At 60.0% G+C, this 45,699-nt stretch carries 40 protein-coding genes and 1 pseudogene; 25 read left to right on the plus strand and 16 right to left on the minus strand.

Annotation, left to right across the window (positions count from 1 at the left end; translation table 11 throughout):
• Positions 1–9: 9 nt before the first annotated feature.
• Positions 10–462, plus strand: a complete 453-nt coding sequence (gene rplI / locus CAQU_RS12120) for a 50S ribosomal protein L9 (protein ID WP_075728101.1) — start codon at positions 10–12, stop codon at positions 460–462.
• A 149-nt stretch (positions 463–611) separates the two neighbouring features.
• On the opposite strand, the gene CAQU_RS12125 is transcribed toward rplI, so the two are convergent.
• Positions 612–968, minus strand: coding sequence for a DUF5318 family protein (locus tag CAQU_RS12125; RefSeq protein WP_425429697.1), 357 nt, complete (start codon positions 966–968; stop codon positions 612–614).
• Positions 969–1,442: 474 nt separating this feature from the next.
• Here CAQU_RS12125 and CAQU_RS12130 point away from each other — a divergent pair, with 474 nt between their 5' ends.
• Both CAQU_RS12130 and CAQU_RS12135 read left to right on the plus strand, forming a co-directional pair.
• A complete protein-coding gene (locus CAQU_RS12130; RefSeq protein ID WP_084563105.1) occupies positions 1,443–1,907 on the plus strand; it encodes a MarR family winged helix-turn-helix transcriptional regulator in 465 nt (154 codons plus the stop codon).
• Positions 1,908–2,161: 254 nt separating this feature from the next.
• Positions 2,162–2,629 carry a hypothetical protein gene (locus tag CAQU_RS12135; protein ID WP_245797270.1) on the plus strand — a complete coding sequence of 156 codons (468 nt, stop codon included), beginning with the start codon at positions 2,162–2,164 and terminating at the stop codon, positions 2,627–2,629.
• 241 nt (positions 2,630–2,870) lie between these two features.
• On the opposite strand, the gene CAQU_RS12785 is transcribed toward CAQU_RS12135, so the two are convergent.
• Both CAQU_RS12785 and trhO read right to left on the minus strand, forming a co-directional pair.
• Complete coding sequence (locus CAQU_RS12785; RefSeq protein ID WP_157109021.1) at positions 2,871–3,038, minus strand: hypothetical protein; 168 nt, start codon at positions 3,036–3,038, stop codon at positions 2,871–2,873.
• Positions 3,039–3,268: 230 nt separating this feature from the next.
• Positions 3,269–4,198 carry an oxygen-dependent tRNA uridine(34) hydroxylase TrhO gene (gene trhO / locus CAQU_RS12140; protein ID WP_075728103.1) on the minus strand — a complete coding sequence of 310 codons (930 nt, stop codon included), beginning with the start codon at positions 4,196–4,198 and terminating at the stop codon, positions 3,269–3,271.
• 18 nt (positions 4,199–4,216) lie between these two features.
• Between trhO and CAQU_RS12145 the strand changes: the two genes are divergently transcribed.
• Complete coding sequence (locus CAQU_RS12145; protein WP_075728105.1) at positions 4,217–5,122, plus strand: Fpg/Nei family DNA glycosylase; 906 nt, start codon at positions 4,217–4,219, stop codon at positions 5,120–5,122.
• A gap of 35 nt (positions 5,123–5,157) precedes the next feature.
• Here the strand turns inward: CAQU_RS12145 and CAQU_RS12150 are convergent, their stop codons facing one another.
• From CAQU_RS12150 to CAQU_RS12165, 4 genes are all read right to left on the minus strand, one after another.
• Complete coding sequence (locus tag CAQU_RS12150; RefSeq protein ID WP_084563107.1) at positions 5,158–5,706, minus strand: VanZ family protein; 549 nt, start codon at positions 5,704–5,706, stop codon at positions 5,158–5,160.
• 112 nt (positions 5,707–5,818) lie between these two features.
• The gene (gene leuS, locus CAQU_RS12155) at positions 5,819–8,653 is read right to left on the minus strand and encodes a leucine--tRNA ligase (RefSeq protein ID WP_075728107.1); all 2,835 of its coding nucleotides are present in this window, start codon (positions 8,651–8,653) and stop codon (positions 5,819–5,821) included.
• A gap of 626 nt (positions 8,654–9,279) precedes the next feature.
• Positions 9,280–9,696, minus strand: coding sequence for a hypothetical protein (locus CAQU_RS12160; RefSeq protein ID WP_075728109.1), 417 nt, complete (start codon positions 9,694–9,696; stop codon positions 9,280–9,282).
• Positions 9,697–10,066: 370 nt separating this feature from the next.
• On the minus strand, positions 10,067–11,314 hold the full coding sequence (locus CAQU_RS12165; protein WP_075728111.1) for a dicarboxylate/amino acid:cation symporter: 1,248 nt from the start codon (positions 11,312–11,314) through the stop codon (positions 10,067–10,069).
• A 415-nt stretch (positions 11,315–11,729) separates the two neighbouring features.
• On the opposite strand from CAQU_RS12165, the gene CAQU_RS12170 reads away from it, so the two are divergent.
• The 13 genes from CAQU_RS12170 (at position 11,730) to CAQU_RS12230 (ending at position 23,853) form a co-directional block, all read left to right on the plus strand.
• Positions 11,730–12,326, plus strand: a complete 597-nt coding sequence (locus CAQU_RS12170) for an SdpI family protein (protein ID WP_075728112.1) — start codon at positions 11,730–11,732, stop codon at positions 12,324–12,326.
• Between the two features lie 133 nt (positions 12,327–12,459).
• Positions 12,460–12,960 carry an NUDIX hydrolase gene (locus CAQU_RS12175; RefSeq protein ID WP_075728114.1) on the plus strand — a complete coding sequence of 167 codons (501 nt, stop codon included), beginning with the start codon at positions 12,460–12,462 and terminating at the stop codon, positions 12,958–12,960.
• Between the two features lie 353 nt (positions 12,961–13,313).
• Positions 13,314–14,945, plus strand: a complete 1,632-nt coding sequence (locus CAQU_RS12180) for an anthranilate synthase component 1 (RefSeq protein ID WP_075728762.1) — start codon at positions 13,314–13,316, stop codon at positions 14,943–14,945.
• The gene (locus tag CAQU_RS12185) at positions 14,942–15,595 is read left to right on the plus strand and encodes an anthranilate synthase component II (protein WP_075728116.1); all 654 of its coding nucleotides are present in this window, start codon (positions 14,942–14,944) and stop codon (positions 15,593–15,595) included. Before CAQU_RS12180 ends, CAQU_RS12185 begins: the two co-directional genes overlap by 4 nt.
• A gap of 133 nt (positions 15,596–15,728) precedes the next feature.
• Positions 15,729–16,760, plus strand: a complete 1,032-nt coding sequence (gene trpD / locus CAQU_RS12190) for an anthranilate phosphoribosyltransferase (RefSeq protein WP_075728118.1) — start codon at positions 15,729–15,731, stop codon at positions 16,758–16,760.
• A gap of 23 nt (positions 16,761–16,783) precedes the next feature.
• The gene (gene trpCF / locus CAQU_RS12195) at positions 16,784–18,256 is read left to right on the plus strand and encodes a bifunctional indole-3-glycerol-phosphate synthase TrpC/phosphoribosylanthranilate isomerase TrpF (RefSeq protein ID WP_084563109.1); all 1,473 of its coding nucleotides are present in this window, start codon (positions 16,784–16,786) and stop codon (positions 18,254–18,256) included.
• A gap of 230 nt (positions 18,257–18,486) precedes the next feature.
• Positions 18,487–19,752: a tryptophan synthase subunit beta gene (gene trpB / locus CAQU_RS12200; protein WP_075728122.1), complete on the plus strand. Its 1,266-nt coding sequence runs from the start codon at positions 18,487–18,489 to the stop codon at positions 19,750–19,752.
• Positions 19,749–20,588 (plus strand): tryptophan synthase subunit alpha, encoded by an 840-nt coding sequence (trpA, locus tag CAQU_RS12205; protein ID WP_075728124.1) that lies wholly within the window; start codon positions 19,749–19,751, stop codon positions 20,586–20,588. Before trpB ends, trpA begins: the two co-directional genes overlap by 4 nt.
• Before the next feature lie 141 nt (positions 20,589–20,729).
• Positions 20,730–21,140 carry a Rieske (2Fe-2S) protein gene (locus CAQU_RS12210; protein ID WP_075728764.1) on the plus strand — a complete coding sequence of 137 codons (411 nt, stop codon included), beginning with the start codon at positions 20,730–20,732 and terminating at the stop codon, positions 21,138–21,140.
• A gap of 183 nt (positions 21,141–21,323) precedes the next feature.
• The gene (locus CAQU_RS12215) at positions 21,324–22,298 is read left to right on the plus strand and encodes a bile acid:sodium symporter family protein (protein ID WP_075728126.1); all 975 of its coding nucleotides are present in this window, start codon (positions 21,324–21,326) and stop codon (positions 22,296–22,298) included.
• A gap of 10 nt (positions 22,299–22,308) precedes the next feature.
• Complete coding sequence (locus tag CAQU_RS12220; RefSeq protein WP_075728128.1) at positions 22,309–22,638, plus strand: hypothetical protein; 330 nt, start codon at positions 22,309–22,311, stop codon at positions 22,636–22,638.
• A gap of 268 nt (positions 22,639–22,906) precedes the next feature.
• The gene (locus tag CAQU_RS12225) at positions 22,907–23,269 is read left to right on the plus strand and encodes an ArsR/SmtB family transcription factor (protein ID WP_075728130.1); all 363 of its coding nucleotides are present in this window, start codon (positions 22,907–22,909) and stop codon (positions 23,267–23,269) included.
• Positions 23,266–23,853: a cadmium resistance transporter gene (locus CAQU_RS12230; RefSeq protein ID WP_075728132.1), complete on the plus strand. Its 588-nt coding sequence runs from the start codon at positions 23,266–23,268 to the stop codon at positions 23,851–23,853. The genes CAQU_RS12225 and CAQU_RS12230 overlap by 4 nt, the downstream gene beginning before the upstream one ends.
• 91 nt (positions 23,854–23,944) lie before the next feature.
• On the opposite strand, the gene CAQU_RS12235 is transcribed toward CAQU_RS12230, so the two are convergent.
• On the minus strand, positions 23,945–24,553 hold the full coding sequence (locus CAQU_RS12235; protein ID WP_075728134.1) for a YqgE/AlgH family protein: 609 nt from the start codon (positions 24,551–24,553) through the stop codon (positions 23,945–23,947).
• A 75-nt stretch (positions 24,554–24,628) separates the two neighbouring features.
• Positions 24,629–26,089 carry a CCA tRNA nucleotidyltransferase gene (locus tag CAQU_RS12240; RefSeq protein WP_075728136.1) on the minus strand — a complete coding sequence of 487 codons (1,461 nt, stop codon included), beginning with the start codon at positions 26,087–26,089 and terminating at the stop codon, positions 24,629–24,631.
• Positions 26,090–27,084: 995 nt separating this feature from the next.
• On the opposite strand from CAQU_RS12240, the pseudogene CAQU_RS13135 reads away from it, so the two are divergent.
• The 8 genes and pseudogenes from CAQU_RS13135 to trhA all read left to right on the plus strand — a co-directional run.
• Positions 27,085–27,576, plus strand: a pseudogene (locus CAQU_RS13135) (NUDIX hydrolase); the annotation flags it as partial.
• Positions 27,573–30,191 (plus strand): hypothetical protein, encoded by a 2,619-nt coding sequence (locus tag CAQU_RS12250; protein WP_075728138.1) that lies wholly within the window; start codon positions 27,573–27,575, stop codon positions 30,189–30,191. The pseudogene CAQU_RS13135 and the gene CAQU_RS12250, both read left to right, overlap by 4 nt.
• 293 nt (positions 30,192–30,484) lie before the next feature.
• Complete coding sequence (locus CAQU_RS12255) at positions 30,485–34,033, plus strand: murein biosynthesis integral membrane protein MurJ (protein WP_245797271.1); 3,549 nt, start codon at positions 30,485–30,487, stop codon at positions 34,031–34,033.
• A 227-nt stretch (positions 34,034–34,260) separates the two neighbouring features.
• Positions 34,261–35,403, plus strand: coding sequence for a sigma-70 family RNA polymerase sigma factor (locus tag CAQU_RS12500; RefSeq protein ID WP_169836054.1), 1,143 nt, complete (start codon positions 34,261–34,263; stop codon positions 35,401–35,403).
• A gap of 163 nt (positions 35,404–35,566) precedes the next feature.
• Complete coding sequence (gene trxB, locus CAQU_RS12270) at positions 35,567–36,502, plus strand: thioredoxin-disulfide reductase (RefSeq protein WP_075728146.1); 936 nt, start codon at positions 35,567–35,569, stop codon at positions 36,500–36,502.
• Between the two features lie 145 nt (positions 36,503–36,647).
• Complete coding sequence (gene trxA / locus CAQU_RS12275) at positions 36,648–36,971, plus strand: thioredoxin (RefSeq protein ID WP_075728148.1); 324 nt, start codon at positions 36,648–36,650, stop codon at positions 36,969–36,971.
• 89 nt (positions 36,972–37,060) lie between these two features.
• Positions 37,061–38,224, plus strand: a complete 1,164-nt coding sequence (locus CAQU_RS12280) for an N-acetylmuramoyl-L-alanine amidase (protein ID WP_075728150.1) — start codon at positions 37,061–37,063, stop codon at positions 38,222–38,224.
• A 153-nt stretch (positions 38,225–38,377) separates the two neighbouring features.
• Positions 38,378–39,064 (plus strand): PAQR family membrane homeostasis protein TrhA, encoded by a 687-nt coding sequence (gene trhA / locus CAQU_RS12285; protein ID WP_075728152.1) that lies wholly within the window; start codon positions 38,378–38,380, stop codon positions 39,062–39,064.
• Positions 39,065–39,142: 78 nt separating this feature from the next.
• Here trhA and CAQU_RS12290 read toward each other — a convergent pair whose 3' ends face one another.
• The 7 genes from CAQU_RS12290 to rpmH form a co-directional block, all read right to left on the minus strand.
• A complete protein-coding gene (locus CAQU_RS12290) occupies positions 39,143–40,180 on the minus strand; it encodes a ParB/RepB/Spo0J family partition protein (protein ID WP_075728154.1) in 1,038 nt (345 codons plus the stop codon).
• Positions 40,181–40,308: 128 nt separating this feature from the next.
• Positions 40,309–41,226, minus strand: coding sequence for a ParA family protein (locus CAQU_RS12295; protein WP_075728156.1), 918 nt, complete (start codon positions 41,224–41,226; stop codon positions 40,309–40,311).
• 207 nt (positions 41,227–41,433) lie between these two features.
• Entirely contained in the window at positions 41,434–42,093 is a 660-nt protein-coding gene (gene rsmG / locus CAQU_RS12300) for a 16S rRNA (guanine(527)-N(7))-methyltransferase RsmG (protein ID WP_075728158.1), read from the minus strand.
• Between the two features lie 189 nt (positions 42,094–42,282).
• The gene (gene yidC / locus CAQU_RS12305; RefSeq protein WP_075728160.1) at positions 42,283–43,239 is read right to left on the minus strand and encodes a membrane protein insertase YidC; all 957 of its coding nucleotides are present in this window, start codon (positions 43,237–43,239) and stop codon (positions 42,283–42,285) included.
• A gap of 21 nt (positions 43,240–43,260) precedes the next feature.
• Positions 43,261–43,563: a membrane protein insertion efficiency factor YidD gene (gene yidD, locus CAQU_RS12310; RefSeq protein ID WP_075728162.1), complete on the minus strand. Its 303-nt coding sequence runs from the start codon at positions 43,561–43,563 to the stop codon at positions 43,261–43,263.
• On the minus strand, positions 43,544–43,864 hold the full coding sequence (rnpA, locus tag CAQU_RS12315) for a ribonuclease P protein component (RefSeq protein WP_245797352.1): 321 nt from the start codon (positions 43,862–43,864) through the stop codon (positions 43,544–43,546). Before rnpA ends, yidD begins: the two co-directional genes overlap by 20 nt.
• A gap of 201 nt (positions 43,865–44,065) precedes the next feature.
• Entirely contained in the window at positions 44,066–44,209 is a 144-nt protein-coding gene (rpmH, locus tag CAQU_RS12320; RefSeq protein ID WP_075728166.1) for a 50S ribosomal protein L34, read from the minus strand.
• Positions 44,210–45,699 lie beyond the last annotated feature (1,490 nt).

A 45,699-nucleotide genomic window follows, 5' to 3' on the forward strand; every position in this document is an offset into this window, starting at 1 on the left:
GCAGGGATCATGAAGCTGATCCTCACCACTGCCGTTGACAATCTCGGTGTCGCAGGCGACATCGTCGAGGTCAAGGCCGGTTACGGACGTAACTACCTGCTTCCCCGCGGCATGGCCATTGTGGCTACCCGTGGTGCTGAGAAGCAGATCGAGGGCATCAAGCGCTCTCAGGAAGCTCGCGCTATTCGCGATCTGGACCACGCACACGAGCTGAAGAACCAGCTCGACAACCTCGAGGGCGTTACCGTTAAGGTTCGCACCTCCGAGAGCGGCAAGCTCTTCGGCTCTGTGACTGCAGATGACGTCGCAGCTGCCGTGAAGGCTGCCGGCGGTCCGGTTGTAGACAAGCGTGCCATTGCCCTGAAGAAGGGCCATGTCAAGAGCACCGGTAAGTACCAGGTAGACGTCCAGCTGCACGACAAGATTGCAGCTCGCGTGAACTTTGAGGTCGTCGCTGCCTAAATAGGCACTCGCGACGGCGGCCCACCGACACACACCGTGTCCGGTGAGGCCACATGACAACAGCACACAAACGACCCCCTGCCTACCATTGCGTAGGAACCAGGGGGTCGTTTGTGATTTTCCGCCCGAATCACGTTAAAGCCAGCGCGCTAGGAAGCTTCCTCCGGCGTTGGAGTGGTCGCCTTGAGCAGATGATTCCAATGGCAGTCCTGGCAGACCTCCACCAGGTGCGTAGTGAACACGGTGCCCTGCGCCTCAAAACGGGCGATCTCCTCCGGGGTACGCGCCGACCCGGAAGCATGCTTCAGGCCATCGCCATAGATCCACTGCACATGCCGCAGCCGCGGCGAGTCACAAATCGGGCAGTCGTATCCGGCCGGATGCCCATGGAAATCACTGGCCGCCACGAGAAGGAACTCGGCATCACAGACGTCGTCCTTTTTCACCAGCCCTGCGCGGTAGCGCTTAATGGTATTGCGTCGCTGAAATTCATAAGAGAGTTCCACCCGTCCAGTGATACCAGCGTTGGGCACAGCGCGCATTATCTGATCAACCAACCTCACCCGTTGGGGTAGAGGGTTCTTGTGAACTCCAATTCCTTTACTGAATTATCCGCATGAAATTCAAGCTGTAGAACTGGTGTTTCAATTCAAATAGCGATAAAGATTCCTGCGTAGAACATTTTTGATTGCTTGGTTTTTCCTGAATCAATCCCTCAAACACACCTTAGTGAGGTACACCAAAGCCTGAGAATCATCGCCCACAATGCAGATATGATTTGCCATTGTTGATATGGGGGTTTAGCCTATTACCCCAGGAACAATACCCCTACCCGTATGGGGGTAGCCGCGCCACGGGGAAATGTTTGGTTGTGTGGCTTTTACCCCAATGTGTGGGTTGCTGTGTTTCCTCTAACGTTTTTCGAATTTTTTTGCATTACGGCTAGCTATGTGGGGGCACAAAACGATAGTATAAAAATCATGACAGCCACTCCCGCATCCATCGCAGCAGCAATCCGCCCATCCATGACGAAGCTTTACGTGACCTATTTCCGTATGGCTAACCAGTCCGATTTGACCGGCCCGCAGCTGACGATAATGACCCGCCTTGCTGAAAAAGGCGCGTCCCGCATTAGCGATGTTGCACGCGAAGAGGGCATCCGCATGCCCACCGCCTCCAACGCTTTGCACCAGCTCGAAGAACGCGGCATGATCGAACGCCTCCGCGACATCTCCGACCGTCGCGGCGTGCGCGTCCAGCTGACCACCAAGGGCAAGCAGGAACTGGCTCGCGTCGGCGAGGAGCGCACCGCGCACCTGGCACGCATGCTGGAATCCTTGAGCGAAGAAGACCTCAAGGTCACCGAGGAGATGATTCCGGTCATCCAGAAACTCGCCGAGGCCTACTCCGCAACCACCTTCGCGGAGAAGAAGGAAAACTCCTAAACAATTCTCTCAACCACGGGGCATACCCCACCGGCTGCCACCAGCTCGCCATCCCACACCGCCCAGCAGCGGATGCGGATGGCGAGCTTTTTCGTGCCCAACGTCAGAAGCACCCCCCAAACCCCCAATACCCATTGGGGTATCCCTGGGGGAGTGCGTGGGATGTGCAATCCGCGACAAGGGGACTAGCCTAGGAGAAGACCCAAAACTTACCCGGGCAAGGCTCTCCCGGTGGATCCAAGGAGGTGTAGTTGATGAACCGTTCCGATGCCTGGCACCCAGAAAACGACCCAGATCTACACTCCGAACTGGAGTTTCCGGAATACCTGCGGCGCGAAATCGACTTCGTCGACGACCCGCTAGCCCGGCTGGAAAGAAACGAAAACTCCACCAAGTCGGCCATCGCCTACTGTGTGGCCATCCCAGTATTGACCATCATCGTGGCCTTCGGCATTGCCTTGTCCTCCCGGGCGGTGGGTGGCCCCATCTGCGACGCCGGAGTATCTACCTGGTTGTGCTCGCGGAGGTTTGAAATTCTTTTCCCCGTCGTCCCCGGCCTTGTCGCCTTTGGTGGTCTACTCGGGGCGGGATGGATGACCTACCGCACCTGGTCCAAAGGCGTTCGGTGGCGGCCATGGTTGGCCAGCATGTGGTGGCTACTGCCCTTCACACTGTTGTGGATGACCTCCACCGGCACCATCGCGATCCTCGGGCAACGCTAGAAACAACAAACTCCCTCACACCAGTCACCTGCATCAAGCAGGACTAAACGGGGTGGGGGAGTTGGTCTTTCGGCCCCACAAGATACGGAACAAAAACCTTTGCTAGGGATGCCCCGTTCCAGGCAGTTGCACCGCACTTTGCTGTATAGGGAGTATCACTAATGGGGCATAAACATAGGCAAAACCGGACGATCCATTTGGATCATTCGGTGATACAAGCGTTTCTTTGGGCTTAAAGCTGCTACTCGCCCAACATCCAAGCAAAGAAGGAAGCAATCTTTGAACGCTTCTTCGGGGCCGGGTAGACCCTGTCGATATATTCGAGCATCTCCAGATGCGCAGGCGTCAACTGAGCCTTTGAATTGTTGAGATGCTCGCGGTTGTCATGGTCAGACAAGGTTGCAGACACTGTTTAAGCCTCCTGCGCAAAACTAAAACCTGTCCTCAACCTACACGCTTTCTCGGCTTTTGCACCGTAGCCTCGAAACGTGATCTTCGTGGACCGTGCATCACGGACAAAATCCCAAAGGCCACTGCAGCGAGTGAGAGAAGTCATCGCTGCAGTGGCCGTTCGCGCAACACCAAATATTCATCCATGTTGATGGCGCAGGATCTAAGTTCGATTGTAAAAAGCGCGTACTACACAGGTTTCAATTCAGCGGCAGCTTTCGCTGCCACTTCCTTGCACGCGTCCTGGCCGCAGTGTCGGGTTGCGGGATTGTCGTAGCAGTCCTTACACATCAGCACGAGCTTGCGGCACTCATCCTCGTTGATGCAGTGCTCAAACTTATTGGTATCAGCACCGCAGTTGATGCAGTGGCCCAGCTGCTTGAAGTCCTCATCGTCCGCGAACTCCATGTGCATGCGCTTGTCGAAGACATACAGCGAGCCCTCCCACAGACCCTTGTTGCCGTACTTCTCGCCGTAGCGGACGATGCCGCCGTCGATTTGGTAGACCTCTTTGAACCCGCGGTTTTTCATCAGGGAGGACAGGATTTCACAGCGGATGCCACCCGTGCAGTAGGTGATGACGGGCTTATCTTTGATGTCGTCGTATTTGCCCGACTCGATCTCCTTGATGAAGTCGTGGGTGGTGTTCACGTCGGGGACGATGGCGTCTTTGAACTTGCCGATCTGGGCTTCCATGGCGTTGCGGCCATCGAAGAACACCACATCGGGATTGTTGGCGACCAGCTCGTTGACTTCTTCCGGTTTGAGGTGGACGCCACCACCGATAACGCCTTCGTCGCCGACTTTGAGCTCGTCGGCTGCGCCGAAGGCAACGATTTCGTCACGTACTTTGACGGACAACTTCGGGAAGTCATCGCCGGTGCCCTCAGACCACTTGAACTCCATCTTTTTAAAGCCGGGGTATTCGCGGGTCTTGCGGACATACTTCTTGCAGGCGTCGAGGTCACCGCCGACGGTGCCGTTGATGCCGTGCTCGCTGATGAGGATGCGGCCTTTGAGTCCGAGGGACTCGCACAGGTCGCGTTGCCACAGTCGGATAGCTTCCGGGTCAGCGATCGGGGTGAAGTAGTAGTACAGGAGAATTTTGTTGACAGCCACGTCTCTAATATTAGGGGTATGCCTGAAGGACATGTACTTCACCGTCTCGCACGGGATTTGAATCACCATTTTGCCGACCGCCCCATCGTGATTGCCTCGCCTCAGGGGCGCTTCGATGTGGTGCCGCTGCAGGGGATGCGGATGGTGGAGGCTGAAGCCCGGGGCAAGCAGTTGTTCCTTCATTTCGCCCGCCCCAGGCCACGGGTGAATGCCGAGACCTTTAACCCCCCGACTTCTGTTGCAGGAGGACCAGCCCCAACCGCAGGTGGGGTGTCCGCTGGTTTGGAGCACTGCCTGGATGAGGCGATTGTGCATATTCACCTCGGGCTGATTGGTACTTTCCGTTTCGAAGATCCCATTGACCTCACCGGGCAGATCCGTTTCCGGTTAGCGACCCCGGAGATTGCTGCGCATCTGCGCGGCCCCCAATGGTGTCGAATTATCACCCCGATGGAATACAAACGCGCGGTGGCTAAGCTCGGCGCCGATCCGCTGATCCCTGGGGAGGATCCCAGCGCGGTGTTGGGGAAGGTGATGCGTTCTACCAAGCCTGCGGCCTCGCTGTTGATGGATCAGGCACTGTTTGCCGGGGTGGGCAACATTTATCGCGCAGAGGTGTTGTTCCGCCAGCACGTTGATCCTTTCACCCCGGGTCGTGAAATCGATGGTGCTCTGTGGCGACAGATGTGGGAGGACCTGGTGGAGTTGATGGAGGTCGGGGTGACCCGGGGCCGGATCGATACCGTCGATGAGCAGCACACCCCTGAGGCGATGGGGCGCCCGCCCCGCAAGGATGATCACGGGGGAGAGGTGTATGTGTATCGGCGGGCTGGGCAGTCCTGCTATGTGTGTGGCGCCGAGATAAAAATGCAGCCCTTTGAGGGGCGCAACCTGTTTTATTGCCCCGGCTGCCAGGTGCATTAAAAAATCCACCCTGCTTATGCGGGGTGGATAGGGGATTAGCCAACAACTTTGGCTGGGTCGCCAAGCCTGGGGCCTAGGGCCACGAGGATGGCGAAGCTTATGCAGGCTAGCAGGATCAGCCACACCACCGGGGTGTGGCTCCACTTCGGCAGCTTGGTGGCGGCAAGGCCGCCGAGGGCAGCACCCGCGGTGTTCAAGATGAGGTCGTCGATGTCGCTGTAGCCCAGCCTGAAGATGTACTGCATGATCTCAATCGTCAGGGAGCCGAAGAAGCCGGCGATGGTGACGGAGCGCAAAAGTCGCGGGGCGCCGCGCCACAGCAGTGCCAGGAGGAAGCCGATGGGCAGAAACAGGATGACGTTGCCGAAGGCGTCGAACAGCGGCCCGAATAAGGTTTGGGAGCGGAAGAATTGGCTAAAGGGGATGGGGTAGAGGCCGCGGTGGTGGTGGGCTTGGGGTTTCCACAGGTAGCCGATTTGGTAGAAGGCTTTCAGCATCGTCAATGCCACGACGACGAGACTCCAGCACGATAGGGCGATGCCGAGCAGGGGGCGGGGGATTAGCCGTCGGCGGCGTGTCATCATGGTGGGTCATCCTAAGTGCTGTTGCTGGCAAGAGACTGTGAGTAGTGAAAAGCCGCGTGGCTCCACTGGTGTGGATGCCACGCGGCCGGGCGCGTGTGTGATGCGCGCGGGGTTATTTCACGACGAGGTTGACCATGCGGCCGGGTACCACGATGGTTTTCACCACGGTTTTGCCTTCGACGTGGGAGGGCACTGCCTCGATGGCTTGTTTCACCACGGTGTCTTCGTCGGCGTCGACGGCGACCTGGATGCGGGCGCGCACCTTGCCCATGACCTGGACGGGGATCTCGATGGTGTCATCGACTAGCCACTTCTCGTCGAAGGTGGGGAAGTCGGTGTAGGCGATGGTGCCTTCGCGGCCGAGGCGCTGGTTGAGTTCCTCGGCGATGTGCGGGGCGACCGGGGCCAGCATGACGATGAGGGGTTCGACTGCGGCGCGGGGGGCGCCGTCCGGGTAGGTCTTGGTCAGGTAGTTGACGTACTCGATGAGTTTGGCAACGACGGTGTTCAGGCGCAGGTTGTCGTAGTCGTCGGCGACGCCGGCGATGGTGCGGTGCAGCTGCTTGTTGTCCTCATCGCTGAGCGCTGCGTCGCTGAGCCGGATGGCGCCGGTTTCTTCATCGATGACCAGGCGCCAGGTGCGCTGCAGGAAGCGCTGTGCGCCGACGACGTCTTTGGTTGCCCAGGGGCGGGAGGTGTCCAGCGGGCCCATGGCCATCTCGTAGACGCGCAGGGTGTCGGCACCGTATTCGTCACAGATTTCGTCGGGGCTGACGCTGTTTTTCAGCGACTTGCCCATCTTGCCGTATTCCTGGGTGACTTCTTCGCCGTTGTAGTAGAACTTGCCGTCCTTTTCTTCTACCTCGGCGGCGGGCACGTACACGCCGCGGGAGTCGGTGTAGGCGTAGGCCTGAATGTAGCCCTGGTTGAACAGGCGGCGGTACGGCTCCTTGGAGCTGACATATCCCAAATCATACAGAACCTTGTGCCAGAAGCGGGAGTACAGCAGGTGGAGAACTGCGTGCTCAACGCCACCAACGTACAGGTCAACGCCACCCGGATCCTGCGGTCCTTGCGGACCAGTCCAGTACTTTTCGTTGTCCAGGTTGCAGAACTGGGCATCGTTTTTCGGGTCGATGTAGCGCAGCTGGTACCAGGAGGAACCGGCCCACTGGGGCATGACGTTGGTATCCCGGGTGTAGGTCTTCGGGCCATCCCCCAGGTCGAGTTCCACGGTCACCCAGTCGGTGGCCTTGGCCAGCGGCGGGTGCGGGGAGGAGTCCGCATCATTGGGGTCGAAGGAGACGGGCTTGTAGTCGTCGACTTCGGGCAGCTCGATGGGGAGCATGCTTTCGGGCAGTGCGTGGGCAATGCCGTCCTCGTCGTAGACGATGGGGAAGGGCTCGCCCCAGTAGCGCTGGCGGGCGAACAGCCAGTCGCGCAGCTTGTACTGGATCTTGGCGTCTCCCAGGCCGTTGGCCTCGAGCCATGCGATGGTGGCAGCTTTGGCTTCCTCCAGCCCGAGGCCGTTGATGTCGAGCCCGGAGTCGTTGGCGGAGTTCACGGCCGTTCCGGCATCGACGAAGGGTTCTTCCTCAATATTGCCGCCGGCGACGACCTCCAAGAGGGGTAGGCCGAATTCTTTGGCGAATTCGTAGTCGCGGCTGTCGTGTGCGGGCACGGCCATGATGGCGCCAGTGCCGTAGCCGGTGAGCACATAGTCGGCGATGAACACGGGAACTTTTGCACCGTTGACCGGGTTGGTGGCGTAAACGCCGAGGAACACGCCAGTCTTTTCCTTGTTTTCCTGGCGCTCCAGGTCGCTCTTGGCCGCAATCGATGCGCGGTAGGCCTCAACCGCCGCCTTGGGGCTGGCCTGACCGAAGGTCCAGCGGGAGTCGACATCGGCAGCATAATCACCGTCGGCAACCAGGGTGTCGACGAGTTCGTGCTCGGGGGCGAGCGTCACATAGGAGGCACCGAACAGGGTGTCGGGGCGGGTGGTAAAGACGCGGATCTTTTCACCTTGGCAGACAAAGTCGACCTCTGCGCCCTTGGAGCGGCCGATCCAGTTACGCTGCATGGCCTTGACTTTGTCGGGCCAGTCCAGCAGCTCCAGGTCGTCGATGAGACGGTCGGAGTATGCGGTGATGCGCATCATCCACTGGGAGAGGTTCTTGCGGAACACGGGGAAGTTGCCGCGTTCGGACTTCCCGTCGGCGGTGACTTCTTCGTTGGCGAGCACGGTGCCCAAGCCGGGGCACCAGTTCACGGTGGAGTTGGAGCGGTACACCAGTCGGAAGGAGTCAACGACCTCTGCCTGCGCCTTGGCATCCAGGGTGGGGTAGTCCTCGTGTCCGGCGACCTCTCCTGCTTCGAGGCGAGAGATCAACTCAGCGATGGGCTTAGCCTTCTGCTCTGCCTCATCGAAGTAGGAGTTGAAGATCTGCAGGAAGATCCATTGGGTCCACTTGTAGTAGTCCGTGTCGGTGGTCGCGATGACGCGACGACGGTCATGGCCCAGGCCCAGGCGACCCAGCTGGCGTTCCATATTGTCGATGGATTCCTGGGTCTTGATGCGCGGGTGGGTACCGGTCTGGATGGCGTACTGCTCAGCGGGCAGGCCGAAGGCGTCGTAGCCGAGCGTGTGCAGAACGTTCTTGCCACGCATGCGGTGGTAGCGGGCGAAAACATCCGTGGCGATGTAACCGAGCGGGTGCCCCACGTGGAGGCCGGCGCCGGAAGGGAAGGGGAACATGTCCTGGACGAACAGTTTCTCTTCCTGTGCCGCACCCGGGTTTGCCGGGTTTTCCACTGCGAGCTCGCCAACAGGGTTGGGAGCGTTGAAGGTGCCGTTATCGATCCAGAATTTTTGCCAAGTCTGTTCGATCTGCCCGGCTAGGGCAGGGGAGTAACGATGCGTGGGGGTCTCGCTGGTTGTGGTCATAAGGCTGTAGTCTACCGGCCTGCCCCCGCCACATCACGCCGCACTCCTACGGTTTTACCCCCTAGGCATTCTCCTTCGCCTGCAAAAGGAAAGAGGCGCTCGACCTTTCAACAGGGAGCGCCTCCAAGTAGGAATGGGAGTACAGGCGCAGTAGAATTATCCGGGACAAAACTACCAAACGCGTGATTCCCATTTGCGCCCTTAGGATATCACACACATGATCTTGGTAAATCCCCAAAAACTCAACGGTCTTATTCCACGAATGCTGGAGTTAACCTCCCGCAAATCTCCCTGGCATAGGCGGAATTGGCGCGCTGGAACTCTGGAAATTCTCGAATGCCCTTGTAGTTCTCGTGGTGTCGTTTTGGCCCGGTTCTCATGTGGGGTTGTTCAGCTGTTTTTGCTTGGGCCAGTTGACTGTTTTGTGTTGTTTGGGGCTGTTGTGCGCTGGCATGCTTTGGCCGGCGGGTGGAGATGGTGAGGTGCTTAGTGTGTGAGATTGCCTTGTTGGAAGATTCTGGTGGGTGCCGGCTGCGCTGTTTAGTTTCCGTGTTTCACGTGAAACCTTGTCTAAACACTGACAACCCGGACGGAAGTGTCCGAGTTGTCAGTGGCGGGTAGTCGTTTTAGATCAACTTTTCTTCTCGGGCGAATAGTGCTGCGACGGCGAGTCCGAGGATGGCTTGCCCACCCCATGCGATGAGGATTCCGGGCGCGGGTCCTGCGACGCGGACGCTCCACATGAGTCCGAGGAGTGCGAGGCCGAACCAGAAGACGCGTCGGCCGCGGTCTGCGCGGAGGATGAGTTGGAGTCCTAGTCCGCTAAGCCCGAGGATCATTCCTCCGATGACTCCGATGGTGGCTTGGGTGCTGTGGGTGTCTTGGTTCCAGACCCACATGGAGTGCGCGCCGCCACCGGTGAGTTCCCATGACAGCAGCATGGTGGTGGCCGCGAGGATGATCCAGGGTGCGACGAAGATGCCCCATTTCTGCCAGATGGGCAGCGGTCGGGGGTTGTCGTCCTTGGTGAAGTTGAGGCGCATATATGTAGCGTGCCATGTTTGCTCGAGCCTTTCCAGGCTAACGGCGCTTTGTGTGTGGCTATGCTTCGGCGCCAGACTCCTGGGGTCTTCCTGCGGGCAATGTTTCACGTGAAACATTGGCCTTGCGAACCGCGAGACAGTAGCTCTCCCCAGTGCGTTGCTTGCCCCGGCGCGCCATCACCGGGGATGCTGCAGCGTGATCGACTCCTGCGAGTATGGGAGCCTCGAGGCGAGGCGGGCACTTCCACAGACAGCACCTGGCTCCGTGATCTTGTGGGGGGTATTGCGGTGGCGTGGTCGTGTGGGGTGAGAAGAAAACCGCCCCGGCGCGAATGCACGGGGGCGGTTGGGTGTGGGGGAGAAGCGGCCACTAGTGGGCGGCTGCGTCTTCTTCCTCGATGGGTTCGATCTCGTAGCCCATGGGCGGCTCTTCGAGTTCCGCGCGGCTGATCTGGCCCTTGGTGAGTTTGTTGACGACGAGTGCGATGGCGCCGTCGCCGGTGACGTTACAGGCGGTACCGAAGGAGTCGATAGCGATGTAGGCGGCAATCATGAGGGCGACCATGTCGTCGCTGAAGCCGAGGTTGGCTGCGAGCAGGCCGGTGGCTGCCATGATGGCGCCGCCGGGCACGCCGGGGGCTGCGACCATGGTGATGCCCAGCATGAGGATGAAGCCGAGGGCGGTACCGAAGGTGATGGGGTCGTCGGTCATGAAGAGGATCGCGAAGGCGAACAGCGAGATCTTCAGCATGGAGCCGGACAGGTGGGTGGTGGCGCACAGCGGGATAGTGAAGCCGGCGACGGTTTTGGAGACCCCGTTTTTCTTGGCGCACTCGTAGGTGACCGGGATGGTGGCCGCGGAGGAGGAGGTGCCCAGCGCGGTGGCGTATGCGGGGAGCATGTTTTTCAGGGCGGTGGCGGGGTTCTTGCCGGCGATGGTGCCGGCGATGATGAACTGGATGGCCAGCAGGATGATGGTCATGACGACGGCGACCAGCAGCACCTTGGCGAAAGCGCTCAAGGTGGCGGTGAGGTTGCCGTTCATGCCCATGGACAGGAACATGCCGTAGATGAACAGGGGCAGCAGCGGGATGATGAACTTGGAGATCACCCGCATGATGACGCGTTCGAGATCGCGCACACCGGCGTAGAGGGTGTCGGATTTGACGGCGGTCATGGCGACACCGATGGTGAATGCCAGCAGCAGGGCGGTCATCACGCCCATGGGCGGCGGCATTTCAATATTGAAGTAGGGGCTCAATGCGCCCTCATCAATGTCTTGTGCGGCGACCATGTGCTGTCCAGCGAGCAGTGTCGGGTAGAGCAGGCGTGCTGCGGCGAAGGCGAGCAGGCCGGCAAAGATAGTGGAGGCGTAGGCGATACCGGTGGTGATCGCTAGCCATTTGCCGGCGCCGCGACCCAGTCCCGCGATGGCGGGGGTGATCAGGGCGAAGATCAGCACGGGGATGAAGAACCCGAGGAAGTTTCCGAAGAAGCTGTTAAAGGTGACGAAGACGCGGGCGAGCTGTTCGGGGAAGAACAGGCTGGAGATAATGCCCAGGATGATCGCCACCACAATCTTGAACAGCAACGAACCGGTGAGACGTTTTACGTCCATGGTTTTGTGTAGCTTTCTTGAACTGGGGGGGCAGAGGAACAATTGGTGCCGGCCAGTGGCCACCGGTGCTTCCACCGGGAAAACGCTTCACAGTGTGCCGGTTGTGTTCTCAACCGGCGTTGGATGCGGGTTCGGGGTGGAAGGTGTTTTTAGGCGGTGGCCTTGACGAACCTGTATAGGTTAGCCGACAGGTAAGCGGTGTTATACATTGCTGACCGCTGTTATGGGCAGTTTCACGTTGCGAAGATATCGGGCTGGCTGCCAAGTATTGCTCGTGTTGTGTGCGTGGGGCGCCGGCTGCGTGCTTGCCTAGTTGGAAGTGAGAACCAACAGGTAGCGGTTTCGGGCAGGCGTCGCGTTGGTGCCGGTGGCACCGCTTAGCCTTTAACTTTGTGGGGGTTTAGACTTGGCTTTTATGAATATTTTGGGTGTTCTTTTGCTCGTGCTCGCGGTCATCCAGCTGGGAATTGGTGTTGCCGCGTGGTCGGGCAAGCTTCCCGGCAACAACATCATTGGCATCCGCATCCCTGAGGCCCGCGCCTCGGAGGAGATGTGGGTGCTAACGCACCGTATTGCTGGCCCGCTGTGGACGCTGGGCGCTTTGTCCCTTGGTTTCGGCGGCTTGTTGGCGTTCGTGGTCTCCGGTTACTGGTGGCTGTTGGTGATGCTGGCCGTGGTTGGTTGGCTGGTGCTGATGGGGATGGGTGCTGGCATGGCGGCCAATGCTGCCGCGCTCATTGACGCCTCCAATAAAGATGAGGGCGGTTGTTGTTCTTCCGGTGGTGGCGAGGATTCTGCGGAAGGCGGCTGTTGCACGCCAGCCGCCAATGATGCGGATTCGTCTTCCTGTGCTGATGAGGATCCTTCGAAGGATTGTGGGGTCAGCGGCGGTTGTGGTTCCTGCGCTCTTAATGGCTCCTGTGAAGGTGGCGGGGATGCGTTTAATGCCAACGCTGGGGTGAACCTTGATGGGGTCCGCAAAGCGGCGAACACCACGGATAAAAACAGCTAGGCCTTCTCTTAGGTTTTAGCCCGCCTCATCGCGCGTTTTCGCGCGGTGAGGTTTTTTCATGCCCAGGCCACGCTCGCTTTAGGGCGGGGTAGGCTCGGCGGCAGTATTGTTGTGCGTATTGCTAAGGAGAGTTATGCCTATCCCGGAATTCATCACGGATTTGCGCGAAAAAATCGGTAACGATCTGTTGTGGCTGCCGGGGGTGACCGTGCTGGTGATGCGGGAGGGCGCCAATCCGGACGTTCCGGAGTTGCTGGTGGTGCGCCGCGCCGATAGTGGCGCATACACTCCCATCACGGGTATTCCAGACCCCGCAGAGCACGCGCATGAGGCTGCTATCCGGGAAGCTAAGGAGGAAGCCTGCATTGATATCGCCATCGATGGGGTGTTGCGGGTGCAGGCGATTCCGCCAGTTACCTACAGCAATGGGCACCAGTGCTGTTATATGGACACGGCTTTCCTGGCGCACCCTGTCGATCCCACCCAGCAGCCCCGCGTCGGCGACGATGAATCGACCTATGCCGCCTATGTGCCGGTGAATCAGCTCCCGGAGATGAAGCCGCGCTTTAGTGCCCTGATTGAGCAGGCCCTCGATAATCCCCACGGCCCCTGCCAGTGGAGCAGCCCGGCATAAGTCCTGCGGGCTTTCCCGGGTAGGGGTACCCCCCCAATGTCGGTTTCGTAGCAGGCGTCGTGTAAAGTTTGCGATCATGATCGCTCGACAGAATAACTGGTGGTGGCGCGCACGCAGTGCGGGCCGCCTCGTTTGAGCACCCCGGGGACTGCACCGGCTAGAAAGCTGGACCAACCCCCGACACGCCGTGAAGCAATCACAGCCCGCCGCATCTTGGAAAAACTTCCAAGACCAGGCGGGCTTTGTGTTTTTCGGCCACTGTTTATGCTCACCGTAGTTGTCCCGACAGCGCACCGTTTAAAAAAGTTTTAGCCCCATCCACCATGAAAGGTTCTCGTCACATGGCCCCCACCATGCCACTAGAACACCCGGCCATCATTCAGCGCCGCCCAGTGACCTATCACGATGACGCCTCGGCTCTGTTTGAGCGCCTTGGTGGTACCACGATGGATGACTCGGTGCTGCTGGAAAGCGCCGATATTCAATCCAAGGTTGGCTTGCAGTCCGTCGCAGTGCTGCGCGGATCAGCCCGCGTCACTTGTGTTAATCGCGATGTTACAGTTGCTCCTCTTTCTCCTAGTGGGGAGGTGTTAAGCGCCCGCCTAGCCCAGCAGTTGCCGGAGTATGTGCGCACCGCGGACACCGCCACCCCGCGGGGTGCAACCGCTACCCCTTTGACCCTGCACTTCCCCGAGTCGACCGAAACGGACGAACGCAAGCGCCTGATGGATGTGTCCTCCATCCTGCCGCTGCGACTGCTGCAGCGAGACCCTGGGTATAGCGACGAGTTCCTTCCCTTTATCGCCGGCGGTTTCGCCTTCGACTACTTGGAGACCTTCGAGACTCTTCCAGAGGTTAAACCCGGTGCAAACGGGTACCCGGATTATCAATTCCTGGTTGCAGAAATCGTGCTGCGCATTGACCACCAGCAGCACACCGCGGAACTGATCGGGGTGTGCCTGGCAGGAGAGCAGGAGGCCGAAACCCTGTCGCGCACGATGGATGAGCTCAGCAGGCGCATCACCGACTTAGGACCCGGTGGCGATGAGGCCATTGAGGATGAGGTCAACGGATCCGCACACCAGGGGCAGCCGGGCACCTTAAAGGCTATGGCCTCGGCGACCGACCAGCAGTTCCGCGACACCGTCGTCAAGCTGCAGGGCAAGATCACCGACGGCGATATTTACCAGGTGGTGCCCGCCCGTACCTTCAGCATTGATTGCCCCGATAGCTTCGCCGCCTATCAGGAGTTGAAGAAGGCCAATCCCTCGCCGTACATGTTCTATGTGCGGGGCGTGGATGCTCAGCAGTGCTCTTATGAACTTTTTGGGGCGTCCCCGGAGTCGAATTTGAAGTACACCGCGCACAACCGTCAGGTGGAGTTGTATCCCATTGCAGGCACCCGCCCCCGCGGCTTGCACGAGGACGGATCGGTGCACGACGAGTTGGATATTCGAGCAGAGCTCGAGTTGCGTACTGACGCCAAGGAAATCGCCGAGCATGTGATGCTGGTCGACCTGGCGCGTAACGATCTCGCACGGGTCGCCACGCCTGCGACGCGTCGCGTTGCGGAGCTGCTGCATGTGGATCGCTATTCGCGGGTGATGCACCTAGTTTCGCGGGTTACGGCCAGGTTAGACGACTCGCTGGATTGTTTGGATGCATACAGGGCGTGCATGAATATGGGCACCCTGACGGGTGCACCGAAGATCCGCGCGACTGAGCTGCTGCGCCGGGCGGAAGGGGTGCGCCGTGGTTCCTACGGTGGCGCGGTCGGCTACTTGGAGGGAAATGGCGACATGGATACCTGCATCGTGATTCGTTCCGCCTTTGTCCGCAATGGTGTGGCCGCGGTGCAGGCCGGTGCGGGTGTGGTGCGTGATTCCCAACCGCAGGCGGAAGCCGATGAAACTGTCCATAAGGCGTACGCGGTGCTGTCCGCGATCGCCGCTTCTCAAAATTGTGTCGTGGAGGTAGTCCGATGAGCCTTGCTGGTGTGAGCGCCGCGCGGCCTAAGAAGATCGTGTTGTTGGATAACGAAGATTCCTTCGTCTACAACCTTGTCGATGCGTTGGCGGTGGCCGGTTTCGACTACACCGTCTTTCGTAACAGTGTCGATATGAGGGTTGTGTTGGATGCACAGCCAGATCTCATTGTTTTGTCCCCCGGACCCGGTCACCCGACCGAGGCGGGGTGCATGATGGATCTGATCGATGAGACGATCGGGAAGATTCCGTTGCTTGGTATCTGTTTGGGTTTCCAGGCCCTGCTGGAGCACCACGGTGGTACGGTCCGCCCGGTCGGACCGGTTCATGGTTCGGCGGACATCATGACGCTGACGGATGCCGGCGTGGACAGTGGATTGTTTGCCGGGCTGACCGTTGATGCCGGCCCGGATCTTCCGGGCAAGGTGGGCCGGAAGGTCCCGATCGCCCGCTACCACTCTCTGGGGTGCACCGACATGCCGGAGGGGATGGTCAGCTTTGGTACCTGTCAGGCTCAGGCCGGGCCGGTGACGATGGCGGCGGCTACCCACGATGGGATGTCTTTGGGTTTGCAGTTCCACCCGGAGTCTGTGTTGACGCCTTCAGGCCCGCACATCATTAATCGCTGCGTCGAGTTCTTCGACCGTTAAGTTCATATTCTTTCCTGCCGGGCTGAGAAGTTGTTTTCTTCTTGCCCTGCCCGCCGGTGGGGGATAGGCCTTCGCCGGTGGTGTTTTGCCCGTTGTTCCTGTTGTTTTTTCTTTGTTGAGAAGGTTTGTTTCCATGACTAGTTCTACTGCTTCGCAGGTGTTGCACCGCATTCTTAATGGGGAGGTGGTTGCTGCCGATGAGGTCGAGTCGGTGTTCGCCGCGATTGCTGCGGGCGAGTTCGAACCGATTGAGATTGCTGGGTTGCTGTGCACGCTGAAGACTCGGGGCGAGACCCCGGAGGAGATCGCTGCTGCTGCGCGTGCTTTTACCGCGGCTGCTGTGGCTTTCCCGCGCACCGACCAGGAGGTCATTGATTGTGTAGGCACCGGCGGTGACGGGGCGTGCACGATCAATATTTCCACGGGTGCTGCATTGATTGCGGCGGCTGGTGGTTTGCAGGTGGTCAAGCACGGTAATCGTTCTGTGTCTTCCCGCTCTGGTGCGGCTGATGTGCTGGAGGCTTTGGGCATCGAGTTGAATCTGTCGCCTGCCGATGCGGCCGCCCAGTTGGAGACCACTGGTTTTACCTTCTTGTTTGCGCCGGCCTACCACCCGGGTTTCAAGCACGTGATGCCGGTGCGTAAGGGCTTAGGGATTCCGACGATTTTTAATGTTTTGGGCCCCTTGTTGAACCCGGCTCGCCCGGAGCTGCAGCTGATGGGCACGGCGCGCAAGGAGCTTGGCCCGCAGCTGATTGAGGCTATGCGCCAATTGGGTCGCCGCCGCGCACTGGTGGTGCATGGTTCGGGCTTGGATGAGATTGCCCTGCACGGCCCGACGTCCGTGTGGGAGCTCAAGGATGGGGAGATCACCGAGTATGAGGTGACTGCAGAGCAGCTGGGTTTGGCGGGCTGTTCTGTGGCCGACCTGGAGGGCGGCGATGGGGTGGATAATGCCCGGATGATGCTGGAGTGTTTCTTCGGGCGTGGTCAGCAGGCGCACCTGGATGCGATGCTGGCCTCTGCTGGTGCGTTGTTCTACTTGGCGGGCCGTGCGGACAGCCTCCGGGAGGGCGTGGATGTGGCGCGCACCCTGGTTTCCACTGGTGTGGTTGCCCGCTGGGCGGAGCAGTTTTTGCCGCGCGCAGCTGAGTTGAGTAAGTAGTCGGTGGATTGGAGGCTATGGCGATGACTGATGGTGCATCGAGGGCGTCGGCTGAGGATTTCGCTGGCGTGGTTCTTCCCGCGGGCACCCCGACGGTGCTGGAGGGGATTGTTTCGGGCCGGCGCGGCCATTTGGCTGCGATTCGGGATCGGATCTCTCATGTGGATGTGGACGCGTTGCCGCGTTCGCAGCGGTCCTTGTTTGATTCCTTGAACCGGGGTAGGGGAGGGGCGCGTTTCATCATGGAATGCAAGTCCGCGTCCCCGTCTTTGGGCGTGATCCGGGACGACTACCACCCGGGCGATATTGCGCGCCTGTATTCGCGCTATGCGGCCGGCATTTCGGTGCTGTGCGAGCCGGATCGTTTCGGTGGCGACTATGACCATCTGCAGACGGTGGCGGCATCCACGCACCTGCCGGTGTTGTGCAAGGACTTCATCATCGATCCGGTGCAGGTCCATGCGGCCCGCTATTTCGGTGCGGATGCCATCTTGTTGATGCTGTCGATTCTGGACGATGACACCTACCGTCTGCTCGCCGATGAGGCGCAGCGGCTGGGGATGGATGTCCTGACCGAGGTGATCGATGCCGAGGAGGTTTCCCGTGCGATCGCCTTGGGCGCGAAGATTTTCGGCTGCAATAACCGTAATCTGCATGACCTGTCCATCAACTTGGAGCGCACCAAGCAGTTGGCGCCGCTGATCCCGGAGGACGCGGTGTATCTGTCGGAGTCGGGCATTCGAACCCACCGGGATGTCGCCGAGCTTTCAGGTGTGGTCAATGGCTTCCTCATCGGCAGCCAGTTCACCGGCAGCCCCGATATTGATGCCGCGATCCGGGACGTGGTTTACGGTCCGGTGAAGGTGTGTGGTTTGCGCACCGGTCGGGCAGCCCAGGCGGCGCGCGCTGCCGGCGCGAGCTTTGGCGGGCTGATTTTCGAAGAGGCTTCCCCGCGCGCGGTGGATGCGCAAGGCGCCCAAGAGATCATCGCGGCGGAGCCGAACCTTCGCTACGTGGCGGTCTCCCGCCGCCGAAGCGGCTATGCGGAGCTCATCCAGCCGGGCATCGTTGCCGTGCAGGTGCACGCCCCCACCGGCACCGTGGACGAGGAACTGACCCTCGTTGCGGCGGTGCGTGAGGAAGTTGGTCCGCAGGTGCAGGTGTGGCGCGCGGTCAGCATGACGGCACCCCACGGCCCCGAGGTCGCCGAGGCGCTCGTTGCGGCCGGCGTTGCCGATCGTCTGGTGCTGGATTCCGGCATTGGCGGCACGGGCACCCCGTTTGATTGGTCGACGATCCCTGCGGCCGTCACCGCGCACTCGCTGATCGCTGGCGGCATCGGGCCGGACAACATCGCCCACGCCTTGGCAACGGGCTGCGTGGGCGTGGATATCAACTCCGGGGTGGAATACGCCCACGAGCCCCGCCACCACAAGGACTCGGCCGCCATCGTGCGCGCCCTCGAGGCAGTGCGATTGTTTCACGTGAAACACTGACCCGAGCGCCCTAGCGCCACCGCTGCTTCGCACGCAATGTTTCACGTGAAACATCGCGCGCTAAGGACCGGTGTGAATGTTTCACGTGAAACATCGCATCGGGCCGCACCCGGCGGGCGGGGCAGGGGAGTGCAGTCGCCGGCTGAGGGCTTGTACCCTTTTACCTAGAACTTATTCCAAGATTTACCTTCACCACTTTCCCTAACAACAGACACGGAAAAACACACGAGATGACCAACATAGACAATGCATCCGCACAAGGCGGACGAACCCTGCTTCCGGCCTACTTCGGCCAGTTCGGCGGGCAATACGTCCCCGAGCTGCTCATCCCGGCCCTCGACCAGCTGGAGAAGGCCTTCGTCGACGCCATGGAGGATCAGGACTTCCTCGATGAGCTCGCCGGCTACCTCCGCGACTACCTGGGGCGCCCCACCCCGCTGACCGAATGCCACAACCTGCCGCTGGCGGGCAAAGGCAAGGGCTACGCCCGCATCTTCCTCAAGCGTGAAGATCTCGTCCACGGCGGCGCGCATAAAACCAACCAGGTGCTCGGCCAAGCCCTACTCGCCAAGCGGATGGGCAAAACCCGCATCATTGCCGAAACCGGCGCCGGCCAACACGGCACCGCCACCGCACTCGCCTGCGCCCTGCTCGACCTCGAGTGCGTGATCTACATGGGCGCCGAAGACGTCGCCCGCCAACAGCCCAACGTCTACCGCATGGAACTGATGGGCGCGAAGGTCGTTCCCGTCGACTCCGGATCCGGCACCCTCAAAGACGCCGTCAACGAAGCCCTGCGCGACTGGACCGCCACCTTCCACGAATCCCACTACCTCCTCGGCACCGCCGCCGGCCCCCACCCGTTCCCCACCATCGTGCGCGAATTCCACCGCGTCATCTCCACCGAAGCGAAGAAGCAGATGCTCGAACGCACCGGGGGACTACCCGACGTCGTCACCGCCTGCGTCGGTGGCGGCTCGAACGCCATCGGCATGTTCGCCGACTTCATCGACGAAGAAGGAGTCGAACTCGTCGGTGTTGAACCCGCCGGCGAAGGCCTCGACTCCGGTAAACACGGCGCACCCATCCACGCCGGACACATCGGCATCCTCCACGGGGCGCGCTCCTACCTCATGCGCACCAGCGACGGACAAGTCGAAGAGTCCTACTCCATCTCCGCCGGACTCGACTACCCCGGCGTAGGCCCCCAACACGCCCACCTCCACGACACCGGGCGCGCCACCTACGTCGGCATCACCGACGCAGAAGCCCTCGAAGCCTTCCAAATCCTCTCCCGACACGAAGGCATCATCCCCGCCCTCGAATCCAGCCACGCCCTCGCCTACGCCCTTAAACGCGCAAAAACCGCCGAAGAAAACCACGAACACATCACCATCCTGGTTTCCCTATCCGGCCGCGGCGACAAAGACGTCGACCACATCCGACGCACCCTCGCACAACACCCCGAATACACCTACAAGGAGGACTCCAAGTGAGCCGCTACCCCGCCCTCTTCGAACGCCTCAAGTCCTCCAACGAAGGAGCCTTCGTCCCCTTCGTCATGCTCGGCGACCCCACCAAGCAGGACTCCATCGCCATCATCGAAGCCCTGATCGCCGGCGGCGCCGACGCCCTCGAACTCGGCGTCCCCTTCAGTGACCCCGTCGCCGACGGCCCCACCATCCAAGCCGCACACATCCGCGCCCTCGACGCCCACATCGACGTCGACACCGCCCTATCCATCGTGCGCACCATCCGCGACAAGCACCCCGACCTACCCATCGGACTGCTCATCTACGGCAACGTGCCCTTCGCCCGCGGACTCGACACCTTCTACACAGACGTCGCCCAAGCCGGCGCCGACTCCGTCCTCCTCCCCGACATCCCCGTCCGCGAAGGCGCCCCCTTCACCACCGCCGCCCGCGCCGCCGGCATCGACCAAATCTTCATCGCACCCCCACACGCCTCCGAAGCAACCCTCGAAGGCGTAGCCGCGAACTCCACCGGATACATCTACGCCGTCTCCCGCGTCGGTGTCACCGGCGCCGAACACGCCTCCTCCACCGACGGACTCAAAGACGTCGTCGACAACCTCACCCGCTTCGGCGGCGCGCCGGCACTCCTCGGCTTCGGTATCTCCACCCCCGAACACGTCGCCGCCGCCATCGCCGCCGGCGCCGCCGGCGCCATCAGCGGCTCCGCCGTCACCAAGATCGTCGAAAAACACTGCACCGGCGAATCCCCCAACGCCCGCAGCATCGACGACCAACAAGCCATGTGCCAAGAACTCACCGACTATGTGGCCGCCATGAAAGCTGCCACCCGCAGCTAAGTAACTCCACCACCCACGCCCCTCACCGGTTTCCCCGTGAGGGGCGTTTCCCATCCCACCCCAGGTTTCCCCCCATCCCGAAACAGGGCAAAGGCACACCTGCCTACTACACCACCCACCCAGCAAGGCATAATGGCCACCATGACATCAACCGCCCAACCCGAACCGACCCCCGGCCGGCCCCTGTGCAGCCGCCGCAGCTTCCTCGTCGCCACCGCCACCACCGCTGCCGGCGCGTTGCTAGCCGCATGCGCCAACCAAGGTTCCGAACCTAACGTCACCGTCGATGCCGCAGAGGTACCCGTGGGCTCCGCGCTCGTCGTGGGGGAGTACATCATCACCCAACCCGAGGAAGGCGTCTTCCACGCCTTCTCCGCCCGCTGCCCCCACCAGGGCGCCAAAGTCTCCTTCGTGGATGGTGACAAGGTGGTCTGCCCCGCCCACGGCTCCGTCTTCTCCATCAAGGATGGTGCCGTGATCTCCGGCCCCAGCCGTGACGGGCTAGCTGCCGCGAAGCTATCCAACAAGGGAACCGAACTCTCTGTGAGCTAAAGACTCTTCAAGGCTTGACCTGCCCCCACCCATTTCGGTGGGGGCTTTGTCATGACTGCACCCTTTTGCGAATGTTTCACGTGAAACATTGGTACCCCAACCCGGGAAGACAAGGATCAGCCGGCCTAGCTTTTCCACGGGGAACCTGCCCCACAAAGGAGCACAAGCTTTTAGACTTGTTCCATGCCAATGCCGAAACTCAAGATCGATCCGCTGATCGTGATGATTCTCGGGGCGGTGGCCCTCGCCATCGTCCTGCCGATTAGAGGCAGCGCCGCAGACGCATTCAGTGTGGCAACGAAGATTGCCATTGCGCTACTGTTCTTCCTCTACGGTGCTCGCCTATCACCATCAGAAGCCCTCGCCGGCCTTAAACACTGGCGGCTTCACAGCGTGATCCTCGCCTTCACCTTCGTCCTCTTCCCACTGATAGGGCTCGCACTCTATCCCATCAGCCACCTCCTCGGAGAAGATCTCTACCGCGGGATTCTTTACCTCACCCTGGTGCCGTCGACGGTGCAAAGCTCCATCGCATTCACCTCCATCGCGCGGGGCAACGTGGCAGGCGCCATCGTGAGCGCTTCAGCCAGTAACCTCATCGGCGTGGTCGTCACACCACTGCTCGTAATGCTGCTGATGACCGGCGGTGGGGGAGTAAAGGTGGATGGGAGCGTTTTCGCAGACATCGCAATCCAGCTTCTCCTACCCTTCGTGCTTGGCCAATTGTCTCGGCGGTGGGTCAAAGACTTCGCAGCCTCCAAGGGAACAAAGATCGTGGATCGCGGTTCCATCACCATGGTGGTCTACTCCGCTTTTTCCCACGGCATGGTCGAAGGGATTTGGCAGCGGGTAAGCGTTGAAGAGCTCATCGAACTCGTCGTGTTCAGCATCGTGCTCGTCGCCTTCATGCTGTGGTTGACCCGCTTCACCGCTTATCGGCTGAATTTTTCCGAACCCGATATGAAGGCCATCCAGTTCTGCGGAACTAAAAAGTCGCTTGCGACCGGCCTGCCGATGGCTGCCGTTATTTTCGGCACCAGCGGTTTGGGCCTGCTCATTTTGCCGCTAATGATCTTCCATCAGGTTCAGCTGATGATGTGCTCCGCATTGGCTGGACATTACGCCAGTTTGCCTGCGACCCCTTCCGCTACCGGCTAGGATTATGGTCATGCCAAAGAACGAACCGATTTACGTTCGCCTGGATATTAACTATGACGGTCTCCAGGGGCCGAGCCACATCGCCGAGCTTCACCCAGTCGAGGAAGGCCAATACTGCCGTATTGGACGCATCCTCGAACTGTCCGACGGTGAAGCCATTTCCGGCGGGCTCTTCGGCGAGCACGCTGTCAACATGACCGCAATGCCCGCCAAGATCGTTCCTCACCCTTCTACGTATGAAGAGTACGACGGCGTGAAAGCAACGACTTTGTCCCGCGACGAATTCGAAGCTTTTTGGAGCGAGGCCTCCGTGATGCTGCCGGCATTGTTTAAAAAATAGGCGACACAACTTCAGCAAGCCCGGGCGATGTTTCACGTGAAACATCGCCCGGGCTTCTTTCACCTCTATCCCCGAACGCTTCCTTAGGGGATTTTCGGCCCCAACACCCCTAGGAAAGGGGGTAGTGCGCCCAACATTGGTTTTGTCACACTGACGCATAACTCAGCGCAGCCCCACAACCACTTTCCGATGTTTCACGTGAAACATTGCAAAAGGGGAGCAGGTGCCAACTATCGATTAGTTCAGCGTTCGCTGTACCATCAACACCATGCCCACCCACGACACCCGACTCGACACCGTGCGCCGGATAGGGCGAGCGCTAGCAGACCCCACCCGCGCCACAATCCTGCTCGAGCTCCTCGACAGCCCCCAGTATCCCGCAGACCTCGCGGAAAAGCTCCAGCAGTCACGCTCCAACGTTTCCAATCACCTCAGCTGCCTCAAAGACTGCGGAATCATCCAAGGCCACACCGAAGGCCGCAAAGTGCTGTACTCCATCGCGAACCAAGAACTCAAAGACGCACTCAATGCACTTCTGGAAGTAACCCTCGAACACACCACAGACGTGATCTGCATCGATGATTGCAACACAGTCGAAGAATATGCGAGCAGGCGAGGAAACCAGCCTTGATTACAGCATTTGCCCAGGCCGTCGGGCTTTTTGCCGCAACAAATATCGATGACATCATCGTCCTATCGTTATTTTTCGCCCGCGGGGCCCGACAAAAACACATCACCCGGACAATACTCCTCGGCCAATACCTAGGATTCTTGGCAATCCTCATCACCGCGCTCGCCATCGCCTGGGGCGCCGGCACCTTTCTGCCAAGCGCCGCGATCCCTTACTTTGGTCTCATCCCCTTAGCCCTGGGACTTAAAGCCGCCTATGAGGCACTGCAAGGGGAGGACGAGGAAGATTTCGCGTCCACATCAAAGGTCACGGCACTAACGATCGCGGCCATAACATTCGCCAACGGCGGCGACAACATCGGCGTCTATGTCCCCGTCTTCCTGTCACTATCCCCGGCAAGCATCACGGTCTTCTGCGTTGTCTTCCTGATCCTTGTTGCGGCGTTAGTGTTCGCCGCCCGCTGGATCACCACCCGGCCCGGCATCGACGAGATCCTTGAAAGATGGGAACGGGTCCTGTTCCCCGTGGTTCTCATCGGACTGGGCTTAACCATCCTCATCAAAGGCGGCGCCTTCGGCATCTAACGCCTTCCCAACACAGCACAAAAGGGCGGCCCCTGGCACACACTGCCAGGGGCCGCCCTTTTTCAGGCTGGATTGCCGAAAAGCCGATGAACTAATTCATTGACAAATCCGCAGGGAAGGTCGAGAGCACCGACAGTTCACCTGCCTGCCGGCGGAAAGCCTGACCCCAAACGTCAGCATTACGACCAGCCAAAATATCGCTCGGGAGAGCAGGGGTTACAAACCAGTCGCCGTTTTCGATCTCTGCATCTAGCTGACCAGGCTCCCACTCGGCAAAACCGGCAAAGAGACGAATACCTTCCAATTCTTCCCGGTATTGGTCCGGATCGGCGTGCAAGTCCACGTGCACCATCCGTGAGCCCAGATGCATGAAGTAGGGGCGCTCTACGGGCTGTTCCAGTCCCTTTTTCACAACCCCCAGCGCGAGCACACTGGAACGCTCTACAGGGCCACCAATGAACACTGCCTTGGGCGGTGCACAAAAGTCATCGATCTCAGGGAAAACGTTTGCTACGGCAGCATCGGTGAATTGGGTGAGATCAACGCCGTAGGTTGTGCGCTCGTCGTTCTCAATGATCAAAATTGCTGAGCGCGAAAAACGATGGTCGGCGATGTCCGGCGCTGCGAGCAGCAAGGTACCGGGGTCGGGATCGTTGCGTTCAAAAGCGTTGAAGAGCCGGTCAGCGAAGAGATCATCCATGGCAGGGGTTGCCTTTCAGACTGTCGTGGGGTGCTATACCAATTGTGCGTGGCGCGGAGGTTTTCTGCGCCGTTTTTAGGCCTCTGGTTTGTTCTCTTCCCACCAGGCGAGTAGTTCTTTTTCTGCTTCCTCAACGCCCAGGGGGCCACGCTCTAGGCGCAGTTCCTTCAAAAACGACCATGCTTTGCCCACCGTTGGGCCGGGGGCAATGCCCAGAATGCGCATGATGTCGCCGCCGTCCAAATCGGGGCGCACCTTCGCAAGATCTTCTTGTTCTGCCAGTTCCGCGATGCGCTGCTCTAGGTTGTCGTAGGCGCGGGAAAGGCGAGCAGATTTCTTCTTATTTCTGGTGGTGCAGTCGGCTCGCACAATTTTGTTCAAGCGATCCAGGAGGTCACCGGCATCGTTAACGTAGCGACGCACAGCACTGTCGGTCCAGGCTTGGTCGCTATAGCCGTAGAAACGCATGTGCAGGAACACTAGGTTGTTCACCGCGTTGATAACGTCCTTGGGGTACTTCAGGGCTTTGAGTCGGTGCCGGACGAGTTTCGCGCCAACGACCTCATGCTGGTGAAAGGTGACTCCTCCACCTGGTTTCGCCGCCCGAGTATCAGGCTTACCGATGTCGTGCAGCAGCGCACCCAAACGCAGGATCAAATCCGGACCGTTGTCCTCCAAGTCACATGCCTGGCGCAGCACCGTCAGGGAGTGGGCGTAGACGTCTTTGTGCTGCAGGTGCTCGTCGGGGGCGAGCTTGAGGGCAGGAATCTCCGGGAGGAATCGTTCACACAGGCCCGTGTCGACGAGAATGTCCACGCCTTCCCACGGGGTAGTGCCCAGCATGAGTTTGGTGAACTCGGCTTGAACTCTTTCGACGGTGATGCGGTCGAGCTGCTCGGCCATTGCGCTCATGGCGTCTTTCACCCGGTCCGCGATGGTGAATCCGAGTTGGGACACAAAGCGGGCGGCGCGCAGCATGCGGAGGGGATCGTCATTGAAGGAATCCTCCGGGGCGCCCGGGGTGTCAATCACTCCGGCTACCAGATCACCGAGACCGCCGAGGGGGTCGTGAATTTCGACGTGCCCGTCGTCGAACATGCGGGCAGCGATGGCGTTGACGCGGAAGTCACGGCGCACCAGGTCGTCTTCGAGGCTTTCGCCGAAGCGCACCACGGGGTTGCGGCTGACCCGGTCATAGGCGTCAGCGCGGAAGGTGGTGATTTCCAGCTGCTCGTGGTCTTTTTCGCAGCTCACGGTGCCGAACTCGATACCAGCGGTCCAGACGACGTCGCCGTATTGTTCGAGAATGGGCTGGATGATCTCCGGGGTGGCGGAGGTCGTGAAGTCAAGGTCTGCGCTGACCCGTCCGAGCAAGGCGTCGCGGACTGGTCCACCAACGAGGTACAGCTCGTGTCCGGCCTCTGCGAAGGCAGCGGTCAGTCGCCGGTGGCGCTGGGCAATATCGCCAAGGACCTTTTCGGCGGCGCGAAGTGCATCGTCGCGCGTGTCGGGCTGGGTTTTTTCCGTCGGAGTCACCCGGCTGAGTCTACCTGCTGTCTAGTGCCATTCAATGAAGCGCTGTGGACAGTGCCAAAGTTGTGAGAAAAAGGGGGCAGGTTTTTCTCAGCGTGCGGCTTCCACCGCGGGTTTTGCTTCTGGTTTTGGGGCATTTGGGGATTTTTTGGGTCTGCATTGACAGTTTGGCTGGTTCATTGTTCTGTTTGACCCATCACACGCGTTAGTCTTGATGGACAATGACTGACTCCGATAAGCGACCTGTTGATGGCCAATCGAATTCTCGCGGTTCGGGCTCCCGCCGTCGTCGACGGGGAGGCCGAGGCGGCCATTCGGCGCGCCCAGCTCAGGGCAAGGATGTTCAGTCCGGCACCAAGGACGGTGTAGCTCCAGAGGGACAGCGGGCTGCCCGCCGTGGCGGGGGCGGTGCGGATAACGCGTCCACGTCTCAGTCTTCGCCGTCGCGCGGCGACCGTGATCAGGGTGCGAACAAAGGCCAGTCGGGGCGTTCTACCAGTGGTAATCGGCGCCGTCGGGGTCGTGGCCGGGGCCGTGGATCGGCGTCGCAAGATAGTGCCAATAGCCGCGGCAACAACCAGGGCAATAACCACAAAGATTCCGCCGCACCACATGGTGGTTCTTCTTCCGGTGGGGACAAGGCTGCGCGCCAAGGGTCCACCTCGGGCGCTGGGCGATCCTCCACGAGGCGCCGGGGTCGTGGCCGGGGCCGTTCTCAAGGGTCGGCGTCGCAGGCGGACAGCAACGCACAAGCCAAGAATACGAATTCGGCTGAATCCCGCCCCAGTGAGAGCTCTGCTGAGTCTTCGCGTTCCCGTAACCGTGATGGGGGCGATGGGCAGCGGCGGACCCGGCGCACGACGCGGAGGCGTGTGTCTGGCGCTCGGCGAACCAGCCGGGAACGCTTGGCCCCGAACTCGCGGCGGCGGGCGCGCGCCGGTGAGCAGAAGGGCTTTTCTCGACCCATGCCGCCGGAGGTCGCCAAGCTCGATGTTTCCTATGAAACCAGTGCGGGCGGTTTGGTGGTGTCCGGGTTGGCTGAGGCGGTCAACAATGACGGGTCGGTTGATTTGTCCCGCATGTATGTCGCCTTGATTGGTCGACTCGATCGTCGGGGTCGCTTGTTGTGGTCGATGCCGAAGGGCCATGTGGAAGATGGCGAGAAAATCGTTGCCACCGCTGAGCGGGAGGTCTACGAGGAAACCGGTATTACCGGCGAGGTGTGCGAAACGCTCGGCGAGATTGACTACTGGTTTGTCGCCGACGGCATTCGTATTCACAAGACGGTGCACCACCACTTGTTGCGCTATATCGATGGTGATCTCAACGACGAGGATCCGGAGGTCACTGAGGTGATGTGGGCGCCGGCTTCAGAGTTGATAGAAAAGCTTGCGTACGCGGATGAACGTAAGCTTGCTCGCGTGGCTCATGAATTGTTGCCGAAGCTTGCCCGGGCGGAAAAGAAAGCCGGCCGAAGGACTCCGCGATGAGGCGGATCGCGGCACTGGTGTGCGCGACCGCGTGTGCGGGGTTCAGCATTGGGCTGACCCCGGTCGCTGATGCGCGTCCCGCTACACCGCAACCCCCGGGGGTCAAGGAGGTTGCTTCGGAATGGGTCAACCCTGCGGTGCGCCCGGTGGTGGGCAAGTTTTCTGTCGATGTGGATAGTTTGTCGCTGGGCGGTAAGCCGGTGACGGCTATGCGCCCCGGCCAGATTGCTTCCCTCACGCTAACGATCCGTAATGATTCGGACGCACCGATGTCTAATGTGCGGGTGCGTTTGGGGCGCGCGGATGCCGTGGGCACGGTCGCCGATGGGCGGGCCGCACTGGCCGCGGATGATGACCAGTACCCGGTCATTGGGGAGGCAATGCCGGTCTCCCAGAAGATTCCGGCGGGTCAGCAAACCAATGTGACGGTTCCGGTGGATGTGGCGGCGCTAGATATGACCGCTACTGGGGTGTACCCGATTTTGGTGCAGTTGGTCGCTGATGCCGCTCTGTCTTCTGCATCGACTGCAGGGGAGGGGTCGTCTACGGCGCGCGCTGCCGACCGGGTGGTGCAAGATGCGGTAGTCGATTCGGAGCGTTTTTTGCTCACCATTGATGACAAGGCAGGGGAAAATCCTGCTGGGGGATTGTTGAGCAACCCTGGGGTGTCTGCCCTGGAGGCGGCCCGTCAGGGTGGTGTTGATGGGGAGCCAGGTAGCGCTCAGGATCCGGCGCGGGTGAGTATTTTGTGGCCGTTGACGGCGGAGACTCACATTGTTCCGGGTGCGACGGGGGAGGCCCCGAATCGGGCGCCGTTGATTTTGGCCGATGATGATTTGTCGAATGAGTTGGCTGATGGTGGCCGTTTGGATGTGCTGTTGCGTTCTTATGAGGAGGCGGTGGCGGATCCTCGGGTGGGTGTGGCTGCGTGTTTGGCGCTTGATCCTGCGTTGTTGGACACGGTGGAGCGGATGTCGCATGGCTATACGGTGAATGATTCGCGTCCTTCTCCGGTGGCGGAGCGTAAGCGTTTGCGTGATTCTTGGGGTTCTGAGGATGAGTCTGCGATGGGTCGTCCGGGGCGTGGTCAGCAGGATGCGCAGCGTTTTATTGCGCGGGTGTCTGCTGCGGCGCGGGGTGGTTGCAGTGTGGCTTTGCCGTGGGCGAATTCTGATGTGAATGCGTTGGTGCGGACGGGTTCGACGTGGTTGGTGCGGGAGGGTATTTCGCAGGGGTCGGAGACGATTCGGAGGATTACTGGGGCGCGTCCGATTGAGGATGTGGTGATTCCGGGGTCTGGTTTTGTTGATGGGCCGACGGCTGCGGCGATGACGTTGGTGGGGGCTAGTGATGTTGCTACTGAGTGGGAGGACACTCAGCCGGCGGTTGAGGTGGGGGATTCTTCTGTGGCGGCCTTGGATGAGACTCGTGCGCCGTCGACGGTGTTGCCTGATCCGAGTACTGCTAGTGATGCGGTGGTGGTGTTGGCGGATAATACGGTGTGGGGGGTTGCTCATTCGGATTCCGCGGCGGCGTTGGCTCCTGGGGTGACGGGTGCGTTGTTCCCGTCGAGTTTGATGGCGACGTTGGCGCAGTTGGGTGAGGATCCGGCGACGATGCCGTATTCGAATCCGGCGACGCGTTTTGATTATCGGCGTGATTCTGTGGTGTCGCGGCGTCTTGATGCTGTGGCGGCTTTGGGGTTGAGTGCTGCCAATCATGCGGGGAGGGATTTGTTGGTGGTGCCGCCGACGACGCTGTCGTCGAAGGTGGATGCCGATGCTGTGTTGGGGGCGGTTGCTGATTTGATTGATGGTGGTCGTGCTGTGGGTCAGCCGGCGGCGCAGACGTTGTTGGATCGTCCGGTGCCGGGGGTGGCGCCGTCGGCTGCGCGGTTGTCGGATGGTGGGGATCCGGTTGTGGGGTCTCCTTTTGTGGATCCGATGACGGTGACTGATTTTGAGATTCAGCGGGGTGCGCAGCAGGCGACGTATACCGATGATGTGGCGCGGTTGATGGTTAATGATCCGCAGATTGCGTTGACGCGGTATCGGTTTGTGGAGCCGTTGTTGAAGGATGTGGTGCGGGCGTTTAGTTTGCAGGGCCGGTTGTCTTTGGGTTCGCATGAGGCTGCTGTGCGGCGGACTGATGAGATTTTGAATGGCAATCGTGACATGTTGATGACGTTGCGTTCCTCTGTGAGTTTGCTTCCTCCGGGCAATGTTTTTACTCGTACGTCGGAGGCGTCGCCGTTGCCGATGGTGGCGCGTAATGGTTTGCCGTTGCCGGTGGTGGCTAGGTTGCGTTATGCGGCGCCGGAGGGTGTCAGTGTGGGGGTTGCTGATAGTCAGTTGATTCCGGCGAAGGGTTCGTTGACGGTGATGTTGCCGGCGAGTGTGCCGGAGGGTGATGATCGGGTGACGATTTCTATTTGGTTGGCGACTCCGGAGGGGGCGGCGATTAGTCAGCCGGTGGAGGTTGAGGTGCAGACCCGTAGTGGTTTGGTGAAAAAGGGTGCTTTTGCGGTGGCTGTGGTGTTGGCGGCGTTGGTGACTGTGGCTGCTCGTTTTGTGATTTTGCGCCGTCGTCGGGCTGTGGGGGCTGGTTCGGCGTAGCCGGTGGGGGGTTTGGTTTGTGTTAGGAGTTGGGGGTTTTGGCGCGCCGTTTCTGGTGTTCGCCTGTGTGGGGGTGTTAGGTGGCTTATGAGCTCTGTGTGTGTTGGCTGGTGGGCTGTGTTTTTGCTTGGTGGCTTCAGGCACTAGGGTTCGATGGAAATTCTTTTGTCCTGTTTTCTTCGCTGCTTTTGTGGTGAGGGGCGGGAGTTTGGTGCTTGAGGTGCCGGTCGCGGGCTTGTGGCTTGTGTGGTGCTTTGGGCTTTCGTTGTTTATTTACTTTTTAAGGTTGAACTGTGAGCATTGATCCGCGTGCGCAAGGTTCTGCTGGTCAGCGTGGTCGTATTGTGCGGCCGCAGCCGCCGGCGCCGGTCCCTACTGTGAGGCCGAGTGCGAAGGCGAAAAAGGCTGGGCAGGATGCGTCGGTGTCGTTGTCTGGTGCGCCTGCGCCGTCGCCTGTTGGTGGTGGTGCTGGGGTGCGGCAGTCTGATCGTGATGTGGTGCGGTCGACTGGTTCGATGGCGATTGCGACGTTGGTGAGCCGTATTACTGGCTTCCTGCGCAATGTTGCGATTGGTGCGACGATGGGTCCGGCTGTGGGTTCGGCGTTTAATACGGCGAATACGTTGCCGAACTTGATTACTGAGATTGTTCTTGGTGCGGTGTTGACTTCTTTGGTGGTGCCGGTGTTGGTGCGTGCCGAGAAGGAGGATCCGGATCAGGGTGCGGCGTTTATTCGTCGTTTGTTGACGATGTCGGCGTCGTTGTTGATTGCGGTGACGGTGTTGTCTGTGGTGGGGGCGCCGTTGTTGACGCGGTTGACGTTGGGTTCGGCGTCGAAGGTCAATGTGGTGCAGTCGACGTCGTTTGCGTATTTGTTGTTGCCGCAGATTTTGTTTTATGGCGTGTCGGCGCTGTTGATGGCGGTGTTGAATACGAAGGGGGTGTTTAAGCCGGGGGCGTGGGCGCCGGTGGCGAACAATGTTGTGTCGCTGGTGGTGTTGGCGTTGTATTGGTTGGTTCCGGGTGGTTTGACGCCGTCGGAGCAGGCGGGGATTAGTGATCCGCATATTTTGTTGTTGGGTGTGGGTACGACGCTTGGTGTGGTGGTGCAGGCGTTGATTTTGATTCCGCCTGCGCGTCGTTTGGGTATTGATTTACGCCCGTTGTGGGGCATTGATGATCGTTTGAAGCAGTTCGGCTCGATGGCTGTGGCGATTGTTGTGTATGTGGCTATTTCGCAGGCCGGGTACATGATTACGACGCGTATTGCGGCGGCTAGTGATGAGCGCGCGCCGATGTTGTATCAGCAGGCGTGGCTGTTGTTGCAGATGCCGTACGGCATTATTGGTGTGACGTTGTTGACGGCGATTATGCCGCGCTTGTCGCGGTCGGCGGCTGATGGTGATCACCGTGCGGTGGTGCGTGATCTGACGTTGGCGACGAAGTTGACGTATGTGGCGTTGATTCCGGTGATCGTGTTCTTGACGGCGTTTGGTGTGCAGGTGGCTCAGGGCTTGTTTGCGTATCTGGCGTTTGATGCGAAGTCGGCTGAGTTGCTTGGTTTGACGTTGTCGTTTTCGGCGTTCACGTTGATTCCTTATGCGTTGGTGTTGTTGCACTTACGGGTGTTTTATGCGCGTGAGGAGGCGTGGACTCCGACGTTTATTATTGCGGGCATTACGACGACGAAGGTGTTGTTGTCGTTGGTGGCTGTGGTGGTGGCATCGGCGCCGTCGCGGGTGGTGGTGCTGTTGGGTGCCGCGAATGGTTTTGGCTTCATTGCGGGTGCTGTGATTGGTGCTTTGTTGTTGAAGCGGAAGCTGGGGGATTTGCATTTGCGTGATATCGCGAAGACGACGCTGTGGACGCTGGTGGCGTCTGCGGTGGGTGTTTTTGTGGCGAAGAATGTGGATGTTGCGTTTGGTTTCGCGTTGCCTGGGGTGTGGTCGGCGTTGGGTAGTGTTGGCCAGTTGTTGCGGGTGGCTGTTGCTGGCGTGATCTTCTTGGTGGTGACGGGCTTGGTGTTGTTTAAGTCCGGTTTGGAGGAGGTTGCGGCGTTTTCGCGGGCGATGGGCAGGATTCCTGGTTTGCGTCGTTTTGCTGCGGCTGATGATGAGGCTGAGCAGGCGGTGTCGCCGGAGGAGGCTGGTCATGAGGCTGCGACGTTGGCGGGTATTGAGCCGTTTAGTGCGTCGCCGCAGTTGCCGCCGATGTCTGCTGGTGTGGTGCGTCCGCCGCGGTTGGTGGCTGGTGCTCCGGTGATGGGTGGCCGGTTCCGTTTGTTGAAGCAGCATGGTCGGGTTCCGGGTGCGCGTTTTTGGCAGGCGAAGGAGCAGTCGACGGGCCGTCAGGTGGCGTTGGTGTTTGTGGATACGGCGGGTGCTCCGCCGAAGCGTCCGGTGTCGCCGGCGGCTGCTGCGGCGGCTGCTGCTGAGGTGGCGCGGTTGACGCGGAAGTTGGCGACGTTGGGTCATCCGGCGGTGGCGGATAACATTTCGGTGTTTACTTACCGTGCGGGTTGTTTGGTAGTGGCGGATTGGGTGACTGGTTCGTCGTTGCCGGCGGTGACTGAGGTTGCGCCGAGTGCTGCTGCGGCGGCGTTGGCGCCGTTGGCTGATGCGGCGGCTGAGGCTGCTGAGGTGGGCACCCATGTGGGTGTGGATGATGTGGCTCGGTTGCGGGTGCAAACTGATGGCACGGTGCGTTTGGCGTTTCCTGCGGTGTTGCCGGGGGTGACTGCTCGTGATGATGTGGCGGGTATTGGTGGCGCTTTGGCGGCGTTGTTGGAGATTGCGCAGACTTCTGAGTGCCATGAGGAGTCGTTGGATTCGGCGGACTGTTTGGTGGTTCGTTTGGGTGAGTTGTTGACGGCTGCTGATGGGGTTGAGGTGCCGGAGGGTCCGTTGGCGCAGGCGGCGGTGGTGCCGGTTGTGGAGGATGCGCCTTCGAGTGCGATTAATACGCACACTGGCACGGCGCAGTCTTCGGATGAGGTGGTGGATGCTGCCCCCAAGATGCGTCCGCTCAGTGGTGATGAGGTGCGGCGTCGTCCGGCTGTGGTGGCGCGTTTGTTGCGTTTGGCTAGTGGGGATAAGTCGCAGTTGACTGCGGCGGCGGAGTCGAATCCGCGGCCGGAGGATGCTGAGGCTGGTTTTGGCGATAAGAGCTATACCCGCCGGGCGCTTGCTGGTGTGGTGGTTGCTGTGATTGCGGTGATGCTGATTATTGCTTTGGGTGTCGCGTATGTGGCGTCGAAGTTTGGTGGCACCCATTCTGATAATCCGGTGGGCCATGATGCTGTGATTAAGGTGATTCCGGATGCGCAGCAGAAGTTGCGTGCTTTGGGTGCTGTTGAGTGGCAGCCGGACCCGGTGGTTGAGGGCGAGGAGGATAATCCTGGTCTTGCTGATGCCGTGGTGGATGGCGATGAGGACACCCAGTGGGTGACTAAGCGTTATGAGACGCAGTTCGGTACCCCGAATACGGCGAAGCCGGGGGTGGGTGTGCTGATCACCTTGGAGACTCCGATGCGTTTGACGGAGGCGACGATTTCGGCGAAGACTGCGGGCACTGGGGTGGAGATTTATGGTGTTCCGGATGGTCGCTTTGTGTCGTTGGATCAGGCCCAGTTGTTGGGTTCGACGGTGTTGGATAGTGGTGAGACGACGGTGGCGTTGAAGTCGCCGGAGGCGTATGGCCGGGTGTTGGTGTTTGTGACCCGGTTGCCGTTGCCGGAGCCTGCGGATATTGGTGAGGTGTGGTTGAAGGGTCGGGCGCCGGTGGCGTCGAGTACGCCGGCGGCCCCCGCTGTGGGGGCGGGGGAGGTGTCGTCCGCCCAGTAGGTGAGTGTTGGGGATGTGGGGGTTTGCCGCCGTTGGGATGTGTTGTCCTGGCGGCGGTGGTGTGTGTAACGGGGTGTGCAGGCGGGGGTCGCTGATCTGGGGGTGGGGGGTGCATGCTGGGTGGGCTTTATCTTGTTGTGCGCGCGGGTGCGTGCGGGTGCGTGGGGTGGTTGGCTGGGGTTGGTCTTGGCTGGTGTTTGTGGGTGTTGTGTTGGGGATGGGTGCCTATGGCCGTTCAGGGGCGTGTGGTGGGGCGTGGGGATGGGTTGCGTCCTGGGCGTGGTCGGTCTGCGGCGCGGGTGGGGTGTGGGCATGTGCGCCCGCATGAGGTGGGTTTTGATGTGGGGGAGGTGATTGCGCGGCGGTGGGCTGAGCGCCGTCAAGCGGCTGCTGCTCAAACTGAAGCTGAAGCAGCTAGGGTGAGGTCGGATGTGGCTGAGGCGGCTGTGGCTGTGGGGCCGGTGGATGGGCCGCTGGCTGGTGTGGGGGATGGGTGTGGTGTGCCTGCTGCGCCGGTGGCTGCGTGCCCGGATGCTGCTGCGAGGGGAGGTGCTGATAACGCTGTGGGGGCTGCGGGTCCCGAAAGTGGGGTGGGGGCTGCGGGTGCAGGAGCAGTAACGGGGAAGAAGCGCCGGGAGACGAGGGAGGAGCTAATTGAGCGGATTAAGCGCGAGTGGGCGGTGCCGGAGGAGGATGCTGCCCCGCCGGCGGTTGCTCCGGCACGGGTGCGTGGGGGGACAGCTCCGGCGGCGCGGCTGCATCAGGTGTCTAAGCCGCAAGGTGCAAAGGATCGGGATCATGAGTTGGTGCGCGCTTATGTGGCGGGCGATGAGGCGGCGTTTGATGTGCTGGTGAAAAAGCATGAGCACCGGATGAAGCGGGTGGCCCGGAAGTGGGCGAACGCGGAGGAGGATACGGAGGACATTGTGCAGGAGGCCTTGTTGAATGCGGCCCGGAAGTTGGAGAGTTTCCGATTTGAGGCGAAGGTGTCGACGTGGCTGCATCGTTTGGTGGTCAATTCTGCGCACAGCTATTACCGGCAGAAGAGTTTGGAGACGGTGTCTTTGGATGAGGAGGGTGGTTTGGGGGAGTCGGTGCAGCGCCGCTATTCCTATGATCCTTTTGATCGGTGGGAGGATCGTTTTGATGTGATGTTGCGGTTGCGGCATATTCCGGCGCAGACGTTGGCGGTGTTGTACACGGTGGACATGTTGGGGTTGCCGTTGCGGCAGGCGGCTGATGAGTTGGGCATGCCCCGCAAGGAGTTGACGAAGTTGCGTGATCAGGGCCGCCAGGCGGTGGCGGAGGGGATGGATCAGCCGGCCGATGAGGTGGCGGATTGTGTGCCTTACCTGCATAGTGTGGCGTGATCGGTGGGGTGGTGGCGTTATGAGGTGGCGGTGGTGGGGGTGTGGGAATGTTGTTGAGGTTGTAGCGTTGTTGGGTACAGGAACGATGCGTGTGCTTGTTCCCCGTTTTTTAGCTGCTGTGCCCACCTAGGTGGTGGGCAGGTGTGAGTAGAAGGATTGTGTGATGGCTGCTGCCGATAATGTTGTCGATGTTGTGATTGTGGGTTCTGGCCCTGCTGGTTATACGGCGGCGCTGTATGCGGCGCGCGCTGAGTTGAAGCCGCTGGTGTTTGAGGGCATTGAGTACGGTGGCTCGTTGATGACGACCACTGAGGTGGAGAATTTTCCGGGTTTCCCTGAGGGGATTATGGGCCCGGAGTTGATGGAGAATATGCGCACCCAGGCGGAGCGTTTTGGCGCGGATTTGCGCCAGGAGCTGGTCGAGGAGCTTGAGCTCGAGGGCGATGTGAAGCGCATCGTTGCCGGCGGGGAGGAGTTTTTTGCCCGGACTGTGGTGTTGGCGATGGGTGCTGCGCCGCGGTATTTGGGGGTTGATGGTGAGCAGAAGTTGTTGGGTCGTGGTGTTTCGGCGTGTGCGACCTGTGATGGTTTCTTCTTCCGCGATCAGGACATTGCGGTGATTGGTGGTGGTGATTCCGCGATGGAGGAGGCGATGTTTTTGACGAAGTTCGCTTCCAACGTGACGATTGTGCACCGTCGTGATGAGTTCCGTGCCAGCGCGATCATGTTGGAGCGGGCCCGCAACAACGACAAGATCCGGTTTGTCACCAACACTGTGGTTGAGGCTGTTGAGGGCGAGGATAAGGTCACTGGGTTGCGGGTGAAAAATACTGCCACTGGTGAAGTGTCGACCTTGGATGTGACGGCGATGTTCGTGGCGATCGGTTTGGATCCGCGTTCGGAGATCGTGCGCGGTCAGGTTGATGTCGATGATGCGGGTTATGTGTTGGTCAACCACCCGTCGACGGCGACGAATGTTGCGGGTGTGTTTGCTGCTGGTGATTTGGTGGATTCGCACTATCAGCAGGGCATTACTGCGGCTGGTTCCGGTTGCCGTGCCGCGATTGATGTGGAGCACTTCCTGGCCGACCAGGACTAATAGCCCCTTTATGGGTGAATCTCGCCGGATCCATAGGCGCTAATCGCGGTGTGGGTGCTGGCGGGACTACACTCGATGGGAGTAGTCCCGCGGGTGTCTGCGGGCACCGGTTTTTCTTTATCGTCTTTTTTCAAGGAGTTTTGTTATGAGCAACGCACAAGCTGTCACCGCCGAGAATTTCCGTAGCACTGTTATTGATGCCGATAAGCCGGTGTTGGTTGATTTTTGGGCCGAGTGGTGTGGCCCCTGTAAGAAGCTGTCTCCGGTGATCGATGAGGTCGCTGAGGAGATGGGTGATGATGCGGTGGTCGTGAAGGTGAACGTTGATGAGCAGCGGGAGCTGGGTGCGATGTTCCAGATCATGTCGATCCCGACCGTGCTGATTTTCAATAAAGGCCAAAAAGTTGCCGATTTTGTGGGTGTGAAGCCGAAATCCACGTATGTGGCTAAGCTGCGTGAGCTCATCTAACTGGTAGTCTCGAAAAAACCAGGTTAGACAGCTTTTAAGAAGCTTCACAAGCATCACAAGCAAACATTTAAAGGGAGGCGACTGCCGTCGTGTCGGAGAGTTTGCGGGTTGGCGACATCGACCCCCGTGTGGCTCAAGCCCGGGCCGCTTTGGCGGGCTTGGGGCTTCTTGCCGCGTCCGGGGATCAGGACAGGTTCGCGGAGGCTGATACCGTTTTTGATGAGGAGCTGCAGGGCGCGTTGCGCGCGTTCCAGCAGTCGCGGGGCGGTGTCGCTAACGGTGAGCTCAACGATGCGACGTTGCGGATGCTGAAGGAAGCATCCTTCAAGCTGGGTGCGCGCGTGCTGGCGTTCCACCCGAATAATGTCCTCACCGGCGATGATGTGATTTCTCTGCAGGATCAGCTGCACGAGTTGGGTTTTTACACGGGCCGCATTGATGGCAGTTTTGGTGCGAATACGCACGAGGCTGTGCTGAATTATCAGATGAATTACGGGCTGAATGTGGATGGCATTTGTGGCCCAAATACGGTGCGCTCCTTGGGTTATTTGGGGTTGCGCATCACTGGTGGTTCGCCGGCCGCGATTAAGGAGCGGGAGCAGGTCCGTCAGGCGGGTCCCCGCCTGACCGGCAAGCGAGTGGTCATTGATCCGGCGTTGGGTGGTGTCAATAAGGGGCAGATGGTTTCTGGTCCTTTTGGCAGCATCAGCGAGGAGGAGATCCTGTGGGATTTGGCATCCCGGGTGGAGGGCCGCATGGTGGCCGCCGGCATGGAGACGATTATTTCCCGGCCGCGGATGTCTAATCCGACGTATGAGGATCGTGCTTCGATTGCCAATGCTTTCGGCGCGGACTTGATGATCTCTTTGCAGTGCGATTCTTATCCGAATGAGAAGGCCAGCGGCTGTGCGACCTTCTACTACGGCTCCCAGCAGGGGGCGAGTTCGCTGACCGGCGAGAGCCTGTCTGATTTCATTCAGCGGGAGATCACGGCGCGCACCAATTTGATCAATTGCGGTAATCACGCCCGCACCTGGGATATTTTGCGTTTGACGAATATGCCGACGGTGGATGTGGTGGCCGGCTATTTGAGCAATCCGCAGGATGTGGAGATCCTCACCGACCCGGTGATGCGCGATACCATCGCGGAGGCCATTGTGGTCGCCGTGAAGCGCCTGTACCTGTTGGAAGACGATGATCTGCCGACCGGCACCTACACGTTCTCCACGTTGCTGCAGGAAGAACTCCTCTAGTAGACGGGGTTTTCTAAGTCGTGGGACTTCTTCGACGCCCGCACCGCCAGTTGTTTTTGGGGGTGCGGGCGTTTCTCGTGGCGCTGTGGGGGGCTTGAAGGATTTTCAAGGCTTGGCGACGTGATTGCGTGAGCTTAACTACGCTCGTTGAGTATGGACTCTCTATCGTCTGCTGCACACTTTCGTGGTCAACGGCCATCGTTGCGTGGCTGGTTTCACCTCGTGGCAGCTATCGTCGGCGCTCTTGCCGGCGTCGTCTTATTTGTTGTGGCCGCGTTAAGGCTCACCCCGCTTCAGACGCTGTCTGTCGGCGTCTACGTCGTTGGGGTGGTGCTGTTGTTTGGGGTGTCCGCCGCGTACCATCGCGGGCCGTGGAAGACCCCTGAGACGGTTGCCTGGTGGCGCCGGGCGGATCATTCCACCATCGCGGTGTTTATTGCGGCGACCTACACCCCGATGTGTGCGATTGCGTTGAATCCGCAGGCGGCGAAATGGATGCTCAGCATTGCTTGGGTGGGGGCGCTGGCCTCAGTAGTGATGAATTTGGTGTGGATTACCCATCCGCGGCTTTTGGGCACGGCTATTTATTTGGTGCTGGGCTGGCTGATCGTGCCCTTGATCCCGGAGTTGTGGCGTAATGCGGGCTCGACTGTGGTGTGGCTGTTGGCTGCCGGTGGTGTGGTCTATACCCTTGGCGCGGTGGTGTATGCCATCAAGTGGCCGGGCCGCCACGCGAAGGTGTTGGGTTTTCATGAGATCTTCCACGCGGCCACCATCGTTGCTGCTGTGTTGCACATGATTGCGGTGTGGATTGTGGTGATGGGCGCGGCGCACACCTAGCCGAACTTGCCCAGCAATGAGTAAAGGAGGCAGGAACTTTTTTTAGTTCCTGCCTCCTTTGTGTTTTTGGCGAAAGCGTTATTCTTCGCCGTGCTGGAGGATGTTCATGATGCGTTCGAAGTCTTCCTGTCCGGCGAATTCGACCACGATCTTGCCTTTTTTCTTGCCCGCGGTGACGGTGACTTTGGTGTCCAAGCCGTCGGCGAGTTTGTCTGCTGCCCGCACGAAGAATTCGGGGGTGGGGGCTTTTTCGCGGGTTTTCTTGTGTGGTTGGTCGCCGCGGTTGGCTAGGGTGACGGCTTCCTCGGTGGCGCGCACTGACAGGCCTTCTGCGACGACGCGGTTGGCTAGGGCCTCTTGGGCCTCGGCGCCGGCTTTGAGTCCCAACAGGGCGCGGGCATGCCCGGCGGAGAGCACTCCGGCGGCGACTTTGCGTTGCACTGTGACGGGCAGCTGCAAAAGGCGGATCATGTTGGTGATCAGCGGGCGGGAGCGACCGATTTTGTCGGCGAGTTCGGCTTGGGTGACTCCGAATTCTTCGAGCAGTTGCTGGTAGGCGGCGGCTTCTTCCAGCGGGTTGAGCTGTGCCCGGTGGATGTTTTCTAGCAGCGCGTCGCGCAGCATGTCGCCGTCGGGGGTGTGCCGGATGATGGCGGGGATGCGTTTAAGCCCGGCTTTGCTGGCTGCGCGCCAGCGGCGCTCACCCATGATGATTTCGTAGCCGTCTTTGGTGCTGTTGGGGCGCACCACGATGGGCTGCATGACGCCGAACTCTTTGATGGAGTGGATCAGTTCGGCGAGTTGCTCTTCGTCAAAGACCTGGCGGGGTTGTTTTTCGTTCGGCACGATGGTGCCGATGGGCAGCTCCTGGTAGGTTGCCCCGAATTCGTCGACGGTGGTGGCGTTGCTGGCTTTTTCCGTCGGGGTGTTGTTCAGCAGCCCGGGGGCTTTGGTCTTTTTTGCCCCGGGTGCGGGGTTTGGGGTGTTTGCGGGCTTTTTTCCGCCACCGATGACGACGTCTGCTGCACCTGCGCCCAGGCGGGGCTGTGGGGCGCCGGCGCCGATGAGTGCGCCTAAACCGCGGCCGAGGCCGCCTTTGCCTGAGTCCTTAACCATGGTGCTCCTTGGGGTTGGTGGTGCGGTGAGGTGGAGGGGTACTGCGTGGGGTGAGGTTTGGTGGGTCGGGGTGGGGGAGAAAGGCATGAAAGGAAAGTGTTTTTTTAAGGCTTTCTCCCCGGGTGGGTTTAGGGTGCGACGCCCACGGCACCGGATTCTTCGGTGGGGGTGTAGTCGCCGCGGGTGGCGAATTCTTGGGCGGCGTCCATGTAGGCCAGTGCGCCGCGGGATCCGGGGTCGTAGGCCAGTACGGTTTTGCCGTAGCCGGGGGCTTCGCTGACGCGCACGCTGCGGGGGATGACGTTGTTTAACACGATGTCGCCGAAGTGTCCGCGGACTTCGTCGGTGACTTGTTCGGCGAGTTTGGTGCGGGCGTCGAACATAGTCAGCAGGATGGCGCTGATGTGCAGCTGCGGGTTGAGGTACTCGCGAATCATCGTGATGTTGTTGAGCAGCTGGCCCACGCCTTCCAGCGCGTAGTACTCGCACTGGATGGGGATCATGACCTCGGTGACGGTGGTCATGGCGTTGATGGTGAGCAGTCCCAGGGAGGGGGGACAGTCGATGAAGACGTAGTCGAAGCCGTGGCGGTTGAGGAACTCTTCGCTCAACGCGTCGGAGAGCCGGTATTCGCGCCGCACTAGGGAGACCAGTTCAATTTCGGCACCCGCCAGGTCGATGGTGGCGGGGATGCATTTGAGGTTTTCGTGGGCGGTGGTGTCGCTCATGGCTTCGTCGGCGGTGCATTCGCCGATGAGCACCTCGTAGGAGGACAGGGTGCCGGTGCGGTGTTCGACTCCGAGAGCGGTTGACGCGTTGCCCTGGGGGTCGAGGTCGACGACGAGGACTTTGAGTCCGCCGAGTGCCAGGCCGGCCGCCATGTTCACGCTGGTGGTAGTTTTTCCGACGCCGCCTTTTTGGTTGGCGATGGTGATGGTGCGGGTTTTGTCCGGCTTTGGCAGGGTGATGGCGTTGGGTGTTTTCACCCGTGCTGCGCGTTGCGCGGCCGCTGCGATGGGGGTGTCCTCCCATTCGTTGGCGTCCAAGTGCTCATCCCCTCAAAAATTGGTGGCTTCTAGGTGTGCAAGAAAAGCTGATAAACCAACCGCCTGCCTGCGATAACGCCCGGTTTTTCGGGCGAATTTTCGCCGTGGCCTGGGCATTGTCGCGCGGTGGTGGGTTACCTGTTCACTCTAGTAGACAACGCCGGGCAGGCACCACCGGCGGGGGCAGGTGGGCTGGTTGCGCTGGTGTTATCGGCGGCGCTCGATCTCGATGAGGGTGGTGGGCTCATCCAGGTGGGCCTCGCCGACGGTGCGAATCACCCCGAGATCCCCGCCGGCCTTTTTGATCAGGTCGCGGTCGCGGGCGAGTTCTTCGGTGATCGAGGCGCCCTTCATCGCGAGCATCACGCCCCCGCGGCGGCACAAGGGCAGCGACCAGCCGGCCAGCTTGCCCAGCGGGGCCACCGCGCGGGAGGTGACCACGTCCATGCCGGGGCAGGCCTTGCGGATCTGTTTTTCTTCCGCCCGGCCACGCAGCACGGTCACATTGTCCAGGCCGAGTGCTTCTTTGACCTCCCCGAGGTAGACGCTGCGCTTGAGCAGCGGCTCAATTAAGGTGATTTTGATATCGGGGCGGGCGATCGCCAGCGGGATGCCGGGCAGGCCGGCACCACTGCCGATGTCGGCGACCCGGGCGGCTTCGGGGATGGCTTCGCCGACGACCGCGCAGTTGAGGATGTGGCGCTCCCACAGGCGGGGAACCTCCCGGGGTCCGATGAATCCCCGGATGGAGCCGTCAGTGGCCAAGCTGCGGTAGTACGCTTCGGCAAGTGCGAGGCGGTCGCCAAAGATGGCGTGGGCGGCTTCGGGCGCGGGCAGGAAATTCGGCTCTGGTTTCACGTGAAACATCCTAGACGGCGCCGGCGCAAAGACACACCCTGAAGCGATGGGAAGCCAACACCGGGCGCCACAGGGTGACACAGGACAACACAGGGCAGCAAAAAACCGCCGGCACCCACAGCACCTTGATGGTGTGCGTGCCAGCGGTTTGATGAAGCTAAAACCAGGAGAAGAACAGGCCGCTAGGCCCTAGGGGTCTTATTTCTTCTTTTTCTTCTTCGGGTTATCGGGGCGGGCGCCCGGCTTCGGGGCGGTAGCCCGCTTAGCGGCCTTCTTGGCGGCGATTTCGGCTTCTTCCTCCGCATCCATGCGGGCAAACAGCCAGCGCTGCTGGAAGAAGGTCCAAATGTTGTTGGCCATCATGTAGAACAGCAGGCCGATGTGCCAGAACACACCGGTGATCAAGATGGTGCCCGGCATGATCCAGACCATCATCTTGTTCATCATTTCCATCTGGCTGGCCATCATGTCGTTCTTCGGCGCCTGCGCACGACCGGAGGCCACGCGGGACTGCTGGCGGGTGATGGCCATCTTGGCGTTGAAGTGGGTCGCCAACACGATGATCAGAATCAGCGGCACCGCAACGGTGGCGATCTTCGCCTTGCTCAGATCATCAACCGTGAAGGCCTCGTACATGCGCTCCGGCATGGAGATATACGCGCTGAGCGGAACACCGAAGAGGTTGGCATCCAGGAAGGACTGCACATCCGGCGCCTTGAAGAAGTAGTTGGCAGTTTCGCGGTTCTGCTCAATCGACAGGCCCAGCTGGCCGTGGCCGGTGCCGGTGCGGTTGAAGGAGCGCAGCACGTGGAACAGGCCCAAAAAGACTGGCAGCTGGATCAGCACGGGCAGGCAGCCGGCCAGGGGGTTAACGCCCATTTCCCGCTGCAGCTTCTGCATTTCCTGAGCTTGCTTTTGCTTATCAAGCTTGTACTTTTCCCGAATGGCCGCCATCTGGGGCTGCATTTCCTGCATCTTGCGGGAAGAACGCATCTGGCCGATGGTCGGCTTGAGCAGCAGCAGACGAACCGTGAAGGTCAGGAAGATGATCGCGAGGATCCACGAGATCGCCGATTCAGCCCCGAAGGGGATCGAGAACACCTTGTGCCAACACCACAGCACAAAGGAAATAGGCCAATAAATGAAATTCAGCACGGGATGGTTTCTTCTCCTTGGTTAATGATCGGTCGCGCACCCATGATCGAAGTGGGGTTGGTGCGGCACCACGGGGTCGTAGCCGCCGGGATGCCAGGGACCACACTTGGAAATCCTGATCAAGGTCAGCGCTACCCCTTTGACGGCACCATGTTCGCGAACGGCGTCTAATCCGTACGCGGAACAGGTTGGCTCGAAGCGGCACGTCGAACCCATCTTAAGTGGTGATAGGGCCACTTGATAGAAAACGAGTGCTTTCAACACTGCCCGCGCAGCCAAGCTGCGGCGCGGCGGTGTGGTGTGCTCAGCGCTGGAGTCGCCCATGGGCTTTTTCCAGTGCGGCGCACAGGTCGGCGTCGAGCTCGGCGCTGGTGGCGGTGGCAGCGGGCGGGAATGCCCGCACCACGACGCATGCTCCATCAGGCAGGGTATGTGCGCGCATCGCACACACCTGCCGCAACCGCCGGGTCACGGCGTGGCGAACCACGGCGTTACCGACGGCCTTGGAGACCACGAACCCGAACCGCGGACTGCGGTGGGTAGAGGTGATCTGGGTAGACGTCGACCCCGGCACATACAGGTGCACCATGAGTGTTCTTCTCCGCGCAGCCACACCCCGACGCATCGTGACTGAAAAGTCCGATGAGCGGTGGAGTTTTAGATGCGCAGGCAGCACGATCAGTTTCCTGACAGCGTAACTTTAAAAAGTTTTGATGAAGAACACGTCCATGCACCCCGTACCCTACCCGCTAGCGCTTAAGAAGCCAGTGCAGGTAGTGGTTGTGCCGGGGTCGACGAGTTGCGTAAAAGATCCGCTCGACTGACCTTAAGCGGTCAGGGAAGCGCGGCCCTTGCGACGACGAGCGGCCACAATGGCACGGCCGGCGCGGGTGCGCATACGAGTACGGAAGCCGTGAACGCGTGCACGGCGACGGTTGTTCGGCTGGAACGTCCGCTTGCCCTTAGCCACGGTAATTCTCCTAAGACATTGTTGTGTGCGGAAAAGCTACTGACGTAAATCTCGCTTGTGAGATGGCTCGAAAGATAAGTCAATCCCACCTCCCAAGGAGTGCACAGTTACGTGCTGGACCAGGCTTTCGCCGGTCTTCTCCGTTAAGGGAGTGTGGAACGTCATTGTCGTCGAGCAGGAACCTCTACCAGGCACCAGCCGGCTTGACCGGCGGGTTTACTCCGCCACGACCCACCGTCCGGTGGTGCGCGTTGGTGTTGGTTCTTGCGATCCACGTCTGCAGCCCCCGCGGGGGATGATGAGAACACTCCTCGACGCCGCTTCGCGTTGTCACACGCTCGTCGTGCCGTCGGGGAGGGCACCGGGGAAAAATCCCGGTGCAGCACAGGCAAGCATCGCGTGCCGTGAAAGCACACAGTTCTGCCTGCGACAGACTTGGCCAAGAATACGCCAGGTGGTCGGGTGGTAACAAATCGACACGCCGGCCGAACACAACTACCCCTGTAATGACAAAAATGTAATTTGAGCAGCGCCAAGGGGTGTTTTTAGGCCTTGTACTGGCATGGCAGTACCTCTGCGGCCCATCATTTCCAACCCCAAGCGAAGCCGTGAGGGGGAAGGGCAAAAACCGCATGTGGACACCGAGCCGTCCCGACCTGTAAAACTGTGCATGGTTTCACGGTTTCCCACACCCTGTGGGTAACCAGGGGCTGTGCATAACTTGAAAGTAAAGGTTGAGACTTTCCTAGAGACTTAGCAAAACCGCAGGTCAAAGGGTTAAAAATCTTTCAACAAGTTTTCCACAGCCAAGTGGACAACTTGTGGATAACCTTGGTATAAAAGTTATCCACAACTGTGGACAAAGCTGTGGAACAGCAGGCCACAGGCATAGAGAGCGTGTGCATTTCACGGTGGACAAAATCGCGAATCACCGCTTCCCTATCGCCCCCAAAAACACCAAAAATGACAACTGCGGCAGACCCTGTCACAAACCCCATCATGGGTCGATGACAGGAAAAAATTCCGGGCCAAAAACCCAGGAACGGCGAATACAAATTCCCCCCACCAGTTGTTTTCATCGGCGGTGTTTTCTGGAAGCCCGCACTCCACAACGGATCGGTTTTTTAGCACAGGAAACAACACTGTGATTTCGACCAACCGCACGCGAATCCACGTTGTCCACAGCAATGACAATTCCATTACCCCAGGTGGTCACATCTGCAGCCCCCAGCTGTCGAAGGGTCCGCCGCAACGCAAGTGGGTCGGGCAGTTTTATGTCCCAACCCAGCATTGTCATTGCAGGTCACAGAAGTTTTTCTGGTGACCTTCGTGGTGCACACACCACACATAACTTCATCTTTTCTTCCATTGCACTCACACCTCACCACCACATGAGGCACACGCAAAACAGACTCATAGCCATCCACGATGCGCGTTCGGGTCAGGACTTTTGTTCAGTGAGTGCCCCAAGACCCCCAGGTCGCTGACAT

This window comes from Corynebacterium aquilae DSM 44791, assembly GCF_001941445.1.
Taxonomy (GTDB): Bacteria; Actinomycetota; Actinomycetes; order Mycobacteriales; family Mycobacteriaceae; genus Corynebacterium; species Corynebacterium aquilae.

Bases quoted from the DNA above. Each gene is read 5' to 3' on its own strand.
- rplI (WP_075728101.1), top strand. From the start codon at position 10: ATGAAGCTGATCCTCACCACTGCCGTTGACAATCTCGGTGTCGCAGGC.
- CAQU_RS12130 (WP_084563105.1), top strand. From the start codon at position 1,443: ATGACAGCCACTCCCGCATCCATCGCAGCAGCAATCCGCCCATCCATG.
- CAQU_RS12135 (WP_245797270.1), top strand. From the start codon at position 2,162: ATGAACCGTTCCGATGCCTGGCACCCAGAAAACGACCCAGATCTACAC.
- CAQU_RS12145 (WP_075728105.1), top strand. From the start codon at position 4,217: ATGCCTGAAGGACATGTACTTCACCGTCTCGCACGGGATTTGAATCAC.
- CAQU_RS12150 (WP_084563107.1), bottom strand. From the start codon at position 5,706: ATGATGACACGCCGCCGACGGCTAATCCCCCGCCCCCTGCTCGGCATC.
- leuS (WP_075728107.1), bottom strand. From the start codon at position 8,653: ATGACCACAACCAGCGAGACCCCCACGCATCGTTACTCCCCTGCCCTA.
- CAQU_RS12160 (WP_075728109.1), bottom strand. From the start codon at position 9,696: ATGCGCCTCAACTTCACCAAGGACGACAACCCCCGACCGCTGCCCATC.
- CAQU_RS12165 (WP_075728111.1), bottom strand. From the start codon at position 11,314: ATGGACGTAAAACGTCTCACCGGTTCGTTGCTGTTCAAGATTGTGGTG.
- CAQU_RS12170 (WP_075728112.1), top strand. From the start codon at position 11,730: ATGAATATTTTGGGTGTTCTTTTGCTCGTGCTCGCGGTCATCCAGCTG.
- CAQU_RS12175 (WP_075728114.1), top strand. From the start codon at position 12,460: ATGCCTATCCCGGAATTCATCACGGATTTGCGCGAAAAAATCGGTAAC.
- CAQU_RS12180 (WP_075728762.1), top strand. From the start codon at position 13,314: ATGCCACTAGAACACCCGGCCATCATTCAGCGCCGCCCAGTGACCTAT.
- CAQU_RS12185 (WP_075728116.1), top strand. From the start codon at position 14,942: ATGAGCCTTGCTGGTGTGAGCGCCGCGCGGCCTAAGAAGATCGTGTTG.
- trpD (WP_075728118.1), top strand. From the start codon at position 15,729: ATGACTAGTTCTACTGCTTCGCAGGTGTTGCACCGCATTCTTAATGGG.
- trpCF (WP_084563109.1), top strand. From the start codon at position 16,784: ATGACTGATGGTGCATCGAGGGCGTCGGCTGAGGATTTCGCTGGCGTG.
- trpB (WP_075728122.1), top strand. From the start codon at position 18,487: ATGACCAACATAGACAATGCATCCGCACAAGGCGGACGAACCCTGCTT.
- CAQU_RS12210 (WP_075728764.1), top strand. From the start codon at position 20,730: ATGACATCAACCGCCCAACCCGAACCGACCCCCGGCCGGCCCCTGTGC.
- CAQU_RS12215 (WP_075728126.1), top strand. From the start codon at position 21,324: ATGCCAATGCCGAAACTCAAGATCGATCCGCTGATCGTGATGATTCTC.
- CAQU_RS12220 (WP_075728128.1), top strand. From the start codon at position 22,309: ATGCCAAAGAACGAACCGATTTACGTTCGCCTGGATATTAACTATGAC.
- CAQU_RS12225 (WP_075728130.1), top strand. From the start codon at position 22,907: ATGCCCACCCACGACACCCGACTCGACACCGTGCGCCGGATAGGGCGA.
- CAQU_RS12235 (WP_075728134.1), bottom strand. From the start codon at position 24,553: ATGGATGATCTCTTCGCTGACCGGCTCTTCAACGCTTTTGAACGCAAC.
- CAQU_RS12250 (WP_075728138.1), top strand. From the start codon at position 27,573: ATGAGGCGGATCGCGGCACTGGTGTGCGCGACCGCGTGTGCGGGGTTC.
- CAQU_RS12500 (WP_169836054.1), top strand. From the start codon at position 34,261: ATGGCCGTTCAGGGGCGTGTGGTGGGGCGTGGGGATGGGTTGCGTCCT.
- trxB (WP_075728146.1), top strand. From the start codon at position 35,567: ATGGCTGCTGCCGATAATGTTGTCGATGTTGTGATTGTGGGTTCTGGC.
- trxA (WP_075728148.1), top strand. From the start codon at position 36,648: ATGAGCAACGCACAAGCTGTCACCGCCGAGAATTTCCGTAGCACTGTT.
- trhA (WP_075728152.1), top strand. From the start codon at position 38,378: ATGGACTCTCTATCGTCTGCTGCACACTTTCGTGGTCAACGGCCATCG.
- CAQU_RS12290 (WP_075728154.1), bottom strand. From the start codon at position 40,180: ATGGTTAAGGACTCAGGCAAAGGCGGCCTCGGCCGCGGTTTAGGCGCA.
- rsmG (WP_075728158.1), bottom strand. From the start codon at position 42,093: ATGTTTCACGTGAAACCAGAGCCGAATTTCCTGCCCGCGCCCGAAGCC.
- yidD (WP_075728162.1), bottom strand. From the start codon at position 43,563: ATGGGCGACTCCAGCGCTGAGCACACCACACCGCCGCGCCGCAGCTTG.
- rnpA (WP_245797352.1), bottom strand. From the start codon at position 43,864: ATGCGTCGGGGTGTGGCTGCGCGGAGAAGAACACTCATGGTGCACCTG.